Genomic DNA, 56976 nt, shown 5'->3' on the forward strand with positions numbered 1-56976 from the left:
ATGCGATTCCTCACTCCCTTTCTCTCGCTCGTCGGCGTCCTGCTCGCGATCGCGATGATCACGTTCGCGATCGCAACGGCGCTGCCGGGCGACACCGCCGAGATCCGGGTCGGCAAGCGTGATGACCTGACGTTCGAGCAGCGTGCCGAGCTCGTCGCAGCGGAACGAGAGCGGCTCGGCCTCGACCAGCCGGTTCCATGGCAGTTCGTGATCTGGCTCGGGAAGGCCGTTCAGGGCGACCTCGGCGTGCAGGAGGGCGGTGGGTCCGTCGGCAAGGCGGTCCTCGAACGGATCATCCCTTCACTCGAGCTCGCGTTCCTGACGCTAGCGGTCTCGCTTCCGCTCGCGGCACTCCTCGCGTTGCGTTCGGTTCGCCGCGGCAAACGTGTCTTCTCGGTCGTGGCCGGTCAGCTCTCGACAGTGGGGTTTGTCGTGCCGCAATTCTGGCTTGGCATCCTTTTCGTCATCTTCTTCGCAGTACTGCTCGGATGGCTTCCGGCGAGCGGCTACGAGTCGTTCCGCGAGCTTCCCGTCGAGCACGTGAGACGGGTCATCATGCCTCTGATCACGCTTGTCATTCCCACAACCGCGGTGTTCTTCCACTTCATGCGCCAGAGCCTTCGAGAGGCGCTCGGCACCCAGTACATCCGCACTGCCCGCGCGAAGGGGCTCTCGGAGACCTCCGTCCTCTACCAGCACGCATTCCCGAACGCCCTGCTCCCGTCGCTGACGGTGTTGGGCGTTCAGTTCGGGCAGCTGCTCGGGGGAGTCGTCGTCGTCGAACGGATCTTCAACTGGCCGGGCGTCGGCGGTCTCCTCATCTACTCGGTCGAGCGACAGGATTTCAGCACCCTGATCGCGTGCGTCATGGCGATCGCCGCTGCGTACGTGCTCATGTCCACACTCATCGAGATCGCCTACCGCGTGGTCGATCCCAGGATCAGGCGCGCGTGATGAGCTGGCTCCGCCACAACGTCCGACTGCAGATCGGTCTCTTGCTGCTCGCGCCATTTGCGATCGCCGCGCTGATCCCTGGCGTGATCGCCCCGTACAGCCCGACCGACCTTGTCGATGCGCCATTCGCCGCGCCCTCGGGTGACTACTGGCTCGGAACCGACGAGCTCGGACGCGACGTGCTGTCGCGTCTCGTCTACGCCGCGCGCACCGACCTGAAGATCAGCCTGGGCGCGACGCTGATCGCGGCCGTGATCGGCGTCTCCATCGGGCTTCTCGCGGGATACCGCGGCGGTGCGGCGAGCGCGGTCGCTCTCAGGGTCACCGACGTGATGCTCGCCTTCCCGTCGATCCTGCTGGCGCTCTTCCTCGTCGCCGTGATCGGGCCGAGCGACACGATCGTGATCCTTGCCCTGATGATCCTCTACATACCCGGCTTTCTCCGATTCGCGCGAGGGATGGCGATGAGCCTGCGGGAGCGGGCATTCGTCGAAGCGAGCGTGATCTCGGGTGCAGGTTCGCGCTATGTGATCTGGAGACATCTGCTCCCGAACGCGATCGGCTCGCTTCTCGTCGGGATCTCACTCACAGCCGCCTACACGCTTCTGGCAGCGGCGACGCTTTCATATCTCGGGCTTGGCACGCCACCCCCCGCGCCGAGCTGGGGCGGCATGCTCCAGGCGTCCTTCAACTATGTGTTTCAGGACTGGCGGTACGGAATCTGGCCGGGCCTGTGCATCGTCACCGTCGCGCTCGGCTACATGCTCGTCAGCGAGGGCATCGAGGTGGCGGTGCAGCGCAGCGGGAGTGCCGGCGCCGCGGTCGGCTCGGTCGAGCCAACCGGGCTGTCTGGGTCGACCGGCTCCGGAGGGCAGGCGACATGAATGACGGCCCCACGGAAGGCTCACTCGACGGCGCCGTCCTCAGGATCGACGACCTGGTCGTCGACTTCCCGCTCGGTGCGCGAACGGTGAGAGCGGTAGATGGGTTGTCACTAACGATCCGGGCCGGGCAGCGGCTCGGGATCGTCGGCGAGTCGGGATCGGGCAAGTCCACCGTTGCGATGGCCGTTCTCGGGCTGCTAGAGCCGCCCGGTGTGATCGGTCGCGGCTCGATCAGGCTCGGCGATCTCGAGCTCGCCGGCGCGACCGACGACGTCCTTCGCCAGGTGCGGGGCGGGCGGATCTCGATGGTCTTCCAGGACGCTCTCGGATCTCTGAACCCGGTCAAGTCGATCGGCTATCAGCTCCTCGAAGCGATCAAGCTCCACACCGAGGCTCGGGGGCGTACGGCGGTCGACCGCGCGGTCGAGCTCCTGACCGAGGTGGGTGTCCAGACGCCGCGGCAGCGCCTCGAGCAGTATCCCCACGAGTTCTCGGGCGGGATGCGGCAGCGGGTGATGATCGCGATGGCGCTCGCATCCGACCCCGAGCTGTTGATCGCGGACGAGCCGACGACAGCGCTGGACGTGACGACCCAGGCGAGCGTGATCGATCTGCTCCGCCGCCTCGCCGAACAGCGCCGGATGGCGGTCATGTTGATCACGCACGATCTCGGCGTCATCGCCGGGTTCGCGCAGGACGTACTCGTCATGTACGCCGGCGCCCCAGTCGAGTACGGCGCCGTCGACGATGTGTTCGAGCGCGCCGGCCATCCGTACGCGCAGGCCTTGATCGCGGCCGTTCCCCGCCTCGGGGACGAGCGAGCAACGACCCTCCCGTCGATCCCGGGCGTGCTGCCGCGTGCGGACGCGATTCCCCCCGGTTGCCGTTTCGCTCCGCGTTGCCGCCTCGCAGGCGACCGGGAGGTGTGCGTGACGCAGCGCCCTGCCTTCGCCATCGATGACCCCGCGGCCCGGGTCGCCTGCCATTTCGTTCACGAGTCGAGGGCGACCGCCGGCGTGCTGGCGAAGGAGGAAGTCTCCCTCGGCGTGCCGCTCGTGGGCGAGGAGTTGCTCACCGTCGTCGACCTCGCGAAGAACTATCGTGCTCGCGGCGGCGACGGGTCGCGCAAGGGGTGGCTGCGCGCGGTCGAGGGCGTGAGCTTCGAGATCAAAAGTGGTGAATCACTCGGGCTCGTCGGTGAGTCGGGCTCCGGAAAGTCGACGGTTGCGCGGCTGCTCCTCGGCCTCACCGAGAGAACCCGTGGGGAGGTCGTCTTCGGCGGGCGTCCGCTGGAAGCGCGCGGCGGAGGTCTTGCCGCGGAGCAGCGGGGCAGGGTGCAGATGGTCTTCCAGGACCCGGGAGATTCGCTCGATCCACTGATGACGATCGACAAGATCGTCGCCGAGCCACTGATGTTGCTCGACCGACGCGCCGCCAGGAAGAACCGCGGTCGTGTTCCCGAGCTCCTCGAGCTCGTCGGCCTAGGAGCCGACTTCGGCAAGCGCCGCCCGCTCCAGCTCTCAGGAGGGCAACGCCAGCGCGTCGCGATCGCCAGGGCACTCGCTACCGACCCAGCGCTGATCGTGTGCGACGAGGCGGTGTCCTCGCTCGACGTTTCCGTGCGAGCCCAGATTCTGAATCTCCTCATGGACCTCCAGCGCCGGCTCAGCCTCTCCTACCTGTTCATCTCGCACGATCTCTCCACCGTGAGACACGTGTGTGACCGCGTTGCGGTGATGTACGGGGGACAGTTCGTCGAGGTTGCGACGGCCGACGAGATCTTCGCTGCCCCGCAGCACCCGTACACGATCGCGCTCCTCTCGGCCGTGCCCATTCCGGACCCGGCGCTCGAGCGCGAGCGTCGCCGGATCAGGCTCGAGGGTGAGCTACCAGACCTGACGCAACCCGTTCCCGGCTGCATCTTTGCCTCCCGCTGCTGGAAGGCCGAGGAGCGCTGTCGAACCGAGCGGCCGGAGCTCACCGAGCGGGGTGGCACGGCGAACCGCACCGCCTGCCACTTCCCGGAGAACGTCGCATGAGCGCCCGGTCGGCAATCGACCCTGCCGCCCTCCATGACGACGCGTTCTGTCGCGATCCGTTCCCCGTCTGGGAGCGGCTTCGACACGAGGCGCCGCTCTTCCACGACACGATCGACGACGTCTACGTGCTGACCCGCTACGACGACGTCGCCTCCGTCCTTCGAGACGACGCCACCTACTCGACCTGGATCTACAAGACATGGTTCGGGGACGTGATGGGAGACACCTTCGCCCAGCACGACGGCGAGCGTCACACACGCGAGCGTGCCCGCATTGCGCCACACCTCGTCGGCGCGCCGCTCGATCGGCTTCTTCGACCGACCGTCGAAGCGGTCTCGGTCGAGGTCGTTCGCGAACTGCCCAAGGGCAACATCGATCTCATCGGCCCCTTCACATTTCGCCTGCCCGGTCTCGTGATGGCCTCGCTCTTTACGATCCCGGCGTCCGAGCGGGCGCGGTTCCTGGAGCTCGCCGGAGCGATCTCGTTGGGCCTCGTCGGCGGCGAGGACGAGCTCGCGGCCGGAAGAGCCGCCCGCAGCGAACTCGAGAAGTGGACGACACTACGGCTGGCGGAGCGCCGCAGCGACGGCGGCCCGGACGATCTGCTCGAGTGGCTACGCGGGCCGGACGCTACCGGCGCGGTCCTCGATGACGACTACATCTGCACGAACGTCAACTTTCTCGCGGCTGCGGGCAGCTCGACGGTCGATTACGCCCTGCGCAACGTGCTCTGGGTGCTCCTCGCCCACCCGGACCTCGCGGCGGCCGCGGGTGAGGGCAACGTCGAGCTGCTCGATCGTGCCGTCACCGAGGCATTCCGCTTCGCGCCGCCGGTGCCGTACGAGGGGAGGATCACGACCGAGGACGTCGAGTGGTACGACCGGACGATTCCCAGGGGGTCGATCGTGCGGGTTGCCCTCGCGTCGGCAACGAACGACGAGGCAGTGTTCGCCGACCCTCGCCGCTTCGATCCCGCTCGCTCCGACGTCTGGGCCGGCGACTCACGCGGCGGGATCAGGCGCGACCGCTCCGCGAGCCACCTCGCCTTCGGCCTCGGGAGCCACTTCTGTGCCGGCTACAAGCTCTCGCGGCTCGAGGCCAGGGAGGGGCTCACTCGACTTTTCCGCGATCGGCGGCCGAGGCTTGCCGAACCGCTCCCACCGCTCCGGATCCACCAGCACCACCTCACCATCCCCTGTCTACGAGTCACGCTCGCACAAGGAGGCTGACGATGACCGATAACCCGAAGTACCGTGCTCTCTGGCCGCCGTACCAGAGCATCCCGTACGAGCCCGGGGGGGAGCCCCGCCCGACCCTGCTTCGCTCCGTCGACCATCGCTTCGATGCGTGGGCACCAGCCCCGGGCAATGCGACCCCGTCGTGGACGTGGGTGTCGACGCCGCATATCAACTCGGGAATGTTCGTCGTGCCCGCCGGGTGCTGGTTCGACCCCGGTGATCACCCGAATCCGGAGCCCTACTACATCGTCGCGGGGACTCTTCATCTCTCGAACCCGGACACCTCCGACGTGGTCGAACTGGTTGCCGGCGATGCTGCGAACATCCCGGCCTGGGCCGCCCACCACGGCTACAACTTCGGTGACAAGGACTGCTACATCGCCTGGTGGGTCCCCGGGGAGATGCACACCGACCTGTTCAAGCAGAAGGTCGAGGAAGACACGCTCTACGAGCTCGGCTGGTACTAGCGCAAGCCGGTGGTGCTGAACGGGTCGCATGATCGCAATGAGGACTTCGCCACACGTCTCGATCAGCTGGCCTCGTGGCCGGGCGAGCCCAAGTCGGCGATCGACATGATGAAGCTCGACCGGGCGACCTGGCTCCACCTGATCACGGGAGACGAGCCGCGCCAGACGTACCTCTCGTCGTTCTTCTATTGCGACGAGAAGATCCGGGCCGGTGAGATGCGCCTGCCGGTGCGACGCGACACGAAGCCCGAATCGGTGCCGTTCGAGAAGGTGATCCGCGTGACGGTCGGCACGCTGGTCGTGTCGTTGACGGGAACGACCGACGTTCTCCGTGCCGAGGTCGGCGATGTCGTCTTCTTGCCGGCGAACGTCGAGCACAGCTTCATGAGCGTTGGGGAGACCGGGACGACCGCGGTGTTCGGCATGGCGAGCGTCGGCTAGAGATGGGCGACTACGAGGCGGCCTTCTACGTCGAGGCGGGCAGCCCCTCCGTCAACCTCACGGGAACCGGTCGTAGCCTGTTTGCCAGGCCCTCCGGCGTCGCCCTCCTTCCGTCCGGGACGGCGCACACGCTGCAGGCGGTGGGCGACGAGCTGGTCGCGACGCTCTTCGCTCAGGCGCTCCGCGCATGACTGTGAGGCTGCTCGAGGTCACCCGCGGCGCCGCTCTCGAACGGGGGCGCGCTGGAGCACTCTGCCTGCTGCCGGTCGGGTCGCTCGAGCAGCACGGCGAGCACCTGCCTGTGGGAACGGACTCGCTCCTCGCGGAGACCGTCGCGCTCCGCGCAGCCGACGCCGCGCAGCGGGACGTGCTCGTGGCGCCGACGGTCTGGGCAGGGCTGAGCCCGCACCACGTCCGCCTCGGGCTGACGGTTACCCTCGAGCCCGAGCTCGCGATTGCTCTCACGCGGTCGATCGTCACGAGTTTGCGATGGTGGTTCGACCAGGTCGTGATCGTGAACGGGCACGGCGCCAACCGCGGATGGCTCGAGGCGCTCGGGCTCGTGGAAGAGTGCCTCGTCGTAACCTACTGGGAGCTCGTCGCCCCGGGCCTTCTGCGGGAGCTCTTCCCGGCCGACCTCGGCTCGATCGGTCACGCGGGCCAGGCCGAGACGTCCGCGATGCTCACCGTTGCGCCGGAGCTCGTCGGCGAGACCGACGGGTGTGCCTTCGAGCCGATTCGGCGCGAGAACGACGCCTTCCGTCTCCCCGACATGGGTTCGAGTGGTGTCCTCGGTGACCCCTCGGCCGCGTCTGCCGAGGCAGGGGAGCGGTTCATCGACGAGGCCGTGGAAGGCCTCGCCCGGCTCCTCGACTCCCTCACTCCCCCGACGGCCAAGGAGGCCTGAGATGACCGACTTCCGTGCCGGTTCCGCATCACTCCCGCTCGACCCACCGCTCGGGTTGCCGATGGTCGGCTTCATCCGACAACCGTGGAACGCGAACGGCTACGGTCTCCCGCTCGAGGTCGGTGCGATGGTGTTCGAGCGCGACGGGACGCGCGTCGTCCTCTGCGGCGTCGACATCGTAGGGATCGTCGAGCCGCAGATCAGCGCGTTGATCGGGCGCGTCGCCGCCGCGACGGGCGCCGACCCGGCCGGCATCCTGCTCAACTGGAGCCACACCCACCTGGCACCTCCCGGCGGCGTGGCGAATGGCGCGGTGTACGGCGACGTCGACGACGATCTGGCGGAATCGATCAGCTCCTTCTCGCGCGTCATCCACGACAAGATCGTCTCTGTCTGCCGCCTCGCGGTCGAGCGGCTCGAGCCTGCGGGGGTCGTCTGGGGTCAGGCGGACACAGAGCTCGCCGTCAACCGTCGCGAGCGCACGACCGGCGGCTTCAACGGCGGCTCGATTCTCGGCTGGAACCCGGACGAGCTCGTCGACAACCAGGTCACGGTGCTGCAGGCACGCCGGCCGGACGAGTCGGTGATCGCGACCCTGGTCGGGTTCGGCTGTCACCCGGTGACGACGGGCTACGACATGGATGTCTACTCGGCCGACTTCCCGGGTCCGATGCGAGACATCATCCGGTCGGTGACGGGCGGTGAGTGCGTCTACTTCCAGGGCGCCGCCGGCAACGTCCTGCCGAAGTTCGCCTTCACCGACACCGAGGAGGAGGCTATCCGCATGGGGACGCGCCTCGGTCTCGCGGCGCTCGACGCGGTCGCAGACCGGTTCAGCAGGCCCGTCACCGTCCTCACCGAAGAGGAGGGCTCGGTAACTCCGATCACGCGGTATCGCCGCCGTCTCGAGGAGGCGCATGCGCCGGCACTCGGCGCCGTCGCGGAGACCGTCTCGATCCCGCTCATGGCGCACCCACCGCTCGAGGAGATCGAGGCGCTGCGCGCGGAGTACGACGCGGCTCTCGAGGATGCGCGGGCCTCGGGCGACCGCGGTAAGGTGAAGCTTGCGTGGTACCAGTCCGCGTGGGCGCGGCGGGTCGAGTCTCAACTCCGCGATGGTACCGCCCCGACCTCGGTGCCCGGCCCGGTGCATGCGGTTCGGATCGGCGACGGCGTGATCGTGACCGGCCCGGGCGAGACGTTCACCGAGTACGGCATCGCCGTGAAGGAGCGGTCGCCGGGGAAGCCCACACTCTACGCGGGCTACACGAACGAGATCCTCGGCTACCTGCCGACGGCGAACGAGTACCAGTACGGCGGCTACGAGGCCGGGTACGGCTACAAGAGCGTCGGACTGCCGTCTCTCTTCGATCCGAGCCTCGAGCAGACGTTCGTCGAGACGGGTGTAAGGCTTGCCGAGCAGCTGTTCCCGGAGGTCGAGGCATACGACGGGACGGACGGCTGGCTCGCGCGTGGAGAGCTCCCCACGCTGCCATCGACGAGACTCGAGCACCCGTCGCTCACGCGGGGCGGGGACACGTCGTGAGCCGAGCGCGGATCGGGGTGATCGGGGCGGGCTTCTGGGCGTCCTACCAGTACCTGCCGTACTTCCGCGATCACCCAGACGTCGAGCTCGTGGGTGCAGTACGCAAGGACGAGCAGGGACTCGACGCCTTCAGGAACGAGTTCGGGCTCGAGGTGGCGACGAGCTCCGTGGTGGAGCTCCTCTCGTCAGGCGTCGACGGCGTCGTCGTCTCGTCGCCGCATACTCTGCACCGCGAGCACGCGGTCGCCGCACTCGAGGCGGGGGCACACGTTCTCGTCGAGAAGCCGATGACGGTGACCCTGGCCGACGCGCGCGCGCTCGCGGCGGCATCCGTTGCCGCGGGGCGAACCGTCGGAGTGGCCCACGGCTGGAACTACCAGAGGCTCACGACCTGGGCGAAGGACCTGCTGCTCGAGGAGCGGCTCGGGGCGATCACCTCGGTCACCGGATATATGTCGAGTTGCCTCACCGACCTCTTCTCTGGCCGCTCGGGGTACGGCGTCCTCGAGGTCGATGGCTTCCCCGTCGAGGCCGAGACGGAAACCTGGGCGAAGCCTGACGCCGGTGGGGGATACCTCTTCGGTCAGCTCAGCCATCTGCTCGCGCTTGGCCTCTGGCTCGTGCCCAACGAGCCGGAGGACGTATTCGCAAGAGCGCACCTGCTCGGGAACGGCGTCGACCTGGACATCCAGGTCTCGGTCGCGCTCGCTGGCGGCGTGATCTGCTCCTTCAGCGGCCAGGGTCACGAGCCGTGGGGTCGCCGCCACGCGTGCGATCTCAGGATCGCAGGGGAGAACGGTGTGCTGATGCTCGACTACGACCGCACGCAAGCACAGCTTCTGCTCGAAGGCGACAGGGAGAAGGCGGAGTGGCTCACGGTCGAGCCGGATCCACCTGCCGCCGAGACGGATGCCGAGTACACCTGTGACGACGCGGCGCTGTTCCTCGTCGACACGTGCCTCGGGCGCGAGACCGTCAATCGCGCCCCCCTCGATCTCGGCGTGCGGACCGTCGCCGTCATGGACGCGGCCTGGCGGTCTGCGAACGGCGGCGCCCCGGTGCGCATCGAAGACCTCTAGAGTCGGACGAGAGGGAGAGCGGTGAACGAGACGATCTGCACGCTCGCGATGCCGGGGCTCATCTTTGGCTCCGGTGCGTCGCTCGAGACAGGCGGGCGGAGGTCGGCATGATGCTCGCCGCGACCGCTGCGGGAATCGGCTTCGGCAGCGCCGGCGTCCATATGCCGCACGCGTGCTCCTACCCGATCGCGGGGCTAAGCACGGGTGGAAGCCCCCGGCTATCCGGGTGAGGGCGGTTCGTGCCCCACGGGATCGCCTGTGCTCTCACCGCACACGCTGCGTTCGGGGTCACGCATGCTGCACTCCCCGATCGACATCGCAAGGCGACCCGTCTCCTCACTGGCCGAGAGTCGGATCCCGACGATCCGAACCCGCTCGGAGCGGCGATGCTGTCTTTCATGAAGCGGATCGGAACGCCGACGCGGCTCGCCGACGTCGGCTATGACGCTGAGGACATGCCGGCGCTCGTCGCTGGAGCAGAGAAGCAGCACCGTCTCCTCTCGTGCGCGCCACTGCCGGTCTGCTCGAGCGCGTGTTCCGGGAGAGCCTGTGAGCGACGAGCTCCTCGTCGGCGCCGCACGGCACTCGCTCGAGTCGCCGCTCGACCTACCGCTCGACCTGCCGCTCGTCGGCTTCGTGCCGCAGTCACACGACGCGACCGGTGCCGCCGAAGACGTCTTCCCCGACGCGGAGCCCTGGGACGGTGATCGCGGTTGGACTGTGACGGGCGAGCTCCCGGGGCTCCTGCCCCCGGACGTACTCGCTCATCCCGGCCGCGAGGATCGGCTAGGCCCTGCCGATCAGCTCGACGCTCGCATCTGCTGCCCGGGTCGCCGAGTCGGGATGCAGGATCACCGGCATCCCCCAGGCCTGCGGAAGCAGGTCCGGCACCGCGTAGCTCCCGTTGACGCTCCAGCCCCCGTCCGGATAGTCCTCCCCGCGTGGGAGGTAGCCGTAGAGCCCGTTCGAGTACCCGAGCACGAACGTGTCGGGGAACGGCGAGCGCGCTCGGATGTCGAGTCCGGTCTCGAAGAACACTTCCATGTTGAGTGCGCTCAGGACGATGTCGTTCACGCGGATGACCTGGAGGTAGAGCTCATGCGTCGGATGGCCGTGCTCGACCGCTGAGACCAGGTTCCGCGCCCAGAACTCATACTTCTGCGCCAGTCGGATCTCCCAGTCGAGCGCATCGCTCTGCCCCCGCGCCTCGGCCGTGCGCTGCCAGTGCCCGAGGATCGCCTGCGCCTCCTCGAGTGAGGGAAGCTCGTCGTAGTCGAGCGCCACGACGTTCTCAGCGGCGGCGAGGTGGGTGCTCGTGTCGTCGTCGACGGGCTCCCAGGGGGTGAAGAGGATGTTGGGGACGTTCCCGAGTGGCCGTCGTTCCCCAGCCTTCGTGTTGGTGCGGATCCCGGCAGCGACCTTCAGCGCCTCGCCGCCGAGCTCCATCCCGACCCGGTTCTTCGTGTCGCGGCAGTCGATCTCGTAGCCGATGCCGACGCGCGGGTTCACGTTGCCACCGCAGCCCTGGAGGAAGAGCGCGAGGCCGCCGAGGTTCTGCTCGATCACCTCGCGTGCCGGCCCTGGGTAATCGGCGGACGCGACCTGCGAGCGGCTGCCTATGGTGACAGGGTGGGCGGAGTAGCGGAAGAGGGTGGCGATGGGGTTGCCGTCGAGGTCGTCGACGCGGATCACGCCGACGGAGGTGTCGATCGGGTGGTCGGGTACCTCGCCGAGGACGTCGCGGCCGTCGCGGGTCTCGCGTCGGTAGACGCCAATCGTGCTCTCTCCCCAGCCGCAGCCGATCCGGGCCGGCTGCAACCGGCTGTCCGCCTCCACCGCCGCGTCGGCGAGCCAACGCTGCAGGTCGGCCTCGTAGCGCGTCCTGAAGGGGATGTCCTCGGGAGAGTCCGTCATCGCCATGAACTCGGGTAGGGCGGGTGCGCTGTGGTTGTGGCTCAGGTTCAGGAGCACGTGCGTCGTCGGGATAGCGAGGGCATCGGCCACGGAGGTGCGTAGGCGACTGCCCTCGGCCATGCTCACGACGCAGAGGTCGGTTGCGACGACTGCGACCTTCGTCTCGCCGTCTCCGAGGACGAGCACCGTGGCGGTGAGGTCGCTCTCGATCGCCTGGATCGGGGCGCCGAAGAGGCGCAGCCCGGCCTTGCCGGTGCCGAGGAGCGGGTTGATCGTGCGGCGTGCGACGCCGGCGTGAAGTGTCGATCCCATCGTTCTCCTTCGCGAGGACGTTGCCCGGAAGAACGGAGGGGCGCCGCCTGCGCGACGCCCCTCCCTGATTCAGATCCGATCGCTGCCGGCTACGAGCTCAGCCAGACCGTACGGAGACTGCCGTTGAAGTCGCTGAACGAGACGTAGTGGTTCTGGACGCGCTTGCTTGCGACCTGGTACTTCCGGATTGCCACGAGCGGCATCTGGATCGGGTTGTCCCAGAGTGCCTGCTGAGCGGTCCGGTACATCGGCTTCCGCTTGGCCTCGTCGAGCTGGATGCGACCATTCCCGATCGCCTTCCACGCCTTGAGGTTCTTGTACGCCGGCGTCTGGATCCTGAACGTCGACGAGGCCGGGTGGAACTCCTGCACGTAGCCGTCGACGTCACCGCGCATCCCGCGTCCGTTGAGGAACCAGTCGTACGTCCCCGCCGAGTAGATGGAGGCGAACGTTCCGATCTCCGTGCCCTTGATGTTGACATCGATGTTGATCGCCTTCATCTGCTGCACTAGGAGTGCTGCGACGCTCGGGTAGTCCTGCAGGCTGACGATCGTCATGTTGACCGAGAAGCCCTTCGACATGCCAGCGTCCGCCATCAGCTTCTTCGCCATCGGCAGGTCGTACTTCGCGTACTTGTTCTTCAGCTCGGCCGGCGTGAGAGGCCACGGGCCGTAGCCGGGCGGGACGAATGAGGTGAACGCTGCCTCGCCGCTGTAGACCGTGTTGATGATCTGCTGGCGGTTGATAGCGTGGTTCACCGCGCGGCGGACACGGACGTCTGCCCACGGCTCGTTCTTCCCGGGCTTGAGCGACATCTGCAACTCGCGGAATGCCGCGTTGAGGTTGCTGATCACCTGCAGGCTGCTGTCGTTGCGCAGCGACCGGGCCGCGTCGACCGAGAGCGTTGCGAGGTCGATCGCACCTGCCCGCAGGGCGGCGATGCGCGCCTGCTCGTCCGTCATCACTTTCAGCGTGATTGCGTCCATGTACGGCTGACCCGGCTTCCAGTACCTCTCGTTGCGCACGAGTTCGACGCGGTCGAGCGGGTTGAAGCCCACCATTCGATAGGGTCCCGTTCCGATCGCGTTCCGACTCACGTTGATCTGGTCGTAAAGTCCCTCGGGGACGATCGGGGAGTAGCGCTGCCAGGCGAAGAAACCGACAACTCGGGCGTCTGGGGCGCTCATGCGCAGCCGCACCTGATACTTCGAGACGACGTCCGCCCCGAGGATCGTGGCGGGAACGTTGGCTGCGACGGCCTGGCTGCCAGGCGGCGGCACCTTGAGCATCTTCTCGACGGAGTACTTCACGTCGTCCGCCGTCAATTCCTTGCCGTTGTGGAACCGGACGCCCTTACGCAGGTTGAACAGGATCGCCGTCTTGCTCTCGACCTTCCACGATGTCGCGAGGGCCGGCTTCATGTTCAGATTGCGGTCCCACTCAGCGAGCGAGTCGTAGGAATGCTCCTTGCCCCAGTGCGCTGCCCCGGGTGCCATGCCGTACGGAGCGACCGCGACCGGGTCGGACTCGAGGCCCATGATCAGCCTGCCCCCGCGCCGGATTTTCGGCGTGGCGAACGTCGCCTTGCGTCCCGCCGTAGCGGTGCCTGCGAGCGACCCGGCGGCCACGGCTCCGGCGCCTATCGCACCGGCCTTTGTAAGCAGCTCACGTCGCTTCATGTGCCCCTTTGTATCCTTGGAGCTCTGTTCCTCCGACATCGACTACCCTCCCTTTTCCTCTGAATGGGCCAAGCAAACGTGCGATCGGCTGGGCACGCGTGCGGTAGGCATTGCACCGTCGAAGACTACGACGGCCCGTATGGGTCGAAAGTTGTGAAGATAGGTGGAATCGTTTCAGGAATCGGTTGTAGGATTGATCATTTGGTTCCTGATGTCAAGCAGCTTCCGCCCACCGACGGCGCGTATCGACCTCGTCTCACAGCCGCTCGAGCAACGCCAGTACGCCCGTCACGGCGCGCTGCTAGGAGTCGGGATGCAGGGCGACCGGGTGGGGGTGCATGCACCTGGAAGAACAGCTCGGCGTTCAGCCCGACAACCGCGATGTCGTTTATACGGATCGCCTGCAAGTGGAGATCACAGGTCGGGGCGTGACCACGGGCGGCCGTCTCCACGAGTAGCCGTGCCCAGTCCTCCTGCTTCTGCGCACCGCAGAGCTCCCTCTCGAGTGCGTCAGCCAGGCGCAGTTCCGACAGCCTCCGCTCGTTGCTTGCGAGGAGCTCTATGCCGACCCGGTTCTTCGTCTCGCGGCAGTCGATCTCGTATCCCATCCCGGCGCGGGGGTTGACGTTGCCACCACGCCGTGAGATCGCTCTCGATTGCCTGGACGGGATTGCCGAAGAGCCGGAATCCCGTCTGCCTCGTGCTGAGCGCGGGGTTGACGGCGCGCCGGGCGGCGCCGGCGTACAGCGTTCCCTCCTCGCTCATCAGTAGGCGGTCGCGGTCAGGTCGACCATCGTGCCGGTGACGAGGCCACCGAGGCCGCTCGCAGTGAGCAGCGTGTACCGCGCGACGTCCTCGGGTGGGGGTAGGTGACCGAGGACATTCATCTCTCTGACCTTCTCTCTGAAGGCCTCCGGCAGAGACCGCTGCATCTCCGAGTCGAGCGAAGGAGGCGAGAGCGCGAAGACGCGGATACCGAACGGCCCGTACTCGCGGGCGACCGCCTTGCTCAGCACGATCAGGCCGGCCTTGCTCATGCCGTACGCGCTCACCGTCGCGACGCCGCCGGAGACTCCAGCGGTCGAGACGACGTTCACGATCGCCGGGGACGTGGCGTGCCTGAGATACTCGAAGCTCTCCTGCATGATCAGGGCCGGAGCGCGGAGGTTCACTTCCCACGCGGCGTCGAGCTCGTCCAGCCCGAGATCCCTGAACTCCCGGCGCACGAGCGTGGCCGCGTTGTTGACCACGATGTCGAGACCGTCGAGCAGGCGGGCCGCGTCGTGCACGAGTTGACGGCAGGCAGCAGGGTCACGAAGGTCGGCGGCGAGTCGGAGCGCGGACTGCGGAAGATCTGCATCGTCGATCGTCGGGCTTCGTCCTGCTGCGACGACGGCCGCACCGCGGTTATCGGCTTCGACGACAAGTGCCCGTCCGAGTACCCCCGCGGCGCCGGTGACGAGTATGCGCAGTCCCGAGAGCCATTGCTCGTCTCTCCCCGGAACGCTCACGTTGTCGCCCCTAGCGGGCAAGCCAGCCCCCATCCACCGGCAGGACGATCCCGTGCACGTAGTCGGACGCGGGAGCGGCGAGGAAGACGGCGGCGCCAGCGAGATCGGGCGGCACTCCCCAGCGCCCGGCAGGCAGACGGGCCAGGACGGCCTCGCTCCGCGCTAGGTCGCTCTCCCAGATGTGACGGTTGAGCGGCGTCTTGACGTAACCGGGAGCGATAGCGTTGACGTTGACTCCGTGGGGAGCCCACTCGTTCGCAAGCGCCTTCGTGAGCTGAGCGACGCCGCCCTTCGACGCGGCGTACGCGGCGGCACCGAATCCTCCCTGGAAGCTCAGCATCGAGGCGATGGTGATGATCTTGCCACGGCCTCGCGGCACCATGAGTGCGCCCGCGAGCTGGCACAGCTCGAAGACGGCGGTCAGGTTCGTCTCGACCGTGTCGTCCCAGTCGGCGAGGGTGAGCTCGAGCGCCGGAGCGGCGTGCACGGCGCCGTGGCAGGTGACGAGCACGTCGAGCCCGCCGAGCGCCTCGACAGACTCCTCGAAGCCGCGCGTGAGCTCGGAACGGTCGGAGAGGTCGGCACGGACTGCGACTCCGCCCGCGCTTGCAGCCGCGTCCTCGACGGCAGGCGAACGGCCAAGCACGGCGACGGTTGCACCCGCATCCGCCAGCGCCAAGACGATCCCCTGGCCGATCCCGCCCCCACCGCCGGTGACGAGAGCCCGACGGCCCGCGAGCCCGAAGAGTGAATCTGCGCTCATCGCGACCGAAGATAGTCGACGTACTGGCGGACGAGGACGCGCTCGTCGGCGTCCGGGGCGAGTTGGCCGAGCTCGACCGCGAGGAGTGCGCGCGGGCAGGCGTCGAGCACGGCGTCCATCGGGATCACACCCTCACCGGGCGCGAGGGTGAGCGGCCCGGCGGCCGGGTCGTCCCAGGTGCCGGCGCAGTTCTTGACGTGCACGATCTCGATCGCGGGCTCGAGTCGTCGCACGGCGGCCGTCACGTCGTCGCCCACGCGGAGAGCGTTGGCGGTGTCGAAACAGACAGCGAGCCCGCCGCCCACCCGGTCGAGCAGCACCTCCACCTGCTCCGCCGTGAGGTCGCCGTGGTTCTCGATCGCAAGGCGCACCCCGTGGTCGAGGGCGGCGGCACACGCCTCCCGAAGTAGGTCCGTGACGGGGCCGGGGTCGCGTCCGCGATGGGCGGGCCCGCCGGCCACGATGCGCATCACGTGCAGCCCGAGCGCGGCCGCGGGCGGAAGCCAGGCGAGCAACTCATCGAGAGCCTCGGGGCGGTCACCGAACGCGAATCCATCCGGTGCGCCCCAGGATAGACCGAGTACGAGCCCGCCTGCTTCGGCGAGGTACACGCCCGGTTCGAAGGTGTCGGGCTCTCCCAGAAAGGAGGTCTCGAGCAGAGCGAAATCGAGGCCGAGGTGGCGGGCTTCGACCACCACGTCGAGCGACCCGCCGCTGAAGAGGCACGGCGGCGACGACTCTCCGGAGCGGGTTTCGCCGAGGAGCCGGTGATAGGCGTAGCTGTCGACCCCAACGCGCCGCGACCTCAGGCCCGAACCCGCCCGCTCTGGGCCGGCTCCAGCAGGAGATCGCGATCGAGGTCGACCACTGCCGTCGGCGCCAGCTGGGTCACCTCTATCGCCAGGGCTCATTCCGGCGGTCGTCCGCTACGCGCAGAACGGGGCGTCGGCGTGCCAGCGCGTGAAAGCCGGAACCTCACCGCGGCTCAGCGCCTCGCGCGCCTCGAACCACATCTCCGCCCACGCGGCCGGGTCGCGCAGGACCCGCTCGGGATGGGCCTGGCTTCGCGCGAGGAAGCTCGGGAAGTGGGGCCTGCCACTCGGCTGTCCGGCCGGCTGGTAGCGGAGATCCATGCTGATGCGAACCCGGTCCTCGCTCCTGTTGTCGAGCGAGCCGTGGATGAGATTCTGGCCGAAGAAGAGCACGCTGCCCGCTCGCATCGGGAGTGCCACTGCATCGTCGAGCGTGAGGAGGTGCTCGGGGATGCCGGTCTGGGGCTCGGTCGGGCAATGGTCGTAGAGATCGTGCCGGTGACTCCCGGGAACGACCTGCATGCAACCGTTCTCCTCGTCAGTGTCGGTCACCGCGACCCAGCAAGAGAGGATCGTCGAGCTGTCGGCCTCCGGCAGCAGCACGCCGAGGTCCTGGTGCAACGGCACCCGGGCGGCGAGGTAGCTCCGCGCCCGCTCGGCGCCGAGCACCCTTCCGGGGGGCTTCATCCGCACGTGCTGGACGGGGTTCGAGACGAGCTCGGGGCCGAGGATACCCTCGACGACGTCGAGCAGCCGATCGTGCGTGAGCAGGTCGAAGACCGCGGGCCCGACATGGAGCGGGGTCTCGGACGTGATGTCCTTCTGCGGCAGGCTGATATCGAAGGGCTGATGAAAGCTGCTACCGGTTGCGCCGCACAGGGTCAGCAGCCGTTCAGCGAACGGCAACTCGGAGTGGTTCGACTCGACGACGCCCTGGGCCATCAGCGACTCGGCGATCTCGCTCAGAATTCCGTTCCACTCGGCGTAGATCGGCTCGAAATCGGTCTCGGCGTCGAAGACGTCGGTGACGACGACATAGCCGTCCTCTGCGAGATGGGTGCTCGTCTCCGAAGTCGTCAGTGGCATGGCACTCCCGTTCCTGGCATCGGTTCCAGCGAGTGTACTCCGTCCGGGTGTGCTGTGGTAGGTTTGCCTGGAATCGACCCTGGAAAGGGTTCTGGAACACTCCGAGCGACGGCTGGTGACCCGATGAGCACGACGACGCTGACGATGAGCGAGGCGATCAACCGGGCCCTCCGCGAGGCGCTCGATCGGCCCGAGCCGATGATGATCGTCGGTCAGGACATCGGCCCCTACGGCGGCGCTTTCGGCGTCACGCGGGGGCTGTCGGAGGCCTACGGCGAGGAAACGATCCGTGACGCCCCGCTGTGCGAATCGGGCACCGTCGGATATGCGATCGGACTTGCGATCACGGGCGTTCGCGCAGTGTGCGAGATCGAGTTCTTCGACTTCGTCGGCGTTGCGATGGATCAGATCTTCAACCAGGCGGCGAAGCTGCACTACTTCACGGGAGGCAAGCTCACCGTGCCGCTCGTCATCCGGACACCCATCGTCTCCCGGATGGGCATGGGCCCGCAGCACTCGCAGAGCCTCGAGTCGTGGTTCATGCATGTTCCCGGAATCAAGATCGCCGTTCCCTCGAACGCCGCGGACGCCTACGGGCTCCTCCGGACCGCTCTGCTCGACAACAACCCGGTCCTCTTCGTCGAGAATGTCCGCCTCTACGGTCGACGAGGGGAGGTCGAGACTGCCGGGCCTGCGATCCCGTTCGGAAAGGCGCGGATCGCGCGGGAGGGGACGGACGCCACTGTCGTCGCGTTGTCCGGGATGGTCGACGAGGCCCTGACCGCCGCCGAGCGACTCGCCGAGCGAGGCATTTCCGTCGAGGTGATCGACCCCCGCACCCTCGCGCCGCTCGACATGGAAACGATCGTCGGGTCACTGCGCAAGACGATGCGGCTCGCTGTGGCGCACGACGCTCACCGCACGCTCGGCTTCGGGGCGGAGATCGCGGCGCGGTGCATGGAGGAGGCGTTCGACTACCTCGACGCGCCCGTCGAGCGGGTCGCCTGCAAGGACGTTCCGATCCCTTGCACGCCCGGCGGTATCGAGGCCGTCTACCCGAGCGCCGACGACGTCGTTGCTGCCGTCGAACGGCTAGTCGCATGACGGCCGTGACGCTCGCGCAACTCTCCATCTCGATGGAGGACGGCCGGGTCAGCAGATGGCTCGTGGCCGATGGCGAGTTGGTTTCGACAGGGCAACCGGTCGTCGAGATCGAGACCGACAAGGCGACGATCGAGATCGAGGCACCCGTCGACGGCGTCGTCAGGATCGTCGCTGCCGAGGGCGATATCGTCGTCGTCGACGGAATCCTCGCTGAGCTCGAGCCTGCGACTGCAACGACGGCCACGGCTCCCGCGGACGGTCGTGCCGTCCTGCCCGACTCTGCACCACTCCTCGGCGAGAGCGTCGCTCCCCAGGGCCTTTCCACTGCGACATCGCCCCGGCGGAGTGGGCCGATCGCGTCCCCCGCAGCCCGGCGGCTCGCCCGCGAGCAGGCGGTCGATCTCCGTGGAGTGAGTGGATCCGGCCCGGGTGGGCGCATCGTCGCCCGCGACATCGCTGCGGTTGGTGCCGCCCCGACAACATCTGTGGCCCCGGATGCACAGCGTCTTCGCGAGGCTGTCGTCGGGAACATCACGGCCAGCTGGCAACAGATCCCGCACGTCCACATCGGTGGTGAGCTTGCGGCCGGCGGCCTCGTGCAGGCCCGCGAGATCCTTGCCTCCTCGGGTCTCGACGTCACGGTCACCGATCTCCTGATCGTGGCGATCGCGCAGGCACTCGTCGAGGTGCCCGACCTGAACGGTCGGCGACTGACCGACGGCTCCGTCGAGAGAAGCACGGCCGTGCATCTGGCACTCGCGGTCGCCACCGAGAACGGAGTCGTTGCACCCGTGCTCCGAAACGCAGACTCGCTCGCCGTCTCCGAGGTGACACGGGAACGTCGTCGACTCGTCGACGTTGCGCGGAGTGGAGTCGTCGAGGGCCGGGATCTCGTGGGCGGGACATGCACGCTCTCGAACCTCGGTGCCTACCCTGTCGACTTCTTCGCCCCCGTCGTCTCGGGCCCGCAAATTGCGATGATAGCTACAGGCCGCGTCGCCGAGAAGGTCGTCGCAGAGAACGGCTGGCTGGGCGTCCGACCGAGCATGTGGGTGAACGTGGCCATCGATCACCGCGCTTCGGACGGCGAGGCAGGCGGCCGTCTGCTCGCGGCCCTCGAAAGGCACCTCACATCACTTGCGGAAGGGCTGTCATGACCATTGCGCCGATCCCCGTCGACGAAGCCGTCCCCGGCCCCCGCCCGGACTCGATCGCCAGTGATGACCTGCTCGCGCTCTACCGGGAGATGATGCGGGTTCGTGCCTTCGAAGACGAGGTGATCGATGCCTTCGCTAGGGGGCTGATCCCCGGGTCGACCCACCCGTGCATCGGGGCGGAGGGGATCAAGGCCGGTGCGCTCGCAGCGCTTCGCCCGGATGACCTCGTGTTCGCGACGTACCGTGGCCACGGCGAGGTATTGATCAAGGGCGTCGACCCCGTTGGCATGATGGCCGAGCTGATGGGCCGCGCGACCGGCGTCTGTAAGGGCAAGGGCGGCTCGATGCATCTGTCGGAGCCGTCGGTGGGGCTCATCTCCACGAACGCGATCGTCGCCGGCCATATCCCCATGGCGGGCGGCGCGGCCCTCTCCTGCCAGTTCCGCAAGACCGGGCAGGTGGTGCTCTGTTTCTTCGGTGACGGCGCCTCATGTGAGGGCGAGTTCTTCGAGGCAATGAACATGGCAATGCTCTGGAAGGTGCCGCTCGTCTTCATCTGCGAGAACAACGGCGTCGCCATCTCCGTGCCGACGTCGAAGAGCCAGGCAACTCCCGACATCGCCGATCGGGCGCGCGGCTTCGGAATGCCAGCTGTGATCGTCGACGGAAACGACGTGCTTGCCGTGCGTGACGCGGTCGCCGACGGAGTCACGCGCGCCCGCACCGGCGGTGGCCCGAGCTTCGTGGAGTGCAAGACGGTGCGCTGGGAACGGCATTCGGCCTTCTCGGCGGGCGGAAGCGATCCCGTCGAGCAGCGGCTCGCGTGGCAGCGTGTCGACCCGATTCCGCGGTTCCGGAAGTCGCTCCGCGCCTGGGACATCGCGACCGACGCGCAACTCGACGCGCTCGACGAGGAGATCCGCGAGACGATGCGCGCCGTGCGCGAGGAAGCGGAGCGCGCGCCTTTGCCGGCGCCGGAGTCGGTATACGATGATGTGTACGCGCCATAGCCGGGCAACCCTTGTCGCCCGGGGCACGCTGACGAGCGCTCCGGGGAGATCTCATGGTGAATGACGACGTGAGTCAGCGCCGCCGACGCGCCAGCATGCGGGAGGTTGCAGATACGGCCGGGGTCGCAATGTCTTCGGTGTCGCGGGTCCTCTCCGGGCACCCCGATGTGAGCCCCGCCATGACGGAGAAGGTGATGAGGGCGGTCAGAGACCTCGACTACGAGCCCGACATGCTCGCGCAGAGCCTTCGTCGCCAGGCAACGCTCACGGTAGGCTTCGTCGTCGGGGACATCTCGAACCCGTTGTTCTCCGAGATCGTTACAGGGGTCGAGTCGACGCTCCACGCGAACGGCTACTCGATGCTCCTCACGAACTCGCTCGGGGATCCAGCGATGGAGGCTGCGCATATTCGCCTGCTCTCGCAGCGGCGCGTCGACGGTCTCGTCATCTCCGTCCTCGACGAAACGCATCCGGAGACGATCGCCAGGCTGCGCGAGCTCGAGATTCCCGTCGTCGTGCTCGATCGGAGCCTGCCGGGGGAGATCTCGGTCAGCCGCGTCCTCTCCGATCACCGCAGCGGAATGAACGCCGCCGTGCTTCACCTCCTCGACCTCGGCCACCGGCGCATCGCGCTGATCGGCGGCACAGGCGTCCGTCCCGCCCTCGAGCGGCGCGCAGGCCTCGTGGAGGCGTTCGAGTCTCGCGGCCTTCCACCCACCTACACGGTCGACGAGGGGTCGTTCGCCGTCGAGCACGGAACGGCTGCGATGCGCCGGCTCCTCGAGCTAGCGGAGCCGCCAACCGCGGTCATCGCCGGGGGCAACCAGCTGATGCTGGGCGCACTACGCGTCGTCGCCGACCGCGGGATCACGCTCGGAAGCGAGCTCTCATTCGTCGGCTGCGACGACATTGCCATCACTGATCTCTTTCAGCCGGCCGTGGCGGTCGTTCGCCGGGACAACATCGCGATGGGCCGGGCTGCCGCCGATCTCCTCCTCGCGCGGATCCGCAACGGGGCCGCGCCGGCGGATGTCATCCTGCCGACGGCGTTCGTCGCCCGGCCGAGCTGCGGAGCACCGCGGCAGTGAGCCCGGAGTCGGCGCTGCGCAGGCACCCGGTGGTGGCGGTACCCGGATGACCATGCGCGCGGGTGTCGGACGAGCCGACATCACCCCGCCCGTCGGGATCCCGGCGGGCGGTTGGGGAAACCAGGCGCACGAGGTCTCGGAGGCGAACGACCTCGAGCTCTGGGTGACGGTTCTCGTCGTCTCAGCCCCGGATGGTGCACGTGCTGCCATCGCGGATATCGATCTCTGCATCCTTGACGACGGGCAGTCGGCGCGCGCGCGATCGGTCATAGCGGCGGCCGCCGATGTGCCTTTCGACCGCGTCGCGGTCGGTACGACGCACAACCACTCGGTTCCGGTCACGCTCGAGCTCGGGGGAGCGTGGATCAGGAAGAACCGCGAGCTCGTCGCTCCCTACCTCGAGACGGTTTTCGATGCAATCGGACGAGCTGCCGCGGAAGCTGCAGCCGCGATGCGCCCGGTGCGCGTCGGCACGGGTCGCGGAACATCGCCGCTCGCCGTGAACCGGCGGATGACGACCCCCGATGGCCGGGCGGCAGTCGGCCTCAACCGGGAAGGGGCTGTCGATCACACGCTAACGGTCGTCCGCCTCGACGGTGATGATGACGTCCCCGTCGCGACGATCGTTCACTACGCCTGCCACCCGATCATCCTTGGCCCGGACAACACCTCGGTGACGCCCGAGTACCCGGGCATCGTCAAGAGAGTGGTCGAGGCGTCGCTCGGGGGGCGCTGTCTCTTCGTCCAGGGTGCCTGCGGTGACGTCGGGCCGTCGGAGCTGTTCGTCCCCGAGCTCTCGAGCTACCGGCGGCTCGGAGCAATGATCGGGCACGAAGCGGCGGCAACGGCCCAGCGCTCGTCGTGGCGTCGGCATCGTCTGCGGCTCCGGCAGGGCGAGGAGTCTGCCTGGATCGCGTCCTTCGAGTACGAGCCGGACTCCGAGCCCGACGCCGCGATCAGAGTGGCGCACGAGGTGCTGCCGGTGCCCCTGCGCGACGACCTGGGAGACGCGGCGACGTGGCGCGCGGAGGCCGAGCGCTGCGAGGAGGCGGCCTACGCCGCGCGGACAGCCGGCGCGCCCCACGCGGAGGTGCGGGAGCTCACCGTTCGAACCAAGTTCGCGCGCATGCGGGCCGAGCGCGGTACCGCCCTCGAGGGCCTCGACGCGTACCCCCTGCTCGTTCAGGGCATCCGTCTCGGTCCGGTTGCCCTCGTCGGGGTACCGGTGGAGCTGTTCAGCGAGATCGGGGCCTCGATCCGCGACACGTCCCCGTTTCGAACCACGCTCGTCGCGAGCTACTGGAACGGGTACCGGAACTACCTACCGACGGATGCCGAGCGGCCGCGCGGCGGCTACGAGATCGACATCTCGCCGTTTCGGCCCGGAGCGGACGCGCTTGTCACTGCCGCCGCAGGAAGGGTGCTGGAGGCGCTCCGATGACCGGCCCTTCGGCGCTGCACGACCGGGCGGTCGTAGTCGACGGACTCGTCGTCTCCCGCTGGAGCCGCGAAGTGTTCGAGGGAATGCGTGCCGGCGGGATAACCGCGGCGAACTGTACCGTCGCCGTGTGGGAGGGCTTCGAGGCGACGTTGGCGAACCTCACCGCATTCCGCCGCTCGTTCAGCGAGCACGACGACCTCATCCGCCGTGTCCTCTCCGTCGACGACGTGCATCGCGCCAAGGCAGAGGGACGTGTGGGCGTGATTCTCGGATCGCAGAACACGAGCCCGATCGAGGACGACTTGCGGCGCCTCCCGCTTTTTCACGAGCTGGGGCTTCGCATCGTCCAGCTGGCGTACAACACCCAGAACTTCGTCGGCAGCGGCTGCTACGAGTCGCGTGACTCGGGCCTCTCCGACTTCGGACGGGATGTGGTAGCGGAGCTCAACCGCCTCGGCATCGTCATCGATCTCTCGCACGTCGGCCCGCTGACCGCAAAGGAGGCTGCGCTCGCGTCGACGTACCCCGTCGCGTTCACGCACGTGTGCCCCTCGGCGCTAAAGGAGCACCCTCGCAACAGGGACGACGGGGAGATGCGCCTTGTCGCCGAAGGAGGGGGCATTGTCGGCGTGACCCCGTTTCCGTGGTTCCTGCGAGAGCCGACTCTAGACGCCTATCTCGACGCGGTCGAGCATGTGATCGGCGTCGCGGGCGAGGAGCACGTGGGGATCGGCACCGACTTCACGGAGGGGCACGGCGACGAGTTCGTCGAGTGGATCGTCCGCGACAAGGGCTACGGCCGACTGCTGACGACGACACCGCTGGACGAGCTCCAGATCGTGATGCCGGCAGGGCTCTCGCGGCTCGCGGACTGGCCCCGCCTGACGGCCGCGATGGAGGACCGAGCGTGGTCGGAGGAGAGGATCCTGCGACTGCTCGGAGGCAACTGGCTTCGGTTCCTCGGCGACATCTGGTCTCGTCCGCACGAGGTACGGGGAGATTCGAGGTGACGGGCTCCGACACGCGAGGCCCACTCGCGGGTGTCCGCGTCGTCGCGATCGAGCAGTACGGCGCCGGGCCGTTCGGAACCATGCAACTCGCCGACCTCGGCGCCGAGGTCATCAAGGTCGAGGACCCCACGGTAGGGGGCGACGTCTCCCGCTACGTCCCACCGTATCGCGAGGGAACGGACTCGCTCTTCTTCGAGAGCTTCAACCGCAACAAGAAGTCGGTCACGCTCGATCTCCGGCACCCGGAGGCGCGCGCCGTGCTCGAGGATCTCGTCCGGGTCTCGGACGCTCTCGTCTCGAACCTCCGCGGCGATCAGCCCGAGAAGCTTCGCATCCGCTTCGCGGATCTCGAGCCCGTCAACCCGCACATCGTCTGCGTCTCCCTCTCGGGATTCGGAATGACCGGGCCACGGGCCGGGGAGGGTGGATACGACTACACCGTGCAGGGCCTCACGGGGTGGATGGCTCTCACGGGTGGCCCCGACCAACCGCCGACCAAGAGCGGGCTCTCACTCGTGGACTTCTGTGGTGGGTACGTCGCAGCACTCGCGACGCTCGCAGGAGTCTGGCAGGCGCGCCGTGACGGGCGCGGCTGTGACGCCGATCTCTCCCTCCACGAGACCGCCCTCGCGCAGCTCACCTACATCGGAACGTGGGCCGCATCCAGGGGGTTCGAGCCACGGCGAATGGCGGATTCCGCCCACCAGACGATGGTGCCGTTTCAGGCGTTCCGAACGGCCGACGGTTGGATCATGATCGCGTGCCCGAAGCAGCGCCTGTGGGAGCGGTTCTGTGCGGCGATCGACATGCCGGAGCTCCCGGGCGACCCGCGCTTCACCGACTTCACCGCTCGCGATCGGAATCGCGACGTTCTCGTTCCCCTGCTCGGCGAGGTTCTTGCTCGTCGGTCGACCGGAGACTGGCTCGAGCGCATGGCCGCGCACGGTGTCCCGAGCGGTCCGGTCAATGACGTACAAGCTGCACTGGCCGACCCGCAGGCTGTGGCACGCGGCTCCCTGGCCGAGTACGAGCATCCGACCCTCGGCGCCGTCCGAGGTCCGAGCAGCCCATTTCGATTCGACGGGGAGGTCCCATTGCAGGCGCGGGGCCCGACCCTTGGCGAGCACACGCACGAGGTGCTCCGGGAGCTCTGTGGCTACGACGAGTCGCGTCTCGGACACCTCGCCGCAGCCGGAGTATTCGGTGACACGAGTAAGAAGGAGGAGCAGTGAGCATTCAGTGGAGAGGGCGTTTCCTCGACGACTTCGAGGTCGGCGATGTCTACCGGAGCCGGCTCGGGAGGACGATCACCGAGACCGACAACACCTGGTTCACGTGTCTCACGATGAACACGAACCAGATGCATTTCAATCGTGAGTACGCCGCGCGAACGGAGTTCGGCGAGCCACTCGTCGTCTCTTCACTCACGCTTGCCGTCGTCCTCGGGCTCTCTGTTGCGGATACGTCGGAGAACGCTGTTGCGAACCTCGGCTGGGGCGATATCAAGCTCCCAGGGCCTGTGTTCGCAGGCGACACCCTCTGGGCCGAGAGCGAGGTCACCGGGGTGCGCGAGTCCCGCTCCCGACCGTCGTGTGGGATCGTCTCGATCCGCACACGCGGGATCAATCAGCGCGCCGAAGTCGTGATGGAATTCACGCGAAGCTTCATGGTCTTCAAGGCGAGTGCACCCGAGGTCAACGATGTGTTCCCGGTGAGCGAGGAGCCCTGGACGGTCTGAAGGGCCGACACTCGTCAGGGTGTCCTCCCCGAACGATTGGGGATGGTTCTGGACGGTGCAGGAAATGTCTGACATTATAAGGATGTGGATCCGGTCCTTGCGAAGCTGACCTCTGCGCGCTCGTTTCTCGTCTTTCCGGGCGACGACGACCACAAGCGAGAGCGCGCCCTCGCGAGCGGGGCGGACGCCGTGGTTCTCGATCTCGAGGACGGAGTCGCCCCGGACGCCAAGGCCCACGCGCGCGCGCGCCTGCAAGCGTTCGCCACCGCGCCCGGCTCACCGGTGCGACTCGTCCGCGTGAACGATCCATCGGGCGCGATCGGCGCCGCTGACCTCGTCGCCGTCGCACGCCTCGATGATGTCACGGTCGTCGTGCCCAAGGCCGGACTCGGGACGGTAGAGGTCGCAGCGGGCACGGGAAGACCCCTCGTCGCCCTCATCGAGGACGCAGCCGGTGTGCGCGACGCCTACGAGCTTGCCGTGCATCCGGCGGTGGTCGCACTTGCGATCGGAAGCGCTGATCTGACCGCCTCGCTCGGGCTCGTTCCGACCGGAGACGGGACGGAGCTTCTCTTCGTGCGCTCGCAGCTCGTGGTCGCGTCTGTCGCGGCAGGAATCAGGCCGGCGATCGACGGCCCCTGCCTCGACGTGCACGATCCCATGGCCGTCGAGCGAGAGGCGCGATTGGCCCGAGGGCTCGGGCTCCGGGGAAAGCTCTGCATTCACCCGGGCCAGGTGGCCGGCGTGCACCTGGCCTTGGCTCCGACGTACGAGGAGGTCGAGTGCGCACATCGCGTCGTCGCCGCGTGGGACGACATACTCGCCGGGGGAGCCGCGGTCGGCGTCGTCGACGGGATGCTCGTCGATCTCCCCGTCGTCCAGCGTGCCCGCGCTGTGATCGAGTCAAGTGAACGGAGCGAGCCGGTATGAGCGGGGTGGCGCTGCTGCGGCGTCGAAGGGTGGCGCGCGCATCCCTGTGAGCGAGTCAGGGTACGGGGCGGCGTCGGATCCTCGTGCGGACGGCGGGGCCGCGACGTACTCGTTGGTGTGAGTCGCGGGTGAGCGTGCCGACTCTCCGCAAGGACGACGCAGCAGCACTCCTCGGGCTGCGGCTGGCGCTCGCTGACCATCGCCTCGGCACGTCCGCCGGAGACAGTCCGGCGAGCGCTTACGAGCAGATCGCTGAAACGCTGCGCACGCTCGTGCTCTCGGGAGCGCTCGCCCACGGGGCCAGGTTGCCGACGGAGGCGACGCTTGCGGCCGAGTTCGGGGTCAGCCGGGCGACCGCCCGCGAAGCGATCAGGATGCTCGGTGCCCAGGGTCTCATCGTGGCGGTGAAGGGTGCGCACGGCGGCACGTACGTCACCCGCCCGAGCCTCGACTTCGCGTCGCAACTGCTCCAGGCGAACGTCTCGCTCCTCGCAGACCTCGATGACATCACTCTCGACGAGCTCCTGGAGGCGCGGCGGCTGATCGAGGTGCCGGCCGCCCGGCTCGCAGCGCGGCGGCGCACGGAGCACGACCTCGTTCGGCTCGGCGGCGCGATCTCGGACGCCGTGCACGAGGGCGGAGAGAACGAGCGCTTTCTCGTCAATGCCGGGTTCCATACGAACGTGATGGCGGCCTCGGGCAACGCGCTGCTGGAGGTGGCGGCGCTGCCGGTGTACACCGTGCTTCAGAAGAGCCTCGCACGCTCGGGCCTCGACGCCGGGTTCTCGCGCCGGATCGACACCGACCATCGCGGGATCACCGACGCCATCGCCCGTGGCGACGAGGACGGGGCAGGGCAGGCGATGGACGAGCACCTCGCGTACCTGACGCCGCACTACCGGCGCGTGTGGCGCCTCGCCCGCGAGCGCCGGCCACGTGTCTGACCGCGCGCTGCGCCTCCGCTCGAGGGCACCCAAGTCGTCGCCGCGGAGGTCGGGGCCGGCACCTGGGCGACGTTGCAGCTCTCGGACCTCGGCGCCGAGGTGATCAAGATCGAGGATCCGGCGAGCGGATGACGTCGGACGGTACGTGTCGCCCTATGAGGGTGAGGCCAGCCTCTTCTTCGACCCCGGAGCGGCATCGCCGAGCGTTCTTCCACTGCGACCTCGGTAGGGGAGGCGGCGCAGCCTCTACCGGGACAGGCACAGCAACCACGAGCCTCGGAGACAGGATGCCGTAGCGTGCCGAGACACCGCATTAGACGCCCGCGCTCTCTCTCGCTGTCCGGGGGCGGCGGGCTCTCGCCGATCGCCCGAGAAGCAGGACGATCGAGCCCACGCCGGCGATCAGGATTGCCATCGCCCCCGCGACGGTGAAAGCGAGTCGCGTGCCTCCGTGCGCCGTGAGCGAGCCCGCGATCAGGCCGCCGAGCGGGGCGCCGCCCATGAAGCCAAAGAAGTAGAGGCTCGCGGCGCGGCCCCGCAGGTGCTCGGGTGCAGCGAGCTGGAGCGTCGCGAGCGAGCTCGAGCCCCAGATGATGTAGAAGATTCCGATCAGGTAGAGGAGCCCGCAGACCGCCGGGAGCGAGTCCTGCCGTGCGAGCAGAAGCTGGAGGGCTCCGAAGCCGAGCGCGCCGACGAGGACGAGCAGCATGCGCGTTCTCCCCACGGTGGCGAGGACAAGCGAGCCGGTGAGCGCGCCGGCCCCGAAGACCGAGGCGATCAGGCCAAAGGTCTGCGCGCCGGAGTCGAGCGTGAGTCGGGCGACAAGGGGCAGGAGTACGTCGAAGTTGAACGAGAACGTGCTGACGAGGATCAGCGTGAAGAACGTGACGGCAACGCGGCGCGTGCTGACGGCGTAGCGAAACGTCTGACCGACGCTGCCGAGGATCCCCGGTAGAGGAGCCGTCCGCTGAGGTCGCGGAGCGAGCCGGATGGCGAGAATCGCGGCGATGACGATTGCATAGCTGACGGCGTTCAAGCCGAACGCGACACCGGGGCCGAACGCAGCGACGACGATGCCGCCGGCGGCAGGACCGAGGATGCGAGCCGTTGTGCCGAGGCTCGCGCTCAGCGCGATCGCATTCGTGAGGTCGTCGCGGCCGACGATCTGAAACACGAGCGTGTGGCGGGCCGGTGCATTGAGCGCGACGGCGACGCCCTGCGCGAGGCCGAGGACGTAGAGCTGCCAGGGGGCGATGACGCCGCTCAGTGCAAGGAAGCAGAGCAGGGCGGCCTGGATACCCATCGTGGTCTCACACGCGATCACCATCTTCCGCAGGTCGACCCGGTCGGCGATCGAGCCGCCGACGAGAGCGAACAGCGTCACGGGCAGCGTCTGGACGAGGGCCAGAGCACCAACTGCGACCGGCGAGTTGGTCAGCTCGAGGATGAGCCAGTAGGCAGCGATCTGCTGCATCCACGTCCCGATGAACGAGATGCCGCTCCCGGCGAAGAAGAGCCGGTAGTTGCGATGCCGTCGCAGGCTACCGAACGTGCGGTCGCCGAGCGCGGAGAGCGCAGCGACCGGGCCCATCACGAGCTCCGTTGCGCCGTGGCCGACTCCAGCCGGTCGCCTGGTTGGGGCGCTAGAGCCGCTGGTTCCTCGGAGTCCGCTGGTCTCACACGATGGCTCCTACAACAGCCCTGCACGGTCGATCGGCGTGCCGACGACGAACACGCAGTCGCCCTGCTCCGTGATCGGGATCGCCTTCGTCACGACGACGTAGCCGTCGACGGGTGAGCGGAGAAGTACGGGCGCCCGGTCGGGACGATCGAAGAACCAGAGCCGGCCGACAGGCGCGCCTGCAGTGACGGGATCGCCCGGCTCGAGCATCCCTTCGAACAGCCCGTCCTCGGGTGAGACGACGATCGTGTCCGGGTCGCGGCCGTCGAGGATGATCGCCGGAGGGAGGCCGAGCGAGGCCCGAGTCTGTACCTCACCCGTCACCACTCCGACATGGCGCAGCACGTTGGTGAGACCGCTCCAGGCGAGCCGATGCACGGGAGCGGGGACGCGACCTCCGCCGCCCAGTTCGGTCGTGATCACGAGCTTTCCCTGATTCTCGGCCTCGACGGGGAGGAGGCCGCTGCCGTTGACGTCGATGTAGAGGTAGTGCCAGTCGCTGCACCACGCCTCCATGCCCTCGAGCATCGCCTTTCGCTGCACAGGGTCGTCGACGACGTGCATGTGCGAGCACGGGAGGAACCACGCGGTGCGTCCGCCGGAGTGCATGTCGATGACGACGTCGGCGAGTGGAAACAGGACGGTCGTGAGATAGTCGGCCAGCTGTTCGTTCGGAGGCCCATCGGAGCGGCCCGGGAACGAGCGGTTGAAGTTCGCACCCGACGGCCAGTTGCGCGTGTTCGCCACTGCAGCGGCTGGAGAGAGGCGCGGGATCACGATCACCCGGCCCGTGACCTGATCCGGCTCGAGTTCCTGAAGGAGGCGCAGCGCAGCGACCTGACCCTCGTACTCGTCGCCGTGGTTCCCCGCGAGGACGAGGACGGTCGGCCCCTCGCCGTTCGCGACCGAGGCGATGTGAACGAACGTGCTCGCCCAGCCTGCCGTGTTCGTGATCTTCGGGAAGGCGAGGTGCCCGATCTGCTTCCCGGGAGCGTTGAGGTCGATCGAGCAGGAGACGGGCGAGGAAGCGCTCACGCCCGCTTGTCCAGGTGCCGTGTCACAGCCGCCTCGGTAGCGACGAGCAGTCGGTCGACGTCGTCGTCGGTGTGGGCATACGAGAAGTGGCTGCGCTTCAGATTTAGAGGCAGCTCGAAGACTCCGTCTTGCATCATCTCGCGCCGGTAGCCGATGAAGAGATCGACGTCGTTCCGGAGCAGGTCGTCGTAGCTCACGACAGGGCCCTCCAGGAAGTAGGTCACGAAGATAGAGCCGAATCCCGAGACAACTGCGGGCACACCGATTCGGTCGAACATCGCCTGCAGACCTGTCCGTGCACGCTCGCCGAGCCGGAAGACATGCTCGTGCACCGGCTCGCGCTCGAGCTTGTCGATCGTGGCGAGAGCGGCGGCACTCGTACCGGGATGGCCGTTGAAGGTCCCGGCGAAGAACGCCGGCTGCCCCGGCGTCGTCGAGAAGATGTCCATCAGCTCCGCCTTGCCGCCGAGCGCCGACACGGGCCAGCCGTTTGCCATCGCCTTGCCGAGCGTCGTCAGGTCGGGCGTCACGCCGGTGACCTCCTGGTAGCCGCCGAGCCCGTGTCGGAAGCCGGTGATCACCTCATCGAAGATGAGCACGGTGCCGTGCTTCGTTGCGAGCTCGCGCAGCCTCTCGAGGAAGCCGGGCTGGGGCAGAACGGCGCCGATGTTGTGGGGGATCATCTCGAGGATGATCGCCGCGACGTCGTACTGCTCGAGGGCGCGCGCGACCTCGTCGGCGTCGTTGAAACGGCAGACGATCGTCGACTCGATCGCCTCGGGCAACATCCCGCCCGAGAGCGGATCCTTGCCGCCCACGCGCTCTGCGGGAGAGATCACGTTCATCGCGACCGAGTCGTGCCAGCCGTGGTAGCAGCCCTGGAACTTGATCACGTGTCGGCGGCCGGTCGCAGTCCGCGAGACGCGCAGCGCGTGGAACGTGGCCTCGCTCCCCGTGCACGTGAGGAGAACCTTCTCGAGCGAGGGGACGTTTGCGACGAGGCGCTCTGCGAGCTCGACCTCGACCCGCGTGACGCCGATGCCCATCAGATCCAGCGAGCGGCCCGTGGCAGCGACGGCCGCCTCGACGTCGGGATCGTTGTGGCCGAGAAGAGGCGGCCCGAACGCGGAGTGATAGTCGGTGAAGACCTGGCCTGTCGCGTCGGTGAAGGTCGAGCCGCTCGTGGCCGTGATCACCATGTCCTCGAGACCCGGAACCTGACGCTGACCGCTGTTCACGCCTCCGGGGATGACCGCCGCGGCCCGCGCCGCCAGGTCGGCTCCTGCAATCTGCGTCGAGCTCATCTCTCGCTCCTTCGTCTCGTTCGGTCGAGTGGGGCCGATTTAGCCGACTCTGAGGCTCTCCAGCACGTTTTCGTCGATGTCGACGCCGAGGCCCGGCGCCGTCGGTACTGCGACGTACCCGTCCGCCTCGATCGGCAGGCGCTGAACCGTCAGGGTCTTCGCAATGGGCGTGTCCGCGACGCAGTACTCCTGCCAGATGCCATCGGGCATCACCGCGTTGCAATGGAGCGACGCCGCCTTGATGATGCCGCTCTTCCACGCGTGTGGCACCGTCGCGACGCCACGTGAGTACGCGAGCTCCGCGATGCGGAGCGTCTCGGTGATGCCGCCGCAGCGCGTCACGTCGGGCTGCACGAGGTCGACGTGTGCGCGGTCGATCAGCTCTCGGAAGCCCCACCAGGTCGCGTCCTGCTCGCCCGCCGTGATGCGCAGATCGACCGTGTCTGCCAGCTCCGCGTAGGCCTCGTACTCGTCGGGCTCGAACGGCTCCTCGAGCCAGTAGATGCCGAGACGCTCGTACTCGCGCGCCACCTCGATCGCCGTCCCCGCGTCGGCGACGTAGCCGAGGCCGGCGTCGATCATGATCTCGACTCCCTCGCCTCCAGCAGCCTTCGCCGCTGCTGCGAGTGCAACGTCGAGCTCAGCGTCCTTGCCGAGCGGCCCCCAGCCGAGCTTGACGGCCGTGAAGTTCTGATCGACGAGCGCGGCGATCGCTGTGGTTACCTCGGCCGGCGTGTCCGGCATCAACATCGAGGCGTAGGCGCGGACGCGATCGCGGTGCGGCGTCCCGAGCAGCTCGTAGATCGGCTTGCCGAGCGCCTTGCCCTTGATGTCCCAGAGGGCAATGTCGAGGCCGCTGATGGCGTGGATCGCGATCCCGCGACGGCCGAAGTAGATGAGCCCGCGGTACATCTTCTGCCAGAGCCGCTCGACGTCGAGCGGGTCCTCGCCGATCAGCACGTCGCGCAGGCTCACGGCGACCGCGTGGGAGCTCGGCGCCTGGACGAGCGCCTGGACGAGCTCGGGTGACGAGTCGACCTCGCCGATCCCCGTGATGCCCTCGTCGGTGTGGATGCGGATGACGAGGTCATCCTGGCTGCCGTCGGCGATTCCCTCGTTCACCTCCGCCTGTCGTAGGACGATTGCCTCGACATCGGTGATCTTCACGGAAAGTCTCCTGAGGTGACGGGGTCGTGGGCTGGCTCGAAGGCTGCCAGATTGTCGACTATAGCGAAATTGTCAACAATCCTCTAGGATGGCCTTCGGGCTATGGGAGACTCTCCGATCCTCTGCACGATCGACCTCGAGGCACCCGGGAAGCAGTGCGGCAGGCTGCAGGTTCCCCGCTCGTCGAACACGAGCGGCTGGTCGAACCAGTACGTCCCGATCGTCACCGTTGCACGCGGCGACGGGCCGACGGCGCTCGTGCTCGGCGGCGTTCACGGGGACGAGCCCGAGGGGCAGGTCGCTGCGCTCAACCTCGCGCGCGACCTTCTTCCCGAGCATGTCAACGGGCGCGTGATCGTGATTCCGTGCGTCTCGATGGACGCCTCGCTCGCCTACACGCGTCTCTGGCCGTCGGGTGCGAACATGAACCGCTCGTTCCCGGGATCCCCGAGCGGCCCGGCCGATGAGCAGCTCGCACACTTCCTCTCGACGGCTCTCTTCCCTCGCTCGGACATCGTGATCGACATGCACAGCGGGGGCCGCACCGGCCTCTGCCTGCCCTGGTCGGAGATGCACTGGGTGGACGACGTCGCACAGCGGCGCCAGATGGTCGACGGGATGCTGCACTGGAACACCGACTGGTGCTGCGTCTATATCGACATCGCAGGGACGGGGCTCCTGGTCGGAGAGGCTGAGCGCCAGGGGAAGATCGTCGTGTCGACGGAGCTCGGCGGTGGCGGTCACGTGACGGCGGAGATCCACCGGCTCGCACTGAGTGGGCTGCGCAACGTACTACGCCGCTTCGGTGTGATCGAGGGAGAGGCGGCCACCCGGGCGGACCTCGGGCTGCCCGAGCAGGTGCTCCTGATGGCCACCGAGCTCGACGACTACCTCCTCGCGCCGGAATCAGGACTCTTCGAGGTCACCGTCGACCTCGGCCAGCGGGTCTCGGTCGACGAGCCCGTCGGCCGTATCCACTTCCTCGAGCGCCCCGATCGTGAGCCCGAGGTGATCCTGAGCAAGACGAACGGGATCGTTTGCGTCATCCGCGCCGTCTCGACGACGGATCAGGGCGACAACATCGTCGTCGTCGCTCGCGAGGCCGACCGTGCGGAGCTCGACTAGGCCGTGGGCTGCCGCGCCGACGAATCGGACCGTCCGCCCGTGAACCGGACGAGAGGAGAAAGATCGTGAGCACGCTTACGGCCGGAGTTGCGCGCGTCGACATCACCCCGCCCTGCGGACTGCCGCCCGGCTGCTGGTCGCTCCGGACGGGCCTTGCAGACGGCATCCATGATCCGATGATCGCCCAGGCGCTTGTGCTCGACGACGGCCATACTGCCGTGGCGATCGTGGCCGTCGACCTCGTCTTCGCCGGCGCCGAGCTGACCGCCGAGACGCGCCGCCTCGTAGAGGAGCTGACCGGCATTCCACCCGAGGCCGTGCTCGTTAACGCCGCCCACAATCACAGCGCGCCGAGCATCTCACGAGGCGCGACGATCGGAGGGCTGTCCGACGTGCCCGCGTTCGATCGCTACGCAGCAGCATTGCCCGACCAGCTGGCCGGTGCCGTCTACTCGGCGTGGCGCCATCGGCGACCGGCCCGCGTCGGATCAGGGGTTGGCAGCGCACCCGGCGTGAGCACCAACCGCGTCCGCCGCGAGCGACCGGTGGATGACAGCGTCCCGGTGCTCCGGGTCGACGCCGAGGACGGTGCCACGATCGCCGTCGTGGCCGCGTTTGCGTGCCACCCGACGCTGATGGGAGGCGAGATCCTCGAGTGGAACGCCGAGTTCCCCGGCCCGCTTCGTGCCGAAGTCGAGCGTGGCGTGCCCGGAGCCGAATGTCTCTTCCTCCAGGGCTGCGGCGGGGACATCGCCGCGTGGGACTACTGGTTCGGGAACCGTGAGGCCAGGCGCCACTCATACGAGGGGCGCGACGAGCTCGGAGCGGCCGTGGCCGCCGCCGTCCTCGCCACGCTGCCCGAGATCACGACGTCTGCTGACGCGTACCTCGGCGCCGGGTCGGAGATGCTCGATCTGCGTCGTCGCAGGATCCCCTACGAGCTCGAGGAGCTCGAAGCGCGGATGACGGCAATAGACACCCTCCCGAAGCGCGAGTTCCCCGAGGTGTGGCCCGAGAGCCTGCACACCGCGACGTCGGCGCAGGACTTCCCCGAGTACTACCAGCGCTCCTCGTGCGCGATGTACGCCGATATGATCCGGCGCGCCGACGAGCCCGTCCGCAGCGAGATCCAGGTCCTCGCGATCGGTAACGCTGCGATCGCGGCGAACCCGTTCGAGCTCTTCAACGAGTGCGGTGCGCGGATCCGCGAGCTGAGCCCGTTCGCGACGACGTTCACGCTCGGGTACTCGAACGACTACACCGGCTACCTGCCCTCGAGCGAGGATCTCGACCTCGTCGCGGACGTCCCGCTGGAGGAGATTCTCGATCAGGACGCCTACCGGTGGGCGTACGGGATCACGACCTCGAATGTCGACCGAGGCGAGGTCGACCGCCTGGTCGAGGCGAGCGGGGCACTTCTGCAAGACGTCGGGAGGTCAGCATGAAGATCACCGCGGTCGAGGCTCATGTCTGCAATGCCCGGATGCGCAACTGGGTGTTCGTTCGCGTCGTCACCGACGAGCCAGGCCTCCATGGCTGGGGCGAGGCGACGCTCGAGTGGCACACCCGCGCAGTCGTGGGTGCCGTCGAGGACATGGCCGACCTGATCGTGGGTGAGGACCCGACGCGGATCGAGCATCTCTGGCAGATGATGTTCCGGCAGCACTTCTGGCACGGCAACGGGATCGTGCGCGGCACGGCGATGAGCGGCGTCGATATCGCGCTCTGGGACATTCTCGGCAAGGTGCACGGCGTCCCTTGCCACAAGCTCTGGGGAGGGCCGGTACGGGACTACGTCCGGCTCTACGGCCATCTCGGGGGCGGGAAAATGGAGGACTTCTACGAGAGCGACGAGCCGCAGCGCTTCGGCGAGCTCGCGGCCGGAATGGTCGAACGCGGCTTCACGGCATTCAAGTCGATGGCGGTGCCGCCGACGATGCCGCTCGAAGGGCTCGCACCCGTCAGGCATGCCGAGCGGTGTGTCGCCGCGATGCGCGATGCGGTAGGTGACGAGATCGACATCATGGTCGACTGCCACGCGCGTCCGAGCCCGCGAATGGGGCACCTGTTCGCGTCGGCGCTCGAGCAGTTCGACCTCTTCTGGTTCGAGGAGCCGTGCTGGCCGGAGCGCCCGGACGACATCGCCGCGATTCAGCGGTCGGTGCGCACACCGATCGCGACGGGCGAGCGCCTCGTCGGAGCCGCGCCGTTCAACGAGCTGCTGACGAAGGGCGCCTGCAGCGTGATCCAGCCCGATATCACGCACTGCGGCGGCCTGACCGAGGTGCGTCGCATCGCAGCGCTGGCCGAGATCCATCGCGTAGCACTCGCGCCCCACAACCCTCAGGGCCCTGTCTCGACCGCTGCCTCGATCGAGCTCGGGCTCGCGACGCCGTCGTACATCATTTGCGAGGCGGTCACCTCCGACGTTCCCTGGCGGGACGAGGTCGCGACTACGTCGCATCCGATCGACCCGGTCGGGATGCTCGCCCGGGCGACCGACAAGCCGGGTCTCGGAATCGAAATCGACCTCGATGTCGTCGCAAAGCACCCGTTCGAGCCGGAGTTACCGCAGCAGGTGTTCTACGCCGACGGCAGCGTCGGCGACTGGTAGGCGCGTCGTGGTGGACATCGACCCGAATGTCGTGCGGCGAGAGCACCGCTACGAGCATCTGACCTGGCCCGAGATCAACGAGGCGGTAGCGCAGAAGAAGGTCGTCGTGCTGCCGGTCGCAGCGATCGAGCAGCACGGCCACCATCTGCCGCTCGACGTCGACGCGAAGCTTGCCACGTCGGTCTGCCTCGCCGCGGGCGAACGGTCACCCGCGTCGATGCTCGTGCTGCCGCCCGTGAGTTACGGCTACTGCCATCACGTGATGGACTTCCCCGGCACGATCAACGTCCAGCCGACGACGTTCGTGAACCTGCTGATCGACATAGCAACGTCGGTTGCGTACCACGGATTCACGCGGATCGTGCTCGTCAACGGGCACGGCTCCAACCACCCGCTCATCGAGCAAGCGGCCCGGCAGGTAACGCTGCGCACCGGTGCGCTCTGCCTGAACATCTCGTGGTGGCAGCTGATCGCCGACTACTGGAACGAGGAGGTGCGTGAGTCGGGGCCGGGCGGGAGCGCGCACGCCTGTGAGCTGGAGACGTCGATGTATCTCCATCTCGACGGCGATCGCGTGCGGAAGGATCGGATCGACGGCGCCCCTGCCTCGTATCTGACCGACATCGAGGGCGGAGCGGAGTGGCAGATGGCCGACCTGACGCTGGGTTCAGGCCCGGCCACGATCGTGGAGTGGACGTCGTCGACCACGGAGACAGGCTCCTTCGGCGCGCCCGAGCTCGCGACCGCCGAGAAGGGCCGTCTTGTCTTCGAGCGCACCACGGAGCGCCTCGTGGAGCTCGTGGACTGGTTCAGGTCAAGACCTGCCTCGGCGCGTCGGGAGCACCACAGTGAGCCGCCGCGTTTCCCTCTGCCGTTCGAGTTCTGATGAGCGTGCTCGCCGCACGTTTCGCCGAGCTCGGAGTCGCAACGACGTACGAAGCGGCGGGCCGTGAGGGGCTCGTCGCGGGGGCGTTCGTCCGCGTCGTGCCGGGCGCGAGGGTCGCGGGGCCGGCGAGGACCGCGGCCTGCGGCGCGAACGACAACCTTGCAGCACACCGCGTACTCGACACCGTGGAGCCCGGTGAGGTCGTCGTGCTGGTCGCGCCGGAACCGTGGTCGGCGGCGCTCGTCGGCGAGCTTCTGGCGCTACAGGCCAGGACGCGTGGCGCGGTTGCCCTCCTCGTCGACGGAGCGGTCCGAGACGTCGACGAGCTCGTGGCGCTCGGCCTCCCCGTCTGGGCTCGCACGGTGTGTGCGGCGGGCGCCGCGAAGGACGAGAGGGGCGAGCTGCAGGTGCCCGTGACGGTCGGAGATGTGTTGATCGGGCCGGGCGATCTCGTCGTCCTCGACGGCGATGGCGCCGTCGTGGTGCCCTGGGCGCGAAGTGCCGACGTGCTTGCGGCGACCGAGGCGCGCCATGCGTACGAGCTCGACCTGCGGGAGCGTCTGGCGACAGGCGAGTCGACCCTGGATGTGATGGGGCTACGCCCGACGTAGGAGCAATGCCAGGCAGCGCCTTCCGGGCCGTCTGCTATGTTGTCAAATATGGAAACAATCAAAGCTCGTGAGGTGCTCTCCACCCGGTTCGGCTTTCCGGACTTCCGCCCCGGCCAGGAGCAGGTAGTCCGCGCACTGCTCTCGGGCCGCTCGGCACTCGCAGTGTTCCCGACCGGGGCCGGCAAGAGCCTGTGCTACCAACTCCCGGCACTGCTGCTCGACGGCGTCACGGTCGTCGTCTCGCCGCTGATCGCGCTGATGAAGGACCAGATCGATGCGCTCGTCGGCCAGGGCATCGACGCCGCCCGGCTCGATTCGAGCATCGGCGCAGACGAGGTCCGCGACGTCTCGGATCGCCTCGCCGGCGGAGGTCTCAAGCTTCTCTACGCCGCGCCAGAGCGGTTCAATAACGAGCGCTTCCTCGATCAGCTGGAACGGACGGAGATTTCGCTGTTCGCTGTCGACGAGGCGCACTGCATCTCGGAGTGGGGGCACAATTTCCGGCCGGACTACCTCAAGCTCGCCGTCAGAGCGCGAGAACTCGGGGCCGAGCGTGTTCTTGCGCTGACCGCGACGGCGACGCCGGCCGTCGTCGCCGATATCTGCGCCGGGTTCGAGATCGCCGAAACCGACGCGGTGGTCACGGGCTTCTACCGCTCCAACCTGACGCTTCTGACAACACCCGTACGTGCATCGGAGCGGGAGCAGATGTTGATCGACCGACTCCGCGAGCAGGAGGCCGGCTCGACGATCGTCTACGTCACCCTCCAGCGCACGGCGCTCCGCGTCGCCTCACTCCTCGCCGCCGCGGGACTTCCGGCCCGTCCGTACCACGCCGGCATGACTCCCGAGGATCGCTCCGTCACGCAGGAGTGGTGGATGGCCTCGGGCCGAAACGTCGTCGTCGCGACGATCGCATTCGGAATGGGCATCGACAAGGCCGACGTACGGTACGTCTATCATCTCAATCTCCCGAAGGGCCTCGAGTCGTACTCCCAGGAGATCGGACGGGCCGGGCGCGACGGGGCGCCGTCGATCTGTGAGCTCTTCGCTTGTAGCGACGACGTCCCCGCCCTCGAGAACTTCACGTACGGAGACACGCCCACGAGGGAAGCGCTCGCGGCGCTGCTCGACGAGGTCTTCTCGAACGAGAACCGTACGACCTTCGCGGTCAGCGAGTACGAGCTCTCCGGCCGGTTCGACGTGCGTCCGCTCGTTCTGAGGACCGTGTTCACCTACCTCGAGCTGGAGGGCTTGCTCCGGCAGGGAACGCCGTTCTACGCCGGCTACAGCTTCCGCCCGGCGAACGGTTCGCTCGAGGAGATCGTCGCCGCTTTCGACGTCGATCGCGGCGACTTCCTGCGGCGGCTCATCGAGAGCGGCAAGACGGGACGGGTCTGGACGAGCCTCGATCCGGAGGCGTCTGCTCTCGCGCTCGGCGAGGAGCGCAGCCGCATCGTTGCTGCGCTCGGCCATCTCGAGCAGCGCGGGTCGATCGAGCTCCGCGGCGCCGATGCTCGACAGCGCTACGCGATCCTCGCCCGGCCAGCCTCCACGGTCGAGCTTCTCGAACGCCTCGTCGAGCGATTCGCACTTCGCGAGCAGGCCGAGGCGAGACGGATTCAGCAGGTCATCTCACTCGTCATCAACGATGGCTGCCAGGTCAACGCGCTCGTGGCGTACTTCGGCGAGCAGCGCGATGTGCAGTGTGGGCACTGCACGTTTTGCCTCGGCGGCGTCGCGCAGCGGCTTCCCGAGCGCGCGCCTCCGCCCGCGATCGACGACATCGTCGACCGCCGGGCACTCGCGGATCTGGCGGCCGCACAGCCGGGTGCACTCGGTGTGCCGCGACAGCAGGCCCGCTTTCTCTGCGGCATCACGAGCCCCGCAACGAGTCGGGCAAAGCTCACGCGCGGAGAGTTGTACGGCGTTACGGCCGACCGGCACTTCACGGACGTGCTCGCGTGGTGTGCGGGAGAGCCGGCAGGTGTCTGACGGCTCCGCGTCGCCGATCCGAGCCCGACAAGTAGAGAATCTACCGCCCCGGCTGATCTCGGCCCTCGCGGAATTCGCTCGTCGGGACGACCGGGCAGGGCGTCCCGAACCCTTCGCCGACGTTCAGCCGTTGGCCAGGCGCCAGCTCGTCAGATCGAAGGTCGTATTGAGCTGCTTCAGCACTTCGCGTGCGATGATGTCGCCGCCCTCGTTGTCGAAGTGCACGCCGTCGCCGGCGCGAACCTTGACCTTGTCGCCCTTGGCGTTCTCCAGATACTCGGTATAGCCACCTGTATCGCCCGCGAACATCGTGTAGGTATCGACGAAGATCGCCTTGCTGCCACGCTTCTTCGCCTCCTTCTGGACAACGGCGTTGACGATGTCGAACCGCTGCGTCTGCGTCTCGCTGCGTGTGATCGGCAGGCCGAGCCAGACGACCGTGCCACCCGCGCGGTTGATGATGTCCATGACTCCGGCAACCCGTCGTCGATACTCCTCCTGCCACGTCGGGCCCCCGAACCCGCCTATCGTCGTGCCCTCGGGAAGGCCGGTCATGTAGGCCTTGTCGTCGTTCCCGCCGAAGTTGAGCACCACGACGTGCGGCTTGAGCTTCTTCACCTGCGTACGGATCTCCACGAACCAGTTGAAGACGTCGGGTCTCGTCAGCCCTGTCGCGACATGGCCGTCGACGCCACCGACGGCCTCGATCACCGGACTAGCACCGGCTGCCCGCACGATCGAGTACCCGGGTGTGATCACGAGCGAGTCGCCTGCAACCCAGAGGCGGAGCTTCCTGTTCGGGGTGAACTTCGGCTTTCCGGGCGGATTCGCCACCGCCGGCTTGGGCGTCTTGGCGTTGGTCGGCTTCGCTGTCGTCTCGGGAATCTCGATCGCGACGTCTATCTCGTCGGCATCACTCCGACCGGCGATGCTCTGCACGAGGTGGCGTGGCCGGTCGAGCTGAAGCGCGCCACTGACGCCGGCGAGGCCACCGGTGAGGGCGAGCGCGATGTCGCGTTCCGCTCCCTGCTGCTTGTTGAACGACGCCTTGTGCATTCCCGGCGCGTTGAGCAACGCGCCGAAGAGCAGCGCAAGCAGCGCCACGACGAGTCCGTTGCCGGCGGACGAGTACCGACGGCCATCATCGGTACGGTTCCTGCGTCCCTCAGGTGGCTCGGATGCAGCAGTTCCACGCCGCTGCGCCTCCGCCTTGCGACGCTGCGGCCGATCGGACGTCGTCGCACGTCGCTGGCGTCGATCGCGGCGTTCCGCATCGGCCTTCGATTGCGGCTCCGGCGCGGCAGGCGTGGGTGTGTCCTCCCACCCGGGGTCGGGTGAAGCCCCGGGAAGCGGCGGCAGGACGTGCTCGGCCGACTCCCTGATGGGCGGAAGCTTCGGGAGATCAGGCGGGTCGGGTGCCAATTGAGATGAGAGCTAGAAGCGGAAGTAGATGAATGGTGCCACGCCGTCCGGCCCCAACGCGTTCGTCAGCATGAGGGCAAACGCCAGCACAACAGCCTGGCCGACGACCGGCAGCCTGCCGAACCGGGCCATGATTGCGTACGGAACTCGCGCGGGGAGGTACTGCGAGCCGATCCCGACCGCGATCGCGAGCACGACGCCCCACGTCACGAGCGGCGACGGCTCGCCCCAGCCGGTGAAGAGGCCGGTGAGCATGTCGGACGCGGTCGCAAAGCTGTCAGAGCGGAAGAAGACCCATGCCACGCACACGATGTTGAACGTGATCAACCGCGAGATGATCCGCCTTCGCCGCGTGTCGGCCGGCTCGACGTAGCCGGGCCTCTCTCGCCGTCGGTGCTCCACGACGAGGGCGACCCCGTGGATAGCCCCCCACGCGACAAACGTCCAACCTGCCCCGTGCCAGAGCCCGCCGATCAGCATCGTCAGCGTGAGGTTGCGATACGTGATGATCTTGCCTCTGCGACTTCCGCCGAGTGGGATGTAGAGGTAGTCCCGCAGGAAGCGCGAGAGCGTCATGTGCCAGCGGCGCCAGAAGTCCTGGATCGAGACAGCGGCGTACGGCGAATCGAAATTCTGCGGAAAGGCGAACCCGAGCAAGAGGGCCAGACCGATGGCGATGTCGGTGTAGCCCGAGAAATCGGCATAGATCTGGACGGCATACGCGTAGATCCCGATCAGGATCTCGAGTGACGAGTGCTGACCCGGCGCACCGAACACCTGGTCGACGATGTTCGACGCGAGATAGTTCGCGATCACGACCTTCTTGAACAGCCCGGTCGCGATCAGGTAGAACGCGCGGCTCGTGTCGACGCGCCGCGGGTTGCGCGGCCCGTCGAGCTGGGGGATCAGCTCTCCTGGTCGCACGATCGGCCCGGCGACGAGGTGGGGGAAGAACGAGAGGTAGACAGCGAACTTCTCGAGCGTCGTCGGGACGAAGTCACCGCGATACGTATCTACGACGTAGCTGATCGCCATGAACGTGTAGAACGAGATGCCGACGGGCAGGATGATCGTCTTCAGCGACAACGGCAGATCGAGGCCAACGATCGAGGCCATGCTCTGCGACGAGTCGATGAAGAAGTCGTAGTACTTGAAGTAGCCCAGCACGCCGAGGTTCCCGGCGAGCGCGACCCAGAGCAGGAGCTTCTTCTGCTGCTTCGTCGTCGCCCGGTGGATGCGGACCGCGAGGACCTGGTTCCAGACGGTGCAGCCGGCGAGCAGGAAGATGAAACGCCAGTCCCACCAGCTGTAGAAAACGTAGCTTGCGATGAGAATGAACGGCCGCCAGCGGGCCGGCTTCGGCATTGCGAGCCACGAGAGTGGCAGCACGATGAGGAAGAAGATCGCGAACGTCGCGGTGGGGAAAAGCATCGGCGGAGCCTAGTTGCCGACCCGGATCAGCTGAGCCGGTTGAACGCGACGTCGAGCAGTGCCGCCATATCCGACCAGATGCTCGGCGAGGCGAGCACGACGCCTATCACCGATCGGTCGCCGCGGCGCACGGCGACGATCAGGCAGCCGCCGGCACGGGTCGTCCAGCCCGTCTTGACGCCGTAGGTGCCAGGCGTCGTCCCGAGCATCTTGTTGTGGTTCACCCACAGCTTCGCGCGCGTCGGAGCGGCCCACTTCGTCCAGTGCGATCGGGTCGAGACGAACTTCGCGAACGTCGGGTTCTGGAGCGCGGCGCGTGCGAGGACGGCCTGGTCGAGCGCAGTGGAGAGGTTGTAGTTGTCGTCGAGTCCGGACGCGCTCGCGTAGGTGGTCGAGGTCATCCCGAGTGCCTTCGCCCGTTCGTTCGCGAGTACGTAGAACCCGGCCAGCGAGCCGCCGCCCACGTCGATCGCGAGTGCCGTGGCCGAGTCATTGCCCGATGCCAGCAGAGCGGACCACAGGAGCGTCTCGCGCGTGTAGGCGCGACCGGCGACGAGGCCCTCCCTGTACGGCTCGACGTTCGTCGCATCGGGCGTGACCACCACGCGACCACGGAGATTCCCTCGCTCGATCACCGTGAGCGCCGTCATCACCTTCGTTAGCGACGCAATTGGCCGCCGCGCACTCGCGCGTCGGGCCGCGAGCACTCGCCCGGTCGCAGCGTCGATCGCAACGAACGACCGTGCGGCCACTCTCGCGGTCGCTGAGCTGTGGTCGGTAGCAGGTACCGCCGCCCCGGGAACGACGAGCGCGAGCAGCACGAAGGCGACCAGAGCGAGGCAGCGACCTGGCATCGAGCGATTGTGCCAGCCGGCTCGGCGAGCGGCCCGTGTGTCGAGCGATCCAGGCCCCATGCGGCCGACAGTCGTGGACTCAGATCGAGGTGGCGCGGAACACGAACGGCCGCAGGAAACGGGCGAGGCCTTCGGCGCCGGCGGCACTCATGTGGAGCCCATCGGAGCTGAACCACGGCTTGTCCGTGCTGAACGCGTTCCAGTCGGCGACCCGGAGCTCGGGCCAGCGTTTCGCGGCCGCGCGAATTGTGACGTTCGTCTGCCGGTAGATGTCACGCTCTTCGCGAAGCGTCACCCAGACGACACCCTTCGCTCCCTGCCGGAGAGCCGCGCGCATCACCCGGTCGATCCCCTTCGCGTACCCGGCGGAGGACTCGTTGTAGCCGACGTACACGATCAGGACATCGCCCAGCGAGCGACCAAGCGACTGAACGGCCTGGAGGGCATTCGGCGCGGTCGATCCCTGGTAGGGACAGCCGACCGTGACGAGCCGTCGGCACACGCGCAGGTCGAACCGGACGCTGAGCCCCCGTGAGAGCAGTGTCTTTGCCCTCGGCGTGTAGCTGATCGAGGCGGCGACGGAGTCGCCGACGAGCGTCGCGGGCACGGGCTTGGTTGCGGCCGCGGTACTCGCACTCGCGAGCACCGCGCAGACGAGCGCGGCAACAAGACAGCCGGTGAGGTGAGTGCGAAAGCGAGGCATGTGGGGCTCCGGAAGGAGTCGTGGCGTGGGGCGCGGAAGCCTTTACGATTGTGCCGGTCCGAGCCCGATCTCGCACCGCTCCTTACAGCACCCGAACACGCGAACCACATCGCCGGTCGGGCCACCAGGCGTTGCCGGGGCCGATTCGCAGGGCTTCCAGCGCTTCTAGCCTCCGGTCGGTCGGTCGGTCGTCGCTTCGAGATCCTGCAGAGCGGGCGGCAGCTTCGTGATGACAGTCGGTGACTCCGGTGCCGGCTCGAGCAGCGTGTGCTCGACGGGCGGAACGAACCAGGCGGGATCGGCCGCGCGCGGCTCGGCCGGCGGAGCCGTGGCGTAGCTCGGAATCGCGTCTCGTTTACGGTCGGCCCGCGATGCCGCCCACTCGATGAGGGCAACGAGCAGCCATGAGGCCGCCATCAGGCCGGCAATGACCGGCGCGCCGATCTCGGCGACGGCCGCTGCAGTCGCCACTCCGATCAGGAATAGCACCTCGAGAAGCAGGCGTGGAACGGCCGGCCGCTGCCGCACGGGTGCGCCGACCGCGCTCACCCATGCGTACGAGGGGGCCGGCGACGAACCGACTGTCTCGTTGTTCCAGCCAGGCTCGGAAGCCGGGAGGCCTGGCCCGCCGAGCCGGCGAACGTCGGCGCGAAGAGCCTCGACCTGGTCGGACAGTTCGCGGACAACGTCGGTGAGCTCGGGATCAGGCTCCCTGCCGTGTGCCGTCTCCTCCGCCGCTGTCATGTCGCCGGGCCTTCGTCGTTCATGGCGTCCATTGCCTCGCGCGCCTTCGCGTGGACGCGCGCACGTCGCTCCTCGAGCGTCTCGACGGCCGCGGGCTCAGCGGTCGGCTCCGGCGGCCGGGTCGCCGCCAGCTTGCGGCGGAGCTCCTCGGCCGGATCGTCAGAGGGATCGAGGACGATCTCCTCGACGACCTCGTCGGCTGGAGCAGGCGGTTCAGCTGGAACGCGTGATGCCTTACGTCGGGACAGCTTGCGCCCGAGCGCGGCGATGCCGACGATTCCAGCGAGCCAGGCGAGTGAACGCTTCACGAAGGCGATGGTATCGCGCGCGGCGGTGTGCGACGGAAGTAGAGGCTGTCGCGACCCAGCGTTGCGATTCGTCAGCTACCGTATATCGCGCTTCCTGCCTCTCCACGCCCGGGCCATTCCCAGCTCGTGCTTGCCGGTGAGGCCGCCTAAGACCGAAGGAAGGAGAAAAGGGAACCCGTGGTTGACTACGAGATCCTGCTGTTGTTGGACCCAGACCTCGCCGAGGAGCCCCAGGCGGAGGTCATCACGCGCGTGCGTGACCTGATCGAGAAGGGTGGCGGAACGTTCACGCGCCACGATGTGTGGGGCAAGCGCAAGCTCGCGTACGAGATCGACAAGAAAGCGGACGGCAACTACCACCTGTTGCTGTTCAGTTCGGCTCCGGAGACGCTCGACGAGGTCTCTCGCGTGCTCAAGATCGACGACAACGTGATGCGTCACATGGCGACACGTCGGCCCGAGGGAGGTCCCGCGGGGCCACTACCGGTCGCGGCCCCGATGAGTCACGATGCTGTGATCGATGATCTCGCAGAGGAGGATGAGGACTGATGGCCGCAAACATCAATCGCGTTGTGCTCGTCGGCAACCTGACCCGCGACCCGGAGATGAAACATCTCCCGTCCGGTACTGCCCTGTGCTCGCTTCGAATCGCGGTGAACACGCGCCGCAAGGACGAGTCGGGCCAGTGGACGGACAAGCCGAACTACTTCGACGTCTCGGTGTGGGGGGCGCAGGGCGAGAGCTGTGCGCAGTACCTCGCCAAGGGCCGCCCCGTCGCGATCGACGGTCGGCTCGAATGGCGCGAGTGGGAGGCGACCGACGGCTCCGGCAAGCGTCAGGCCGTCGAGATCGTGGCCGACAACGTCCAGTTCCTCGGGAGCCGCGGCGACGGTGACGGAGGCGGCGGTGGCGGTGGCGGCTCGTTCGTCCCGGCCGGAGCTTCCCAGCAGGGCGGCGCGGACTTCCCTTCATCGCCCACCGACGACGACATCCCGTTCTAGGAGATCTGACGACATGGCACAGAAAGCACCGCCGCGCAAGCGGCCCAGCTCCAGCTCCGCCCCCGGGCGCCGGAAGAGCTGCCACTTCTGCAAGGACAAGGTCACCGAAGTGGACTACAAGAACGTCAACCAGCTACGGCGCTACATCTCCGAGAAGGGCAAGATCCGCAACCGCCGCATCACGGGCGCGTGCCGTCGCCACCAGCGACAGGTCGCTGTAGCGGTGAAGCGGGCCCGCGAGGTCGCACTCCTGCCCTACGTCGGGGGCTGATCAGATGAACGTGATTCTGCTCAAAGACGTGGAGAAGCTCGGCCATCGCGGTGAGGTCGTGAACGTCGCGCGTGGCTACGCGCGGAACTTCCTGCTCCCCCGGAACCTCGCCGAGGTGGCGACCGACGGCCGCGTCAAGGAAGTCCAGCGCATCGATGCCCAGAAGGCGATGCACGAGGCTCGCAGCGCCGAGCAGGCCGCCGACATCGCGGCCACGCTCGGCAAGCTCGTGCTCAGGTTCGATGTCAAGTCTGGCCCAACCGGGTCGCTCTTCGGCTCGGTCACGACGACCGACATCGCCGATGAGATCTGGCGGATCCGCAAGATCCGCGTCGACCGTCGCAAGATCGGGATCGACAGCATCAAGCGGATCGGCCGTTACACGGTCACGATCGGCGTGTTCGAGGACGTCTCCGCCGATGTGAAGCTGATGGTCGTCCCCGAGGGTGGCGAGCTGCCGCCCGAGGAAGAGCTCGCAGCGATGATCGCGGTCGAGGAGGCGGAGGCCGCTGCTGCCGCCGAGGCTGCCGGCGTGAAGCCCGTCGTGGCTGAGGCCGAGTGGGAGACCGTCGAGGTCGACGAGGCCGTCGAGGCTGATGACACGGCCGACCTTGTCGGCACCGAGACCGTCGAGGTCGTCGACACGGTGGAGGTCGTCGAGGAGCTCGAGGAAGAGCCCGAGGCGTAGTGCCGTTCCCGTTTCGGCGGCTCCCTGAGGGGGCCGCCGGAACGTTTTCGTCCACAGGGCCTGTGGACAGGCGGTCAGACTTCCCGCTCGGAGCGGAGATCCGCGGTGGATAACTGGTGTCGCGTCTGGGGAGAAGTCGTCCGCTTCGGGGGATAGAGTAAGAACATATGTTCTTTTTCCCCTGCACGTTAGGGCACCGACGGCCGTTCTTGCCCTGTCCCTCCGGCGCAGGTTGACTGGCCCTGTGACCGTTGCTCCGAGCGTGCCGTCGGCAATTGTGCCGCCCCAGAACCTGGAGGCGGAGGAGTCCGTTCTCGGAGCGATGCTCCTCTCGGCAACCGCGATCGGTGCTGTTACCGAGGTCGTTTCGGCCTCCGACTTCTACCGTGAGTCGCACGGCACGATCTACCAGGCGGCGCTTGCGCTCTACGGCAAGGGCGAGCCCGTCGACGCGATTACCCTTGCGAACGAGCTCGACGAGCGCAGCGAGCTCGAGCGCATTGGTGGCACCGCGAAGATAGCCGAGCTGGCGGCGGTCGTTCCGGCGACCTCGAACGCGGAGCACTACGCCCGGATCGTCAAGGAGATGGCGACGCTACGCGGCCTCGTTCGTGTCGGCCAGGAGATCCAACGTCTCGGGCAGACGCGGCCCGGCGCGACAACCGATCTCGTCGACCGGGCCGAGCAGATGGTGTTCGAGCTCGCGCAGCAGCGCGTCAGCGGCGACTTCGCCCACATCCACGATCTGCTCAACGAGAGCTTCGCGCGGATCATGCACCTCTACGAGGCCGGCGTCGACGTCACCGGTGTGCCATCCGGGTTCCGCGAGCTCGACAAGCTCACCTCCGGCTTCCAGCCCGGGAACCTCGTCATCATCGCGGCTCGTCCCTCGATGGGGAAGTCTGCGCTCGCCCTCTGCACCGCGGCCAACCTCGCCGTTCGTCACGAGACGCCTGTCGCTCTGTTCACACTCGAGATGTCGAAATCCGAGGTGACACAGCGACTGATGTGCAGCGAGGCAAAGGTCGAGTCGCAGCGCCTGCGCTCGGGGCGGCTCGCGCAGGACGACTGGCCGCGACTCACCGCGGCCTGCGACAAGCTGATGAAGGCGCCGATCTACGTCGACGACACGGGGTCGATCACGATGATGGAGCTCCGATCGAAGGCGCGCCGCCTCAAGTCGCGTGAGCCGAAGCTGGGCATGATCATCGTGGACTACCTGCAGCTGATGACCTCGGGGTCGAATCCGGAGAACCGGGTGCAGGAGGTCTCGCAGATCTCCCGCCAGCTCAAGGTGCTCGCCCGCGATCTCGAGGTTCCGATTCTCGCGCTCTCCCAGCTCTCCCGCGCCGTCGAGCAGCGCCACGACAAGCGGCCGATCCTCTCCGACCTCCGTGAGTCCGGAAGCATCGAGCAGGACGCCGACCTCGTCGCGTTCGTCTACCGCGACGAGTACTACAACGGCGAGGAGTCCGATTCGCAGGGACTCGCCGAGGTGATCCTCGCAAAGCACCGCAACGGTCCGACCGATTCGGTCAAGCTGAGCTTCCTGAAGCGGTACGCGAAGTTCACCGACATGGCCGCAGCTTCGTAGCGGCGCTCGCTCGATCCCCGCCCCACGGTTGCGACGGGGTGTTCTCCGCAAAGTACTCGTGGCTGTAAGTGTTTTCGACCTCCGAATCAGGATCCGTTACGGCAAGGCTCCTGGCCCCGGTCTGGCCGTAGACGACGTCCTGCGTGCCGGCGACGACGGTGGAATGGCTCATCTCGTGGAGAGAAGAACCGTGATCAGACGCGTCCGCGGAACGTATCGCAGTTCGGCGGCCCCGATCCCTCGACCCCGCGGATGAACCACGCCTTTCGCTGCTCGGCCGATCCGTGGGTCCACGATTCCGGCCGAACCTGCCCACCGGCTCGCCCCTGGATCCGATCGTCGCCAACCGAGGCCGCGGCGTCGAGGGCGTCGGCGATGTCCTGGCGGGTGATGTCCGCCACGAAGCCGGTGTCGAGGGCGTGGCCGACCCAGAGTCCGGCGTAGCAATCCGCCTGGAGCTCGAGCCGCACCTGACCTCCCTGCGGGCCGGTGTCGCGGCTCGCCCGGCCGAGTGCGCCCGTCAGATTCTGAACGTGGTGCCCGTACTCGTGCGCGAGGACGTAAGCCTCGGCGAGCGGGCCGCCTCGTGCGCCGAGCTGTGACTGGAGATCCTCGAAGAACCCGAGGTCGATGTACACGTAGCGATCTCCCGGGCAGTAGAAGGGCCCAACGGCCGACGTCGCCGCTCCACAGCCGGTCTGGATGCTGTCCGTGAAGAACCGCGTTCTGGCGGGCTCGTAGTTGCGCACCGTCTTCGCCCAGTAGGCCTGCACGCTGTTGACGACGGCGACGATGCGGCAGTCATCACGTTCGTTCGCGTCTGCACCCGTGCGGCACTCGGCCTGGAGGTCGGTCGAGGCCGTTCCCGGTCCGACGGTCTGGCCCGTCAGCGCGCCGAGATCACCAACGCCGCCACCTCCGCCGCCGAGCAGCAGGAATGCCACGAGGACGATCGCTCCGATCAGCCCGCCGCCGCCGAGAGTGATCGGTACGGCCCCTGGTCGGCCGCTCCCCCCGCTCGCTCCGCGGTAGTCCTCCACCTGCGACGGGTCGAGCCTGGCGTTCCTCCGGAATCGCATCCCATCATCTTCCCAGAAGCCGTGGTGCCTAACCGAACTGGAAGAATGGCCTAGTGCAACGTCCGGGGAATACGGCACAGCTCGTCCGGCTGCAAACGCTTCGCATCGCTTCGTCCTCGGTCGCCCCGGTACAACCCGGTATCGAGGCTCCTTGCGTCCTCGCGCTGCTCGGTTTTCGCTCGCCCGAGCAGCACCGGATTCCCCGGACGGCGCACTAGTGCTCTACGACCCGTCCGCACACGAGCCTCTTGCGGGTAGCCCCTGGGACGAGGCACGCGTGCGCGAGGCAATTCGCGCCATCGTTGCCGATGCGGAGCGTGCCTACACTCCGTCAGGCGCGTGGCCCTTGCACGCGCTCGACGCCGGCGAGGAAGACGACGACTGGGGTGGCGTCTCGCACGGCGTCTACCTCGGTGCGGCGGGGATGCTGTGGGGTCTCGACCGATGCCTGCAGGCCGGTTCAGCCGAGACGTCGATCGACCTTCGGGCGGCCGGGGCCGGCCTCCATGAGGCGTACCTCTCGCACTGCCACCCCCCTGATGAGCCGATGCCGGGCATCTGGACGGGCGAGGCCGGCGTATTGCTCGTCGCCGAGATCCTGGCGTCCCGTCCGGGCAGCACAGATACCCTCCTGGGCGTCGTGCGCGGCAATGCGCGAAACGTGGCGCTCGAGATCCTCTGGGGCGCACCGGGCACGATGCTCGCCGCGCGTGAGATGCATCGTCGCACAGGCGAGGAGCGCTGGGCCGATGCGTGGCGGGAGAGCGCGGCTGCGGTGCTCGGCGAGTGGCACGTGGACGAGGAGTTCGGCTGCCGCCTGTGGACGCAGATCATGGTGGGCAAGCCGGGACGCGTGCTGGGAGCGGTTCACGGATTCGCGGGGAACGTCCTCTCACTCGCAGCGGGGTTCTGCCTCTTGCCCGAGCAGACTCGCGAAGAGATCGTCGTCGGCGCGACAAGGACTGCCGTCTCGACCGCCGTCGTCGAGGGCGGGCTCGCGAACTGGCCCACATCCGTCGGGCGCGATGTCGGCGGTGTGGGCGCGCGGACACAGTGGTGTCACGGCGCCCCCGGCGTCGTCGGAGCGCTCTCGTCGTTACCGCGGGAGGCGGAGCTGGACGCCCTTCTCCTTGCAGGCGGCGAACTCGTCTGGGAAGCCGGACCACTCGCGAAGGGGGCGGGGCTGTGCCACGGGACTGCGGGAAACGGACTCGCGTTCCTCGCCCTCTTCGCCCGCACCGGCGACGAGATCTGGTTGCAGCGGGCCCGTTCCTTCGCCATGCACTCCCTTGCTCAGGTCGAACGCCAGCGCGAGAGACACGGACGCGGATGGTTCAGCCTCTGGACCGGCGACCTAGGGACGGCGCTCTACGCATGGCAGTGCATCGAGGGCGACCCGGCACTACCCGCCCTCACGGCCTGGTAGAACCGAGGCGGCTCAGACGAGTGCGAGCGCCGCCGCTTCGATCTCGTCCTCCGAGAGCAGCACGAGATTCGCCGCGCTGCCGAGGGGGACGAAGGAGTCCTTGCTCGTCACGCGGGCGAGCTGGCCGTCGTAGCCTGCGTCGATCAGTGTCGCGATCACACCCTCCGAGACCCCGCCGGTGCGGCGCGTCTCGTCGACGACGAGCACACGCTGTGTCGCAACCGCCTCGCGCGCGATGTCCTCGATCGGGAGGGGAGCCAGCCAGCGCAGGTCGACGACGCGCGCCCGGATCCCATGCTGCTCGAGGCGCCGTGCAACCCGGAGCGACATCAGAAGGCCGTTGCCCCAGGTCAGCATCGTCAGGTCCCGTCCGTTGCCGTAGGTGCGTGCCGACCCGAGCGGCACGTGGTCGGCGGCGATCGTCGCGAGCCAGCCGCCGTCCCCTTCCTCGTACAGATCACGGGTGTGGTACAGGGCGATCGGCTCGAGGAACGCACAGACGCTACCGTCGACCTTCGCCGCGGCAACGCACGTCTTCAGCATCGCGGCGGCGTCGTCCGGACGCGACGGCGAGGCGATCACGAGCCCCGGGATGTCCCGGAGCACGGCGACCGAGTCGTCGTTGTGGAAGTGACCGCCGAAGCCCTTCTGGTAGCCGTACCCGGCGATCCGAACGACCATCCCGTTGCGATACTGGCCCTGCGAGAAGAACTGCAGCGTCGCGGCTTCGCCGCGAAGCTGATCCTCGGCGTTGTGGAGGTATGCGAGGTACTGGATCTCGGGGACGGGGACGAAGCCGCTGACAGCCGCGCCGAGCGCAAGGCCGAGGATCGAGGTCTCGTCGAGCAGCGTGTCGAAGACCCGGCCGGCACCGAAGCGGGCATGGAGCCCGCGAGTGACGCCGTAGACGCCACCCTTGGCGGCGACATCCTCACCGAAGAGGAGCGTCTCCGGGTGCCGGTCGAGAACGTCCGCCAGAGCGCCGTTGATCGCGAGCGCGAGGGTAACGCGCTCTCCGACGGGGGAGGTGCCCCGGACAAGCGCCGCGACGGCGTCCCGAGAGTGCGGCGCGAGCGACCCCATCACCGCGGACGCGGTCGCGAGCTGGGGCCGACGCGCTGCATCGATGGCCGCCTCGCGCACGCGATCTCGGGTCTCGAGGTACTCGGCCGCGAGGGCCGTACCGGTCCGGGCTCCCGCCGCCACGAGCCATCGTGCCGTTGCGAGGAGCGGGTCACGGTCGAGGTCCGCGCGCACGTCGTGCGGTGCGCGGTAGGCGGCTTCCACGTCCGCGCCCGCGTGACCGAGGTAACGGACGGTGCGCAGGTGGAGGACGGCAGGTCGTCGGTGCTCACGGACCCAGTCGGCGAGCGCCTGAGCCGTTTCGAGCACGGCTTCCGGGTCGTCTCCGGACACCGTTTCGTAGCGCAGGCCGATACGGCTCGACAGAGTGTTGGCCACCCAGCCCGCGGGCGACGGGACGCTGATGCCGAGACCGTTGTCCTCGCAGAGGAAGAGCACGGGTACGGGGAGGTGCTGGTGGGCCGCGTGGCCCGTGGTGTTCAGCGCCGCCTGCGCCGTCGCGTGGTTGAGGGATGCGTCGCCGAAGCTACAGACGACGATCGCGTCGCTCGGCCAGGCGCAAGCGACGCCGAGCTTTCGGGCGCGATCGATCGCGATCGCGACACCGACTGCCCGCGGGAGATGTGACGCGATCGTGGACGTTTGCGGGATCACCGCAAGGTCATGATGACCGAAGACCTTGTGGCGCCCGCCTGCGATCGGCTCGTCGATCGAGGCGGTGACGCCCTGCATGATGTCCGGCACGCCGTCTCGTCCGACCTGGGCAGCGCGCGCGAGGTAGAAGGCGCCGGAGCGGTAGTGGAGGAGCGCCGGGTCCGTCGGGCGGAGCGCAAGCGCAACCGCGGCGTTGCTCTCGTGGCCTGCCGAGCCGATCGTGTAGTAGCTCCGGCCCTCCTTCTGGAGCCACCGTGCGGCAATGTCACAGTTGCGACTCGCGATCTGTGCAGTCCAGAGTTTCTCGGCCGAAGGCGCGACGAGACCGGCTGTGGGTGGCGGCTCGAGCGCTGCCAGTGCCGCAAGCAGGTGCTGCTCGAGTGGGTCGAGATCGGCCGCCATGGTTGCCTGGTGAGCCGCGTCCTAGCCGAAGAAGACGAACGGCCGCACGACGTGAGAGTCGATCGCTTCCTCCCACACGATGGCGCCGCCCGCCTCGACCTCACCGTGGAGCCGTGCTGCTAGCGCTTCGGCGTCGTCGCGGGTGGCCGCACCGATGATCAGGTGTGACCACTGACGGATGGGTTGGTATCCCTCGGCCTCGAGCGTCTTCTCCAGCGCGACCGCCTCGTGGCGCGCGCGACACTCGACGCGCACCTCCCAGGGGGCGTAGCCCTTCTCCGTGACGTCGTCCTCCCACCTCTCGTCGGCGGGCTCGTTGTCCCATCGCTCCTCGTCGGCGAGCCAGTGCTCGACAGTACTCGTCGTCGCGACGATTCGGTGGTGCTCGAGCTCGGAGAGGATCACCGCATGCGCGTGCTCGGCTTGCGGACGCGAGTCCGCGTACACGAAGAGGTTCGCGTCGTCTCCCGAGATCGAAACATGTCCGCCCTGGAGCGCCTGCGCGAGATCGGTGCCGAGAGGGCTCAGCCCGTCCTGAAGGAGCTGCACGAACTCCCGTCGCGCGTTGTCGTTTGCGAGTTCGACCCGCACTCTCCAATCGTCAGCCACAGGGAGAGCATAGAGACTCGATACGAAGCGGTAGCCATCCTGTGTGGCGCGGCTGGCGGTCGCGTGTGCGAGACTGTCTCACGTGCCAGCCACCGTCATCGTCGGTGCGCAGTGGGGCGACGAGGGGAAGGGCAAGATCGTCGACCTGCTCGCCCAGGACTCCGATCTCGTCTGCCGTTACCAGGGCGGGCCGAACGCAGGGCACACGATCGTCGTCGACGGCGAGACCTACAAGATCCGTGCAGTGCCGTCCGGGATCATCACGGGCAAGGCCTGCGCCATCGGTGCAGGTTGCGTCGTCGACCCGCAGGTGTTGATCGGCGAGCTCGACGATCTCGAGTCCCGCGGGCTGCCTACCGCCGGACTCGTCTTCCTCTCCGGAAACGCCCATCTGATCATGCCCTGGCACGTTGCGCTCGACGGTGCGCGCGAGCGGAAGCTCGGCAACCTGCAGATCGGAACGACCCGCCGCGGTATCGGCCCCGCGTATGCCGACAAGGCGACGCGGATCGGAATCCGTGTACAAGACCTCCTCGATCCAAAGATTCTGCGCCAGAAGATCGAGCTCGCGATCACGGAGAAGAACGTGTGGCTCGAGCGGGTCTACGAGATCGCGCCGTTCGACCTCGATGAAGTGGCAAACACCTACGAGGGCTACGCCCAACGGCTACGCCCGTACATCGCCGACACGTCGCTCCTCGTCGATCGAGCGTTGCGGAACGGCGACAACGTCCTCTTCGAGGGTGCGCAGGGAACGCTGCTCGACCTCGATCACGGCACGTATCCGTTCGTCACATCGTCGAGCCCGATCGCGGCGGGTGCCGCGGTCAGCTTCGGCATCGGCCCGAATCGGATCGACGAGGTTCTCGGCGTCTCGAAGGCCTATGTGACCCGGGTCGGTGAGGGGCCGTTCCCATCCGAGATCCAGGGAGAGGATCAGGAGCGCGTCCGCCAGCTCGGTGGGGAGTTCGGCACCGTCACGGGCCGCGAACGCCGCTGCGGTTGGCTTGATCTGCCGGCGCTGCGCTTTGCCGTTCGCGTCAACGGCATCACGTCGCTCGCGCTAACGAAGATCGACGTTCTCTCGTCCTTCGCGGAGATCCCGATCTGCGTGCGGTACGCCCTGCCGGACGGCAGCGAGACCGACGACTTTCCCGCCCATCAGTCCGACTTTCACCACTGCCGGCCCGTCTTTGAGGTTCTCCCGGGGTGGCAGGAAGAGATCGAGGGCAACGAGTTGCCGGACGTTGCCGTCGCCTACGTACGGTTCGTCGAGGCCGCGCTCGGTGTCCCCGTCTCCCTTGTCGGCATCGGGCAGGGCCGTGAGGCCGTGCTGACGCTCCCCTGACACCTCGTTGGCAGTCTCCCGTCTCGAGGGCGTTCCCGGCATCGGCGTCGACCGGATGGGCGACGCAGCGGATGGCGCCGCCGACCCCGACCTACTGCGGCTCGAGAACCTCGATACGGATCTGCGGCCACTCGCCGCTGCTCTCGAGGCGACACGCATCGCGATCGACGACGACAACGCCAACAGCTACCTCCCGTTTCCCGGACACGAGCGGCTGCGGCACGCTGTTGCCAGTCACGTCGGGCGCGGGGTGCGTGAGATCGACTGGCAGCACACGCTGATCACCGCAGGTGGACTGAACGGGATCCTCAACGTCCTCCTGGCAACCCTCGAACCGGGCGACGAGGTCGTGCTCACGGATCCGGTCTACGCCGGGCTCCTGAACAGAGTTCGGGTTGCGGGTGGCGTGCCCAGCCTGGCCCGGCTCGAGCCGAGCGCCGCCGGCTGGAGCCTCGACCTCGACAGCCTCCGCGCGGCCGTCAGCGCTCGGACGCGCGTGCTTCTCATGATGAGCCCGTCCATGCCGTCGGGCTCGGTTCTCGATCGTCCGGCGTGGGACGCGGTCACCGAGCTTTGCCTCGAGCGCGACCTTCTTCTCGTCGTCGACACCGCGATGGAGCGAATCCTCTTTGACGGTCGCCTGGCCATCGATCCGCTCGCGCTCGACGGGATGGCGGACCGAACGATCATTGTCGGTTCGGCGTCGAAGGAGTTGCGCATGATCGGATGGCGCGTCGGATGGGTCGTGGCTCCGCCGGCGCTCGTCCACGACATCGGCCTCGTCTGCATCTCGAACGTCGTTTGTCAGGTCGGGATCGCACAGACTGCGGTGGCGGTCGCTCTCGAGGCGGGCGATGGCGACGTTGCGGCCGCGGCCGCGGAGTGGG

55 protein-coding genes and 2 pseudogenes (1 of these 57 only partly in view) are annotated in these 56976 nt (G+C 67.8%); 35 read left to right on the forward strand and 22 right to left on the reverse strand.

Annotation, left to right across the window (positions count from 1 at the left end; all coding sequences use genetic code 11):
• From ABIR74_RS05635 to ABIR74_RS05680, 10 genes are all read left to right on the forward strand, one after another.
• Nucleotides 1–954 (forward strand): ABC transporter permease (locus ABIR74_RS05635; protein WP_348175776.1); only part of this gene is annotated, 954 nt, incomplete at its 5' end.
• A complete protein-coding gene (locus ABIR74_RS05640; protein ID WP_348175778.1) occupies nucleotides 954–1838 on the forward strand; it encodes an ABC transporter permease in 885 nt (294 codons plus the stop codon). The genes ABIR74_RS05635 and ABIR74_RS05640, both read left to right, overlap by 1 nt.
• Nucleotides 1835–3877 (forward strand): ABC transporter ATP-binding protein, encoded by a 2043-nt coding sequence (locus ABIR74_RS05645; protein WP_348175780.1) that lies wholly within the window; start codon nucleotides 1835–1837, stop codon nucleotides 3875–3877. Before ABIR74_RS05640 ends, ABIR74_RS05645 begins: the two co-directional genes overlap by 4 nt.
• Nucleotides 3874–5106 (forward strand): cytochrome P450, encoded by a 1233-nt coding sequence (locus ABIR74_RS05650; protein WP_348175782.1) that lies wholly within the window; start codon nucleotides 3874–3876, stop codon nucleotides 5104–5106. Before ABIR74_RS05645 ends, ABIR74_RS05650 begins: the two co-directional genes overlap by 4 nt.
• A gap of 2 nt (nucleotides 5107–5108) precedes the next feature.
• Nucleotides 5109–5582, forward strand: a complete 474-nt coding sequence (locus ABIR74_RS05655; RefSeq protein WP_348175784.1) for a cupin domain-containing protein — start codon at nucleotides 5109–5111, stop codon at nucleotides 5580–5582.
• Nucleotides 5583–5591: 9 nt separating this feature from the next.
• Nucleotides 5592–6023 carry a hypothetical protein gene (locus ABIR74_RS05660; RefSeq protein WP_348175785.1) on the forward strand — a complete coding sequence of 144 codons (432 nt, stop codon included), beginning with the start codon at nucleotides 5592–5594 and terminating at the stop codon, nucleotides 6021–6023.
• 2 nt (nucleotides 6024–6025) lie between these two features.
• The gene (locus tag ABIR74_RS05665; protein ID WP_348175787.1) at nucleotides 6026–6214 is read left to right on the forward strand and encodes a hypothetical protein; all 189 of its coding nucleotides are present in this window, start codon (nucleotides 6026–6028) and stop codon (nucleotides 6212–6214) included.
• Entirely contained in the window at nucleotides 6211–6930 is a 720-nt protein-coding gene (locus ABIR74_RS05670; RefSeq protein ID WP_348175788.1) for a creatininase family protein, read from the forward strand. The genes ABIR74_RS05665 and ABIR74_RS05670 overlap by 4 nt, the downstream gene beginning before the upstream one ends.
• Nucleotide 6931: 1 nt before the next feature.
• A complete protein-coding gene (locus ABIR74_RS05675) occupies nucleotides 6932–8476 on the forward strand; it encodes a hypothetical protein (protein WP_348175790.1) in 1545 nt (514 codons plus the stop codon).
• A complete protein-coding gene (locus ABIR74_RS05680; RefSeq protein WP_348175792.1) occupies nucleotides 8473–9555 on the forward strand; it encodes a Gfo/Idh/MocA family oxidoreductase in 1083 nt (360 codons plus the stop codon). Before ABIR74_RS05675 ends, ABIR74_RS05680 begins: the two co-directional genes overlap by 4 nt.
• Here the strand turns inward: ABIR74_RS05680 and ABIR74_RS05685 are convergent.
• The 8 genes from ABIR74_RS05685 to ABIR74_RS05720 all read right to left on the reverse strand — a co-directional run bounded on the left by ABIR74_RS05685 (nucleotide 9552) and on the right by ABIR74_RS05720 (nucleotide 17632).
• The gene (locus ABIR74_RS05685; protein ID WP_348175793.1) at nucleotides 9552–9716 is read right to left on the reverse strand and encodes a hypothetical protein; all 165 of its coding nucleotides are present in this window, start codon (nucleotides 9714–9716) and stop codon (nucleotides 9552–9554) included. The genes ABIR74_RS05680 and ABIR74_RS05685 overlap by 4 nt on opposite strands.
• 484 nt (nucleotides 9717–10200) lie before the next feature.
• On the reverse strand, nucleotides 10201–10323 hold the full coding sequence (locus tag ABIR74_RS05690; RefSeq protein WP_348175795.1) for a hypothetical protein: 123 nt from the start codon (nucleotides 10321–10323) through the stop codon (nucleotides 10201–10203).
• Nucleotides 10324–10341: 18 nt separating this feature from the next.
• The gene (locus ABIR74_RS05695; protein WP_348175797.1) at nucleotides 10342–11781 is read right to left on the reverse strand and encodes a hypothetical protein; all 1440 of its coding nucleotides are present in this window, start codon (nucleotides 11779–11781) and stop codon (nucleotides 10342–10344) included.
• Nucleotides 11782–11870: 89 nt separating this feature from the next.
• Nucleotides 11871–13460: an ABC transporter substrate-binding protein gene (locus ABIR74_RS05700; RefSeq protein WP_348175798.1), complete on the reverse strand. Its 1590-nt coding sequence runs from the start codon at nucleotides 13458–13460 to the stop codon at nucleotides 11871–11873.
• A gap of 764 nt (nucleotides 13461–14224) precedes the next feature.
• Nucleotides 14225–14971, reverse strand: a complete 747-nt coding sequence (locus ABIR74_RS05705) for an SDR family oxidoreductase (protein WP_348175800.1) — start codon at nucleotides 14969–14971, stop codon at nucleotides 14225–14227.
• A 10-nt stretch (nucleotides 14972–14981) separates the two neighbouring features.
• A complete protein-coding gene (locus tag ABIR74_RS05710) occupies nucleotides 14982–15734 on the reverse strand; it encodes an SDR family oxidoreductase (protein ID WP_348175802.1) in 753 nt (250 codons plus the stop codon).
• Nucleotides 15731–16432, reverse strand: a complete 702-nt coding sequence (locus ABIR74_RS05715; protein WP_348175803.1) for a sugar phosphate isomerase/epimerase — start codon at nucleotides 16430–16432, stop codon at nucleotides 15731–15733. The genes ABIR74_RS05710 and ABIR74_RS05715 overlap by 4 nt, the downstream gene beginning before the upstream one ends.
• A 228-nt stretch (nucleotides 16433–16660) precedes the next feature.
• Nucleotides 16661–17632, reverse strand: coding sequence for a phytanoyl-CoA dioxygenase family protein (locus ABIR74_RS05720; RefSeq protein ID WP_348175805.1), 972 nt, complete (start codon nucleotides 17630–17632; stop codon nucleotides 16661–16663).
• A gap of 123 nt (nucleotides 17633–17755) precedes the next feature.
• Here ABIR74_RS05720 and ABIR74_RS05725 point away from each other — a divergent pair, with 123 nt between their 5' ends.
• The 11 genes and pseudogenes from ABIR74_RS05725 to ABIR74_RS05775 all read left to right on the forward strand — a co-directional run.
• Nucleotides 17756–18736, forward strand: a complete 981-nt coding sequence (locus ABIR74_RS05725; protein WP_348175807.1) for an alpha-ketoacid dehydrogenase subunit beta — start codon at nucleotides 17756–17758, stop codon at nucleotides 18734–18736.
• On the forward strand, nucleotides 18733–19893 hold the full coding sequence (locus ABIR74_RS05730; RefSeq protein ID WP_348175808.1) for a dihydrolipoamide acetyltransferase family protein: 1161 nt from the start codon (nucleotides 18733–18735) through the stop codon (nucleotides 19891–19893). The genes ABIR74_RS05725 and ABIR74_RS05730 overlap by 4 nt, the downstream gene beginning before the upstream one ends.
• Nucleotides 19890–20903 carry a thiamine pyrophosphate-dependent dehydrogenase E1 component subunit alpha gene (locus tag ABIR74_RS05735; RefSeq protein WP_348175810.1) on the forward strand — a complete coding sequence of 338 codons (1014 nt, stop codon included), beginning with the start codon at nucleotides 19890–19892 and terminating at the stop codon, nucleotides 20901–20903. The genes ABIR74_RS05730 and ABIR74_RS05735 overlap by 4 nt, the downstream gene beginning before the upstream one ends.
• Nucleotides 20904–20998: 95 nt before the next feature.
• Nucleotides 20999–21991, forward strand: coding sequence for a LacI family DNA-binding transcriptional regulator (locus ABIR74_RS05740; protein WP_348175812.1), 993 nt, complete (start codon nucleotides 20999–21001; stop codon nucleotides 21989–21991).
• 52 nt (nucleotides 21992–22043) lie between these two features.
• Nucleotides 22044–23432, forward strand: coding sequence for a hypothetical protein (locus ABIR74_RS05745; RefSeq protein WP_348175814.1), 1389 nt, complete (start codon nucleotides 22044–22046; stop codon nucleotides 23430–23432).
• Nucleotides 23429–24442, forward strand: coding sequence for a membrane dipeptidase (locus tag ABIR74_RS05750; protein WP_348175815.1), 1014 nt, complete (start codon nucleotides 23429–23431; stop codon nucleotides 24440–24442). Before ABIR74_RS05745 ends, ABIR74_RS05750 begins: the two co-directional genes overlap by 4 nt.
• Nucleotides 24439–25674: a CoA transferase gene (locus tag ABIR74_RS05755; RefSeq protein WP_348175817.1), complete on the forward strand. Its 1236-nt coding sequence runs from the start codon at nucleotides 24439–24441 to the stop codon at nucleotides 25672–25674. The genes ABIR74_RS05750 and ABIR74_RS05755 overlap by 4 nt, the downstream gene beginning before the upstream one ends.
• Entirely contained in the window at nucleotides 25671–26180 is a 510-nt protein-coding gene (locus ABIR74_RS05760; protein WP_348175819.1) for a MaoC family dehydratase, read from the forward strand. Before ABIR74_RS05755 ends, ABIR74_RS05760 begins: the two co-directional genes overlap by 4 nt.
• An 84-nt stretch (nucleotides 26181–26264) precedes the next feature.
• Entirely contained in the window at nucleotides 26265–27110 is an 846-nt protein-coding gene (locus ABIR74_RS05765) for a CoA ester lyase (protein ID WP_348175821.1), read from the forward strand.
• Nucleotides 27111–27238: 128 nt separating this feature from the next.
• Nucleotides 27239–28054, forward strand: coding sequence for an FCD domain-containing protein (locus tag ABIR74_RS05770; RefSeq protein ID WP_348175823.1), 816 nt, complete (start codon nucleotides 27239–27241; stop codon nucleotides 28052–28054).
• Nucleotides 28055–28123: 69 nt separating this feature from the next.
• Nucleotides 28124–28186: pseudogene (locus ABIR74_RS05775) on the forward strand (hypothetical protein); the annotation flags it as partial.
• A gap of 181 nt (nucleotides 28187–28367) precedes the next feature.
• Here ABIR74_RS05775 and ABIR74_RS05780 read toward each other — a convergent pair.
• The 4 genes from ABIR74_RS05780 to ABIR74_RS05795 form a co-directional block, all read right to left on the reverse strand.
• Nucleotides 28368–29645: an MFS transporter gene (locus tag ABIR74_RS05780; RefSeq protein WP_348175825.1), complete on the reverse strand. Its 1278-nt coding sequence runs from the start codon at nucleotides 29643–29645 to the stop codon at nucleotides 28368–28370.
• 99 nt (nucleotides 29646–29744) lie between these two features.
• The gene (locus tag ABIR74_RS05785) at nucleotides 29745–30770 is read right to left on the reverse strand and encodes a succinylglutamate desuccinylase/aspartoacylase family protein (RefSeq protein ID WP_348175826.1); all 1026 of its coding nucleotides are present in this window, start codon (nucleotides 30768–30770) and stop codon (nucleotides 29745–29747) included.
• Entirely contained in the window at nucleotides 30767–32074 is a 1308-nt protein-coding gene (locus tag ABIR74_RS05790) for an aspartate aminotransferase family protein (protein ID WP_348175828.1), read from the reverse strand. Before ABIR74_RS05790 ends, ABIR74_RS05785 begins: the two co-directional genes overlap by 4 nt.
• 39 nt (nucleotides 32075–32113) lie before the next feature.
• Nucleotides 32114–33241, reverse strand: coding sequence for a mandelate racemase/muconate lactonizing enzyme family protein (locus ABIR74_RS05795; protein WP_348175830.1), 1128 nt, complete (start codon nucleotides 33239–33241; stop codon nucleotides 32114–32116).
• A gap of 102 nt (nucleotides 33242–33343) precedes the next feature.
• Between ABIR74_RS05795 and ABIR74_RS05800 the strand changes: the two genes are divergently transcribed.
• The 6 genes from ABIR74_RS05800 (at nucleotide 33344) to ABIR74_RS05825 (ending at nucleotide 40472) form a co-directional block, all read left to right on the forward strand.
• Nucleotides 33344–34366, forward strand: a complete 1023-nt coding sequence (locus ABIR74_RS05800) for a succinylglutamate desuccinylase/aspartoacylase family protein (RefSeq protein ID WP_348175832.1) — start codon at nucleotides 33344–33346, stop codon at nucleotides 34364–34366.
• 65 nt (nucleotides 34367–34431) lie between these two features.
• Nucleotides 34432–35811, forward strand: coding sequence for a hypothetical protein (locus ABIR74_RS05805; protein WP_348175833.1), 1380 nt, complete (start codon nucleotides 34432–34434; stop codon nucleotides 35809–35811).
• A complete protein-coding gene (locus tag ABIR74_RS05810; RefSeq protein WP_348175835.1) occupies nucleotides 35808–36980 on the forward strand; it encodes an enolase C-terminal domain-like protein in 1173 nt (390 codons plus the stop codon). The genes ABIR74_RS05805 and ABIR74_RS05810 overlap by 4 nt, the downstream gene beginning before the upstream one ends.
• Nucleotides 36981–36987: 7 nt before the next feature.
• Complete coding sequence (locus tag ABIR74_RS05815) at nucleotides 36988–37866, forward strand: creatininase family protein (protein ID WP_348175837.1); 879 nt, start codon at nucleotides 36988–36990, stop codon at nucleotides 37864–37866.
• Nucleotides 37866–38477, forward strand: coding sequence for a dimethylmenaquinone methyltransferase (locus tag ABIR74_RS05820; RefSeq protein ID WP_348175839.1), 612 nt, complete (start codon nucleotides 37866–37868; stop codon nucleotides 38475–38477). The genes ABIR74_RS05815 and ABIR74_RS05820 overlap by 1 nt, the downstream gene beginning before the upstream one ends.
• 48 nt (nucleotides 38478–38525) lie before the next feature.
• Complete coding sequence (locus tag ABIR74_RS05825) at nucleotides 38526–40472, forward strand: RecQ family ATP-dependent DNA helicase (protein ID WP_348175840.1); 1947 nt, start codon at nucleotides 38526–38528, stop codon at nucleotides 40470–40472.
• A 123-nt stretch (nucleotides 40473–40595) separates the two neighbouring features.
• Here the strand turns inward: ABIR74_RS05825 and ABIR74_RS05830 are convergent, their stop codons facing one another.
• The 6 genes from ABIR74_RS05830 to ABIR74_RS05855 form a co-directional block, all read right to left on the reverse strand.
• Complete coding sequence (locus ABIR74_RS05830; protein ID WP_348175842.1) at nucleotides 40596–41576, reverse strand: DUF459 domain-containing protein; 981 nt, start codon at nucleotides 41574–41576, stop codon at nucleotides 40596–40598.
• Nucleotides 41577–41906: 330 nt separating this feature from the next.
• On the reverse strand, nucleotides 41907–43325 hold the full coding sequence (locus ABIR74_RS05835; protein ID WP_348175844.1) for an MBOAT family protein: 1419 nt from the start codon (nucleotides 43323–43325) through the stop codon (nucleotides 41907–41909).
• A gap of 26 nt (nucleotides 43326–43351) precedes the next feature.
• Nucleotides 43352–44179, reverse strand: a complete 828-nt coding sequence (locus ABIR74_RS05840) for a hypothetical protein (protein ID WP_348175845.1) — start codon at nucleotides 44177–44179, stop codon at nucleotides 43352–43354.
• A 79-nt stretch (nucleotides 44180–44258) separates the two neighbouring features.
• Nucleotides 44259–44882, reverse strand: coding sequence for a hypothetical protein (locus tag ABIR74_RS05845; RefSeq protein ID WP_348175847.1), 624 nt, complete (start codon nucleotides 44880–44882; stop codon nucleotides 44259–44261).
• A gap of 165 nt (nucleotides 44883–45047) precedes the next feature.
• On the reverse strand, nucleotides 45048–45626 hold the full coding sequence (locus tag ABIR74_RS05850) for a hypothetical protein (protein WP_348175849.1): 579 nt from the start codon (nucleotides 45624–45626) through the stop codon (nucleotides 45048–45050).
• Nucleotides 45623–45934: a hypothetical protein gene (locus tag ABIR74_RS05855; protein WP_348175851.1), complete on the reverse strand. Its 312-nt coding sequence runs from the start codon at nucleotides 45932–45934 to the stop codon at nucleotides 45623–45625. The genes ABIR74_RS05850 and ABIR74_RS05855 overlap by 4 nt, the downstream gene beginning before the upstream one ends.
• A 177-nt stretch (nucleotides 45935–46111) precedes the next feature.
• On the opposite strand from ABIR74_RS05855, the gene rpsF reads away from it, so the two are divergent.
• From rpsF to dnaB, 5 genes are all read left to right on the forward strand, one after another.
• Complete coding sequence (rpsF, locus tag ABIR74_RS05860; protein WP_348175852.1) at nucleotides 46112–46483, forward strand: 30S ribosomal protein S6; 372 nt, start codon at nucleotides 46112–46114, stop codon at nucleotides 46481–46483.
• The gene (ssb, locus tag ABIR74_RS05865) at nucleotides 46483–46935 is read left to right on the forward strand and encodes a single-stranded DNA-binding protein (protein ID WP_348175854.1); all 453 of its coding nucleotides are present in this window, start codon (nucleotides 46483–46485) and stop codon (nucleotides 46933–46935) included. The genes rpsF and ssb overlap by 1 nt, the downstream gene beginning before the upstream one ends.
• 13 nt (nucleotides 46936–46948) lie before the next feature.
• Complete coding sequence (gene rpsR / locus ABIR74_RS05870) at nucleotides 46949–47206, forward strand: 30S ribosomal protein S18 (RefSeq protein ID WP_348175856.1); 258 nt, start codon at nucleotides 46949–46951, stop codon at nucleotides 47204–47206.
• Between the two features lie 4 nt (nucleotides 47207–47210).
• Nucleotides 47211–47894 (forward strand): 50S ribosomal protein L9, encoded by a 684-nt coding sequence (gene rplI, locus ABIR74_RS05875; protein WP_348175857.1) that lies wholly within the window; start codon nucleotides 47211–47213, stop codon nucleotides 47892–47894.
• Between the two features lie 262 nt (nucleotides 47895–48156).
• Nucleotides 48157–49488, forward strand: coding sequence for a replicative DNA helicase (dnaB, locus tag ABIR74_RS05880; protein ID WP_348175859.1), 1332 nt, complete (start codon nucleotides 48157–48159; stop codon nucleotides 49486–49488).
• Here the strand turns inward: dnaB and ABIR74_RS05885 are convergent.
• Nucleotides 49463–49678, reverse strand: a pseudogene (locus tag ABIR74_RS05885) (M35 family metallo-endopeptidase); the annotation flags it as partial. The gene dnaB and the pseudogene ABIR74_RS05885 overlap by 26 nt on opposite strands.
• A gap of 4 nt (nucleotides 49679–49682) precedes the next feature.
• On the reverse strand, nucleotides 49683–50567 hold the full coding sequence (locus tag ABIR74_RS05890) for a neutral zinc metallopeptidase (RefSeq protein ID WP_348175861.1): 885 nt from the start codon (nucleotides 50565–50567) through the stop codon (nucleotides 49683–49685).
• 277 nt (nucleotides 50568–50844) lie between these two features.
• Between ABIR74_RS05890 and ABIR74_RS05895 the strand changes: the two genes are divergently transcribed.
• A complete protein-coding gene (locus ABIR74_RS05895) occupies nucleotides 50845–51993 on the forward strand; it encodes a LanC-like protein (protein ID WP_348175863.1) in 1149 nt (382 codons plus the stop codon).
• Between the two features lie 12 nt (nucleotides 51994–52005).
• On the opposite strand, the gene ABIR74_RS05900 is transcribed toward ABIR74_RS05895, so the two are convergent.
• Together ABIR74_RS05900 and ABIR74_RS05905 are read right to left on the reverse strand one after the other, a co-directional pair.
• Nucleotides 52006–54132, reverse strand: coding sequence for a thiamine pyrophosphate-dependent enzyme (locus tag ABIR74_RS05900; protein WP_348175865.1), 2127 nt, complete (start codon nucleotides 54130–54132; stop codon nucleotides 52006–52008).
• Nucleotides 54133–54153: 21 nt separating this feature from the next.
• Nucleotides 54154–54741 carry a hypothetical protein gene (locus ABIR74_RS05905; protein WP_348175866.1) on the reverse strand — a complete coding sequence of 196 codons (588 nt, stop codon included), beginning with the start codon at nucleotides 54739–54741 and terminating at the stop codon, nucleotides 54154–54156.
• An 82-nt stretch (nucleotides 54742–54823) separates the two neighbouring features.
• Between ABIR74_RS05905 and ABIR74_RS05910 the strand changes: the two genes are divergently transcribed.
• Together ABIR74_RS05910 and ABIR74_RS05915 are read left to right on the forward strand one after the other, a co-directional pair.
• Nucleotides 54824–56089, forward strand: coding sequence for an adenylosuccinate synthase (locus tag ABIR74_RS05910; protein ID WP_348175868.1), 1266 nt, complete (start codon nucleotides 54824–54826; stop codon nucleotides 56087–56089).
• A gap of 7 nt (nucleotides 56090–56096) precedes the next feature.
• Nucleotides 56097–56976, forward strand: partial view of a pyridoxal phosphate-dependent aminotransferase gene (locus ABIR74_RS05915; RefSeq protein ID WP_348175870.1) — the 5' portion only. It continues 272 nt past the right edge of the window; only the first 880 of its 1152 coding nucleotides appear in the window; the start codon lies at nucleotides 56097–56099; its stop codon lies beyond the right edge, outside the window.

The sequence above is a fragment of the Gaiella sp. genome (assembly GCF_039915195.1).
Lineage (GTDB): Bacteria > Actinomycetota > Thermoleophilia > Gaiellales > Gaiellaceae > Gaiella.

Coding starts and splice junctions, on each gene's coding strand:
- ABIR74_RS05640 (WP_348175778.1), top strand. CDS start 954: ATGAGCTGGCTCCGCCACAACGTCCGACTGCAGATCGGTCTCTTGCTG.
- ABIR74_RS05645 (WP_348175780.1), top strand. CDS start 1,835: ATGAATGACGGCCCCACGGAAGGCTCACTCGACGGCGCCGTCCTCAGG.
- ABIR74_RS05650 (WP_348175782.1), top strand. CDS start 3,874: ATGAGCGCCCGGTCGGCAATCGACCCTGCCGCCCTCCATGACGACGCG.
- ABIR74_RS05655 (WP_348175784.1), top strand. CDS start 5,109: ATGACCGATAACCCGAAGTACCGTGCTCTCTGGCCGCCGTACCAGAGC.
- ABIR74_RS05665 (WP_348175787.1), top strand. CDS start 6,026: ATGGGCGACTACGAGGCGGCCTTCTACGTCGAGGCGGGCAGCCCCTCC.
- ABIR74_RS05670 (WP_348175788.1), top strand. CDS start 6,211: ATGACTGTGAGGCTGCTCGAGGTCACCCGCGGCGCCGCTCTCGAACGG.
- ABIR74_RS05675 (WP_348175790.1), top strand. CDS start 6,932: ATGACCGACTTCCGTGCCGGTTCCGCATCACTCCCGCTCGACCCACCG.
- ABIR74_RS05685 (WP_348175793.1), bottom strand. CDS start 9,716: ATGGACGCCGGCGCTGCCGAAGCCGATTCCCGCAGCGGTCGCGGCGAG.
- ABIR74_RS05690 (WP_348175795.1), bottom strand. CDS start 10,323: ATGAGCGAGTACGTCCGGGGGCAGGAGCCCCGGGAGCTCGCCCGTCAC.
- ABIR74_RS05695 (WP_348175797.1), bottom strand. CDS start 11,781: ATGGGATCGACACTTCACGCCGGCGTCGCACGCCGCACGATCAACCCG.
- ABIR74_RS05700 (WP_348175798.1), bottom strand. CDS start 13,460: ATGAAGCGACGTGAGCTGCTTACAAAGGCCGGTGCGATAGGCGCCGGA.
- ABIR74_RS05710 (WP_348175802.1), bottom strand. CDS start 15,734: ATGAGCGCAGATTCACTCTTCGGGCTCGCGGGCCGTCGGGCTCTCGTC.
- ABIR74_RS05720 (WP_348175805.1), bottom strand. CDS start 17,632: ATGCCACTGACGACTTCGGAGACGAGCACCCATCTCGCAGAGGACGGC.
- ABIR74_RS05725 (WP_348175807.1), top strand. CDS start 17,756: ATGAGCACGACGACGCTGACGATGAGCGAGGCGATCAACCGGGCCCTC.
- ABIR74_RS05730 (WP_348175808.1), top strand. CDS start 18,733: ATGACGGCCGTGACGCTCGCGCAACTCTCCATCTCGATGGAGGACGGC.
- ABIR74_RS05735 (WP_348175810.1), top strand. CDS start 19,890: ATGACCATTGCGCCGATCCCCGTCGACGAAGCCGTCCCCGGCCCCCGC.
- ABIR74_RS05740 (WP_348175812.1), top strand. CDS start 20,999: ATGCGGGAGGTTGCAGATACGGCCGGGGTCGCAATGTCTTCGGTGTCG.
- ABIR74_RS05745 (WP_348175814.1), top strand. CDS start 22,044: ATGCGCGCGGGTGTCGGACGAGCCGACATCACCCCGCCCGTCGGGATC.
- ABIR74_RS05750 (WP_348175815.1), top strand. CDS start 23,429: ATGACCGGCCCTTCGGCGCTGCACGACCGGGCGGTCGTAGTCGACGGA.
- ABIR74_RS05780 (WP_348175825.1), bottom strand. CDS start 29,645: ATGGGCCCGGTCGCTGCGCTCTCCGCGCTCGGCGACCGCACGTTCGGT.
- ABIR74_RS05790 (WP_348175828.1), bottom strand. CDS start 32,074: ATGAGCTCGACGCAGATTGCAGGAGCCGACCTGGCGGCGCGGGCCGCG.
- ABIR74_RS05800 (WP_348175832.1), top strand. CDS start 33,344: ATGGGAGACTCTCCGATCCTCTGCACGATCGACCTCGAGGCACCCGGG.
- ABIR74_RS05810 (WP_348175835.1), top strand. CDS start 35,808: ATGAAGATCACCGCGGTCGAGGCTCATGTCTGCAATGCCCGGATGCGC.
- ABIR74_RS05820 (WP_348175839.1), top strand. CDS start 37,866: ATGAGCGTGCTCGCCGCACGTTTCGCCGAGCTCGGAGTCGCAACGACG.
- ABIR74_RS05825 (WP_348175840.1), top strand. CDS start 38,526: ATGGAAACAATCAAAGCTCGTGAGGTGCTCTCCACCCGGTTCGGCTTT.
- ABIR74_RS05835 (WP_348175844.1), bottom strand. CDS start 43,325: ATGCTTTTCCCCACCGCGACGTTCGCGATCTTCTTCCTCATCGTGCTG.
- ABIR74_RS05840 (WP_348175845.1), bottom strand. CDS start 44,179: ATGCCAGGTCGCTGCCTCGCTCTGGTCGCCTTCGTGCTGCTCGCGCTC.
- ABIR74_RS05845 (WP_348175847.1), bottom strand. CDS start 44,882: ATGCCTCGCTTTCGCACTCACCTCACCGGCTGTCTTGTTGCCGCGCTC.
- ABIR74_RS05850 (WP_348175849.1), bottom strand. CDS start 45,626: ATGACAGCGGCGGAGGAGACGGCACACGGCAGGGAGCCTGATCCCGAG.
- ssb (WP_348175854.1), top strand. CDS start 46,483: ATGGCCGCAAACATCAATCGCGTTGTGCTCGTCGGCAACCTGACCCGC.
- rpsR (WP_348175856.1), top strand. CDS start 46,949: ATGGCACAGAAAGCACCGCCGCGCAAGCGGCCCAGCTCCAGCTCCGCC.
- rplI (WP_348175857.1), top strand. CDS start 47,211: ATGAACGTGATTCTGCTCAAAGACGTGGAGAAGCTCGGCCATCGCGGT.
- ABIR74_RS05890 (WP_348175861.1), bottom strand. CDS start 50,567: ATGCGATTCCGGAGGAACGCCAGGCTCGACCCGTCGCAGGTGGAGGAC.
- ABIR74_RS05900 (WP_348175865.1), bottom strand. CDS start 54,132: ATGGCGGCCGATCTCGACCCACTCGAGCAGCACCTGCTTGCGGCACTG.